Genomic DNA, 57,671 nt, shown 5'->3' on the forward strand with positions numbered 1-57,671 from the left:
AGCCCTACATCAGGTGAAGTAGACGTGCTTGGGCTGAAGATCCCCAAACAATCGGAATTGCTCCGTTTAAAAATTGGCTACATGACACAAAAATTTTCACTCTACGATGACCTGACTGTAGAAGAAAATTTGCAATTTATTGGGCAAATATTTGGCATGCCAAACAATGAATTGCGTAACCGAATCAACCAACAATTAAGCACATATGGTCTCGACCAACGTCGAAAGCAACGTGTTGGTAGCATGAGCGGCGGTCAAAAACAACGTTTGTCACTGGCAGCCGCAACTATGCACAAACCAGAGTTATTGTTTCTTGATGAGCCCACATCCGCTGTTGATCCAGAAAACCGCCGAGAGTTTTGGGAACAACTGTTCGATTTAAGTGACCAAGGCACAACCATCCTTGTGACAACTCACTACATGGATGAAGCTGAAAGATGTCACCGTTTAGCAATCATGGAATCGGGTCTCATTCGTGCTGATGGAGAGCCCGAACGACTTATGGCTGAGATGGGGGTCAATATCGTTGAAGTTAAAGCGCCATCTTTACGGGCATTAAAAGAGAAGCTGATATCAAGACCAGAGGTACGATCCGCTGCGCAACTTGGCATTCGCTTACGAGTATTGATCCACAATCACGTCAACGATCCTATGCAGTGGCTCCGCCAGCAGTTCCCTGAACTGGCAAATTCCGAAATGAATATCGCTCGCCCAAGCTTAGAAGATGTGTTTGTTACCGTAACTGGAGAAGGTCGCCAATGATTCAGACTTTTTCTCGAATGAAAGCCATCATGATCAAAGAGGTCCGCCAACTTTCTCGTGACCGCATCACATTTGGTATGGTGGTGATGATCCCTCTCATTCAGTTACTGCTGTTTGGTTTTGCGATCAATACTGATGTGCGTAACATTCCAGTCGCAGTCGTTGATCAAAGCCAGAGCGCCGCAGGTCGAGTTATCACTGAATCGGTACGGGTGACTCAAGTTGTAGACATAACCCAGCGCTTTGCGACACCCCAAGAAGCAGAACAAGCCATTCAAGATGGGCTTGTAAGAGCAGCCTTAATTCTACCATCGGATCTTACTCAACGAATGGCACAAGGCCGAGTTCTTGGGCAATGGGTTGTTGATGGCTCCGATACAATGATCAGCGGGGCGATCAAAGCCTTGCAAAATATGCCATTAACCGATTTTGATTTTGAAATTAAGCCACAAATACACAAAACCTTCGAGGTTGCGCTCTTTTATAACCCGTCACAACGCTCTGCGGTGAATATTGTTCCCGGTCTTCTTGGTGTCATCCTCACCATGACGATGATCTTGTTTACCAGCGCCGCCATTGTTCGTGAACGAGAAAGAGGCAACTTAGAGCTGCTGATCACCACCCCTATTCATTCACTTGAATTAATGGTGGCAAAGATTGTGCCTTATATTTTCGTTGGGCTAATTCAGGTAGCGATTATTTTGGGGCTTGGACACTTTATTTTTGGCGTACCGATCAATGGCGCACTAAGCCAAATCTTGTTAGGCACTCTGTTATTTATTTCAGCCAGTTTAACGCTCGGCTTGGTGATTTCCACCATCGCAACGACTCAGTTACAAGCAATGCAAATGACGGTGTTTATCCTACTACCTTCTATACTGCTATCCGGTTTTATGTTCCCTTATGAGGCAATGCCTATTGCGGCGCAATGGATCTCTGAAGTATTACCTGCAACGCACTTTATGCGCTTAATTCGTGGTGTGGTGCTACGTGGGGCAGATTTAATTGATCTATGGCGAGATACGCTTTGGCTAGCGGGATTTACCGTTCTCGGTTTAGTTGTTGCCTCCAAACGCTTTAAGAAATCTCTCGACTAAAAACCACAGAGACGTGGTCGATTACCTCGTCGCGTCTCTCGTTCTTCATCTTTCCGTTCAGCCAATTAAAAGCTGAAGGCTACGGTGGACTTGGCTATACTCGCAGGTTATCAATGGAACTATACCCAAGAAACTTGAAGGTGCAGGTAGGCGGCAAGTAAGAAAGTCCCCTGAGCATAGGTGAACTATGTGATTGGGACGCACGAACACAGCCAACACCGCTGCAATTTCAAGTATGACGGGTATAAGCTATCAAAAGAAAACCTTTGCTATGACTAACTATTTTGACAATCCGTTTGTAGGTAAAACACTACAGGAACAAGTCACGAACCCAAATATCATCGTTGGCAAACATAGTTACTACTCGGGGTACTACCACCAGCACAGTTTTGATGAGTGTGCGCGCTATTTAATGCCCGATCGTGATGATGTAGATAAGCTGATGATTGGCAGTTATTGCTCTATTGGCTCTGGAGCGGCATTCATCATGGCCGGTAACCAAGGGCATCGCCACGACTGGGCATCAACCTTCCCGTTTTTCTACCAAAACAACCCCTTATTTGAAGGAGCACAAGATGCCTTCGAACGAGCTGGTGACACTATCATTGGTAACGATGTATGGATTGGTTCTGAAGCAATAATAATGGCAGGCATAACAGTCGGTGATGGTGCTGTGATTGCTAGTCGAGCTGTGGTAACTAAAGATGTTGCAGCCTATTCAATTATTGGGGGCAACCCAGCGAAACACATTCGCTTTCGATTTGAACAAGAGCAAATAGACCAATTACTCGAAATACAATGGTGGCTCTGGTCGGATGAAGCATTAAAACAGGCTATGCCATACCTATGCTCACAAGACATTGCATCACTGTATCAATTTTGGTGTCAAAACCTACGAAATTGACCGGCTATTTTGCGGTTAGTTGGGTATATACCCAACTAACCTCAAGATGCTTGGGTATATATTGCCTAGAAAATCATCTATTGATTCATATTGCTAGATTCCTCGCAATATTTTCAAAAGATATCATTGAGTTTATAGGGCATCTTTCTTTATATTTCGCTATGGTGAAGTTGATTCAGGATTCAGAGTTGTAGATATGAGTAACAATTTAGATATTCAGGGTATACATGTATTAGTAAGGATGCACGAACTCAGAAACGTAAAGCTCGTTGCTGAGTCATTAGGTAAGACTTCGAGCGCAATAAGTAAAATCCTATCTAAACTCAAAGTCCATTTTGAAGATCCTTTGTTTGTTCAAACTCGCAATGGTTTTGAGCCGACTCCCTTCATTGAAACCAATATAAGTCATCTGGAGAACATTCTCGCAACGTTTGACTCAATTCAGCATACTGACTTTGATCCACAGACATTGAAACAAGAGATTATTCTTTATGGGCACGCGCTTTTTTGGGATAACTTTGGTGACAAACTTTATCTTGCCCTTCGTAAAGAGGCACCAAACGCCAAGTTTTCTATGCGTCAATGGAACTTGGAAGCTCGCACTCGTCTAATTGAAGGCGAGAATTCCGTCTTGTTTGGAATATATGATGAGACGCTACCGCAAGTAATTCAGCAAAAAGCACTTTGCAATATCTCTCCTGCATTCTATGTAAAGGAAGATCATCCCGCACAGAATTTTGATGAACTAAAGCATTACCCTTTTGTTATAACGCGTAATCCTGGTTGGCACGATGTCCGCTATCCCTTGTTCGAAAGGCTCGCCAGTCTAGGGCACCGAATAACGGCAGATGTCGAAGTGGAAAATACACTGACTATTGAGAACATCGTCACTAATTCGGACCATTTTTCATTTACTATGTCGCGAGTTATACCAAAAAATTGTCGAAGCATTGCGCTTCCGCTCACAAATTTAAATCTTCATTGTGTAATGAGTTTTCACCGAGCCAAGCAAAATGACCCACAAAAAGAATGGCTATTCAATGTTGGTGAACGTGTCCTTAGAGATTTAAGCAATTGATTTAAAATAAATTAACTTATACCTTCTGTTTAAATAAAACGCCTCATTCTTTAATGAGGCGTTTTATTTTTTATACATTGATTCAGATCAAACTGCGTAAAACTCACTCTTCCCGCCCAATGTGTGAGCTTAGACACGGTAATTTCCAAAATGGAAACTCCGCATTTCCTGTAAACGTGAGCCAAGTCTCACTATTATCACCCCCATAGAGCGGCACCAACCGCAAACACTCAATAAACATAACGGAGCTCAAATTATGAAAAACGCACTAGCAATCACATTGACAATTCTTTCAGTAGCAGCATTTGGCGCTCACGCAGGTCTATCAGCGAATGATGCAAATGGTCAATCAAACCAAACTGAACTAACAGTTAAAGCAATCGCAAATGGCGCAATCAGCTTCGGTATGTCTACAAACCAAATCGAAAAAGCAATTAGCTAATTAAGTAAAGTCAGCTCAAATAATAATACTAACGAAAAAGAAAGGAACACATTATGAAAAACGCTCTAATCATCACTCTATCAGTTCTATCTGTTGCAGCATTCGGTGCTCACGCTGGTTTCTCAGCTAACCCACAAAATGTTGAGAAAAACCAAACTGAATTAGTAATCAAAGGTATTGGCAACGGCGCAATCAGCATCGGTATGTCAGCAAGCCAAATTGAAAAAGCAATCAACTAATAAAAACAATTTCAACAAGACAAACTAAAAGTAGAAGGGTAAAAATCATGAAAAAAGCACTAGTAATCACACTATCAGTTCTATCTGTAGCAGCATTTGGCGCTCACGCAGGATTGTCAGCAAACGCAGTAAAGAATGGTGAAAAAAGCCAAACTGAATTAGTAATCAAAGGCATTGCTAACGGCGCAGTAAGCATCGGTATGACAGCAGACCAAATCAACGCAGCTGTATAACTAAAGTTAAAAGTTAAAAGTTAAAAGTTAAAAGTTAAAAGTTAAATAAACCATACAACACTGAAAAGGAAAAGGTACCAATTATGAAAAACGCACTAATTATCGCTCTATCTATCTTCTCTGTTTCTGCTTTCGCTGCACATTCTGCAACAGCAAATGTAACCGCAGAGCAAGTAATTAAAAGTGTTGCTACTGGCGCAATTAGCATTGGTATGTCACCAAAGCAAATTCAAAAAGCAAGTAAGTAAGCATTGTCCACTAAATCAATGATTCCAGAAATAAAATTAATAAAGGTATGAATGATGAAAAAGACACTGATTATTGCATTATCCATTTTCTCTATTTCTGCTTTTGCAGCGCAAGATGTAGCAGCAGAAAAAGTGATTAAAGGCTTTGCTACTGGGGCGATAAGCATCGGCATGTCGTCAAACCAGATTCAGCAAGCTATTTAAATAAAAACAGTCATTACGTCGACGGATGACAACATAATATAGCGAAGAGGTTTAACTATGAAAACGGCAATTGTTATTGCTTTGTACTTTTTTTCAGTATCTGCTTTTGGTGTGACAACAACAATAAGTAATGATACGAGCAATAACAAAACTGGCAAAACTACTAAGGCAAAAGCCACTACAGAGCAGATTATAAAAGCATTTGCTACTGGTTCTTTCGCCATTGGGATGTCACAAAAACAAATTGAACATGCAGCTAAAAGCATGAAGTGACAATAAGCTCACGGAAGAGCGGATACTATTTCCACTCTGACTAAATAATTCTAATATAATAACGACCTACAACTCTCCAAACTAGCTCATCAATCCCTCAACCCTGCAGCGCATACATTCGATTCCAATACCACTCGAACAACAACTATCCCATTCAGCCCCTCCAACACTTTCTATATTGCGATCAAAAAACTTACTCGATGTTAATTTTAGTTCGATTTTAAGCAATTACTCATATGCATGAATTATCACATTGATAGCGAAATAATTGTGACCAATGCACTACATGATTGTTAACTAAAGTACAATTAATTGGAGTGTAATATGGATGGAGATCAATTTGGTTAAGTAAGCTGAAATGGCACAATACAATTATTTTTTCAGATATTGCATTTGGACTGAGTATTGAGGTTCAACGTCATCGCGTTCAGACACATGGAGCAGTTGGAGTCATAATACCTTATTATCAGTAACTTACATAAAGATTTTATTTTTAGACTCGCTCAATCTAGACATTAAAAAGGCGGGGGAAATGACTACGTTGCAATTTTGGAATTTATATTTGTAAATTTATTAATTAGAGATTCGTAACAAAAGTGTTAAGTTATGCTCGTTGGTCAAACTGCACAAAGCATTCATAAGATCGATAATGTTTTAGCAGTTTGAATACGGATGTTATCAACATCTCCAATTAACAATTTCGAATTGTTGCCCATATTTTCGCCCATATGTTTGCTTATCATATGGGCGCTTTTTTATCGGTTACTACAACTGTCCTTTTGGCTGATATCTGCCCGGTTTGTGATTCATTGCTAGTATTAGGTTCGTTACAATAGCCCCTAATACAGACAACGCAATCAACCACCAATGTACGATAAACAGCGACATAATTACGATACTGCAATCTAACGCCATTTGCACTTTACCTGCACGGATCCCGAATCGCTCTTGAAGGAACAAGGCCAAAATATTAAATCCGCCCAAACTCATTCTATGACGAAATATCACTAACAATCCGATACCGATTAAGCTGCCGCCGATAAGCGCTGCATAAATCAAATTTAACTCTTTTAGCTGAATAACATGATGCAAGTAATCGACGGCTAAAGAGACGATAACAACCGCAACAAAGGTATTGATGGTAAAGCGCCACCCCATACGAGTAGTCGAGAGATAGTAAAAAGGCAGATTGAGCGCGAAGAATACTTGCCCAAAGCTAAAGTCTGAAACTTTGGTGATAAAAATTGCGAGACCGGCTGTACCCCCCGTCAACAAACCAACTTGATTGAAGAAGATTACTCCTAATGAGACCAATGCACTACCTAGCAGCAGTGCGAATAAGTTTTCAAAAAGAGAATGTTCAGTATCCATGAGCTTTCCTTTGCTTAATATAACCCATTTCATAATACGGGCACTTGAGGTCATTTTTCCGTGCCATAAAATGGCGTTAGAGAAGCAAAAAGTCGACTTATATCAAAAAAAAACGCTACGCGTAAACGTAGCGGTAAGTTTACATCTTGTATTTTTTCGCCACTAATTAAGTGCTGACTACCGGCGAAATCTCGATTCTTCTTCGATATTTTGGGGCTTAACAATTTCTACTGGTACGCCATTCTGCGCTAATATTGCAGCACGCGCTTTCGAGTCAGATTTACCCATTGCTTGTAACCACCATATTAGCTCTTGCGGTACACCAAGTATTTTCTTACTACCATCACCACGGGTTAATGGCTCATGAGCTTCTAGATACACACTTCTATCTGGCTCTAGGCTAATCTTCACTGGTTCATTGATAACCGTAACCTTAACGCCGAGGTCAACTTGTTCAAATAGCCACTCAATGTCTTTCGGATTCATTCGGATGCAACCAGCACTAACACGCATACCAATACCGAAATCTTTATTAGTACCATGTATTAGGTAATCGCCAGCACCATGAGCAAGACGTAAGGCATATTCGCCAAGTGGGTTATCAGGACCGGCGGGCACAACCGCAGGCAGCTCAATACCTTTCGCAGAATACTCTTTACGAATTGACTTTGGTGGGGTCCAAGTAGGATTTGGGCGTTTCTGGCTAATTTTTGTCACCATTTCAGGCGTATCTCGTCCAATTCGCCCAATACCCACAGGAAAAACATGCACAATCTCGCTATCCGGTTCAAAGTAGTACAAACGAAGTTCCGCTAAATTAATCACCACGCCTTCACGCACAACGTTAGGCAAAATAACTTGGGTAGGGATCGTCAATACATACCCTTCAGGAGGAAGAAAAGGGTCCACACCTTGGTTAGAGGCCATTAAACTGAGAAAACCCACATCGTATTGCTTGGCTATATCCGCTAAACTTTCGCCATTTATTATTTGATGAAATTGTATTCTACCCACAATATTGCTGCCTTCAGGCGGCAATTGATAACTTGTAGCCCACACAGTGGCACTAAAACAACTACATAAAATGAGCAGCTTACGCAGCATTACAACAATCCTTAGTGTCTTGGTAGAAGCGTAAGGTTAGCGCTCTTTCGGTTTTGTGATCAACTATTGCTTTAGGATATGACAGCGTATTTACATTCGACCACTTCCTTTCTCCACTTCATGCCAATCAATATGCAGATCTTTAGTTGGAACGCTCTCCCTATACCCAAGTAATCTCAAGATACTTAGTCCAGCGGGAATTGTTAAGTTTGCAGGCAATGCGTCGATTTGAAAATCTAGTCGATCTAAATTAAGAATCGATAACCTAGTCTGCGGACCTCAACATTAAAAACGTCCCAATCGATTGCCTCTTTACTTTCAACAAAATTAGTTATCAACATGTCAGTATTTACTATTAGTGGCATTTTTTGTGACTTCCCTCTCACGGATTGGCGAGTTATCTGGCTAGTATTCCCTTCACAGACATTCCGGAATTCAACAATATTAGTTAATATCTGTTGTACTCCTTTGACCCTCGGAGCAAATTATGGCAACCCCACATATCAACGCTAAACCTGGCGATTTTGCAGAAACTGTTCTAATGCCTGGCGATCCACTAAGAGCTAAGTACATTGCGGAGACATTTTTGCAAGACGTACAGCAGGTATGCGACGTTCGCAATATGTTTGGTTACACCGGTACTTATAAAGGTAAGCGCGTATCCGTAATGGGACACGGTATGGGTATTCCGTCTTGCTGTATTTATGTACACGAGCTCATTGCAGAGTATGGTGTCAAGAATGTAATTCGTGTTGGCAGTTGTGGTGCAGTACGTGATGATGTAAAACTCATGGATGTCGTGATTGGCATGGGCGCATCTACAGATTCAAAAGTGAACCGTATTCGCTTCAACAACCATGATTTTGCAGCCATTGCTGATTTTGGTCTTCTAGAGGAGGCCGTTGCACAGGCGCGTGAACAAAATGTTCCCGTAAAAGTAGGCAACGTATTCTCAGCCGATCTCTTTTACACACCGGAAACCGACATTTTTGAAAAAATGGAAAAGCTTGGCATCTTAGGTGTTGATATGGAAGCTGCCGGTATCTATGGTGTTGCGGCAGATCTCGGTGCAAAAGCACTCACTATTTTAACTGTCTCTGATCACATCATTCGCGGTGAAAAACTCAGTTCAGAAGACCGTCAAAAGTCATTCAACGATATGATGAAAGTCGCGCTTGAAACCGCGATTAATGTTTAAACCATACTTTATTTGCCAGTAATACACTGGCAAATCTTATTACCCTGAGGGGGCGATTGTGGCGTCTGGCGATTTGCCAAAGGAAGCGAACGGGTTACAGCTCAACTTTTGTAAAACATTGGCGTGTGACAACTTTGGAATGAGTGAAGCGCAGCGTTACGTTGTGCAACATGCGAACCCTAAACGACCTGCTATGGTTTGTCGCGAGTGTGGCGCTTTCCCCCCCTTACTTAACAACCAAGAAGTTCTCAATGAACTTCAACGTTTAAGAAACTATCATTGCACGGGCTTACCCGCTTGCCGTAATGAAGAATGCGAAAACCTTGGCTTATCAGTCCATACTCATAAGCATCTGTATCACGCTTTTGGTTATAGTGGTGATCGTCAGCGCTACCGTTGCAAGTCTTGCCAGCTAACCTTTGTCGACAAATGGTCAGGCTCAAACAATAAACTCTCTTTTCAAGAGAACTTACTCGCGCTGCTGTTTACAGGCTACTCCGTACGGGAAATTTGCCGTAAGCTCGATATCAATCCAAAAACGTTCTACGACAATATCGAGCATATTGCCAGTCGTTGCCGACGAAAGTTAGCAATGTTTGATGCTCGTTGGGTCAACCACGCAGACCAATTTGAACTTGCCTCTCACTTCGTTCCACTACAGCCAAAAAGCAACAACGGTGTATTCTGGCTAGCGACTGGAGACGCGAAATCAGGCTATATTCTTTGTCAAAATGTCAATTATTCGGCAGATGAAGAACCAAGCGGAGAATCGGACCACAACCCATTTACCTCCCCAGCTCGTTTTGTACCATATGACTACAGTGCAGAGGCGAGCATACCTCAGGGCGAAAAAGTCGCAGATCTAAGGGAACGTATTGATCAACAATATCAATCAATATTAGCACGCGGCAATGTCGAAGATCCCATGGGAAACTTAACCCACTTTAACTACCCTACCAAAGGGGCATTGATACGACCTCCATATACATCATATGCACATTTCCTTCATGTACTGAGTTTGTGCGCCGATGATAAACGCGTAACAATTTACTTGCCTCAAGACCCAGTTCTAAGGTCTGCCGCATTGAGTGTTACTTTGCCAAGAATAAAGGCAAAAACTGTTGACCTTATGTATGTAGATGGGCAATGGGGCAACGATTTGCCACTGCATAAAGTCGATATTGTTCATATGGGATGGTGGCGAGACCGGTGGGCTATCGCAGAAGCCGCTGGCTACGCGAAAGGCATTTGTTATCTGGCTGGTGAGCGTAAAGACCCTAAACTATGGTTACAGAGCGCCTCTATTGAAAGTACAGCATTCTATCAAGCGAGATTTCAACTCCTATTCGCAAATTTTATTAATGAGCCTCGTCGCAAACTCCGACCTGCGGGACTACTTCCCGTATTGGATATATTCAGAGCGTGGCATAATTTGTGCTACCAAAATAGATCTGGAGTGACGGCGGCACAATCACTCGGATTGATATCTTATCCCATGGCATTGCGTGAATTGCTTTCATAATGACCATAAATGTGAAGTCCGCCATCAAACTGTCGCAGAAATGACACTTTTTATAGCACATAAAAGTGTACTTTTTTTATAATGCGAAAGCATGAATTGGCAATCTTAGCTGTACAAGGACAACACCATTGGACAAAAGCCAGCAACGGCTCACAAGTGAACTGGAACAACTTAGATTACGGATAGAGGCTGAGCCTACTCAGGTGCTAGAAGCGGCGGAACTTTGCGCGGTAAAAGCCAACCAGATACTCTTTCCCGAAGGTGCCATTGATAGCCTTATCATCGCATCCCGTTGTTACTGGTCGTTAATGGATTATCGAAAAGGGTTAAAAACCGTTCGTGAAGCGTTTTCCCTAATCAATCAAGTCGATAATGATGACGCCCTGCCTGAGATTCTTCACCTCCATGCTCTCCACTATTGGGGACAAGCCAAATATTATTCTGCACAGCAATATTGGATTAAGTCGCTTGAGCAATCGGCGCTGGTTGATCAAGTTGAAATACAAATTGAATCGCTTATTGGCTTAGGCAACATTTGGCGAGTTCTTGGGGAATATTCACTAGCAAAAAAAACCCATAGGCTAGCCGTAAAAGTTGCCAACAATATGCGTATCGATTGGCTTGAAGGTAAAGCAAGAATTCTGTTGTCTTGGGATCATTACCTCTTAGGCAATTACATTGATATGCTATCCATTTTGGATGGCGCAGAGGAAGCACTTCAGTACCACAATGATTCCACTTGGCATGCTGAAATATGGGATTTTCGTGGACTCGCACTGATGGGGCTTGAACGCATAGAAGACGCAAGCCGAGCCATCAAAAAAGCACAGAAGTTAGTTGAGCAGCATAATTTAATATGGATGAGAGCTCATTCCTTCGTTAGTCGTGCTCGGCTCGAATTACTGCGTAAAGACCCTGCGAGATCGACTGAATTATTACATGCAGCAAAGATCGCAGCAGATAGCTTTGATGACGGCGAATTACTTTCTCAAATCTATTACCAACAATCACGAGTTGCCGAAGAAATAGGCGACTATAAAATCGCCCTCGATGCATTTAAAAAATACCGTTCACATTCTACCGACATGCTACGCGAACAGACGGTTCGTGAAGGAAATGACAAAGCCCGCGCGTCAAAACGTTTGTTAGAAAAACGAGCATTAAAGCTAATCAATCGTATCCGCGGTCAATACGAATACGATCCAAATAAGCACATGAGCCAAGTCGTTTCTGAAACCTACTGGTGGGAGCAACTAGTCCTCTTCAAAACTCAACTCAAGCAATCAAACTACGCCATTATTGTGATTCATCATCACAATAGCCAGTGTCTTGATATATGCATTGAACTGGCTCACACCCTCTGCAATCAGAGTGATATGCTATCTCGTCTAAGCCCTGAACGCATAGGGGTATTAATTGCAGAAAAAGGCGAGCAAGCTAATAAAGTTTATGATGTACTGTCAAAAATGGTCGAGATCTACCCATGGCAAAGGCGCGGAGTCAGTAAAGATCTACCGCATGTTGAGCTACATGACATATTGACCTTTCCATTTACTCTAGAGCAACTAGAACAGCAAGAGCAGTTTGACGTTGAGCTAAAGAATATGACTCTAGAGGAAGAATTGTAATGGAAGCATTTTTAAATAAGATCTCGGATGCAGGTCTCGATGCCTCATCAGTCATGGGGGAAGAAGCGTTGGTTTTTTGGAATTACGTCCGCCAACACGTCGCAACAACCCCACCAGAAAAAGCCCAGTCGCTCATTATCAGCGCGGAGTTCCGTGTCTCATTAAAGCAGTTTAAAGATGGTATAGAGGAACTACGCGAAGCGCTTGATCTGCTTGCCTTGCCCAATGACGCGCAGTTGATTCTCGAAATACGTGGCTATTTAGCCGATCGCCTCGTCGATCAAGGTGATTTTTCTGCAGCCTTAGTTGAATACATTGCCTCTTCTTCTATTGCTGTAGAAACTAGCCACATTGATGCTTACGTCAAAGCCGTTATCGGCATGGGTAATTTATGTGATGCCTACGGCGATCATGCACGTGCCCTTCGCTACTATCAAAAAATAGATAGCATTGATCACGCGATCAGTAGTCGCTCTTTACGCTTACGTTATAAACTGTATAAGCTCGCCTGTTTGATCGATCTTAAGCGATTCAAAAGCGCGCAAGAGCTAATTACTGAATGTGAAGAACTCAGTATTCTTGTTAGTGACAAGGTACTCTCAGGGCAGATCCTACTATATCAAGCAAGGCTACTTCGCCAATGCGGAAAGCTAGATGAGGCGATGCGTTGCCTAGGACACGTAAAATACTCTGCAGGCAACATAAACTCTAATTGGCTTTCGAACATGATTCGTATGGAGCTAGGGTGCTGCCTGAATGATGCAGAGAAAATTCATCTAGCTAACTGGGTATTAGAGAGTGCTCACTCTCGGATACAAAAAGAAGGTTCACCAATATTGAACCTCAAACTGTCAAATGCGCTAGCCTCAGTTTGTGAAAAACAGTTGGACTATAAAAAAGCATTAGAGTACCAACACTGTGCTTACCGAATAGAAAGCGATCTGATGAAAAAAGTCCCTATTTCCGAATTGGGTTCTGGTCAACTACGTCGCTTGACCCGCTTTGAATTACAACTCAAATTGATTCTTTCTGAAATTGAAAATCGCGAATTGAAAGAAACCACTGAAAACCAAAAGCACACGGTAGCCAAACTTCAGCAAGACGTATTCACCGACCCATTGACAGGGCTACATAACCGCCGCTGGCTCGATGTAAAATTAAAAGATTTACTGTTGCATGACACGCCATTTGCGCTACTTGTCGTCGATATCGATCATTTTAAGTCGATCAATGATGAGCTCAGCCACTTAGTCGGCGATAAAGCAATTGTTAGTGTTTCAACCGAGTTGTCTGCATATTTTCGCTTTAGAGGCGCTTCATGCGTTCGTTTCGGTGGTGAGGAGTTTCTGGTTATCCTGGAGCGTGCAACACTAAAACAAGCCAAAATGTATGCTGAAAACTACCGCCACCAGATCTATCAGTATGATTGGAAAGAAATTTTGGGTGAGCGAGGGCTAACTGTCAGTGTTGGTGTCACCCTACACCGTGAAGGGGAAAACACTCAACGCACCTTCTATCGAGCTGATAAGGCATTGTATCGTGCCAAAGCCAATGGTCGTAACCAAGTTTGTTGCGAATAAATCCGTGATAAACAGGTAAGTATTTGTATGAAATGCTATTCTTGTTAAAAAACACAAGGATAGTTTTATGTTTCTCGATTATTTTGCTTTGGGTTTGTTGGTTTTTGTCGCTCTCGTTCTTTTCTACGGTGTTATCGCCATCCATGATATTCCTTATGAAATAGCCAAAAGCCGTGAACATCCACACCAAGATGCCATTCATTACGCTGGTTGGGTAAGCCTCTTTACCTTGCATGTACTCTGGCCTTTCCTCTGGATATGGGCAACATTGTGGCGAAAAGAGCGTGGTTGGGGCTTTCACAAACTCGAAGAAGAGCAACACGACCTCCACCATCGGCTTGAGCAACTCATCGATCAAATCGACGTTTTACAGAAAGACGTTAACTTGTTAAAACAGCAGGCAACTGATAACCCTAGTGGTTCAGTTACTCAAAATAGAGATGAGGATCAATAATATGGACTTACTACTGATCCTCACTTATGCCGCACTTTGCATCGCTATATTTAAGGTCTTCAAAATTCCATTAAACAAATGGACAGTACCAACTGCGGTACTGGGCGGAATTGTATTGATAGGTACCCTCATTTTATTGATGAACTACAACCACCCTTACACTCAAATTGGTAATCAAGTCTTTTCTACAACTCCAATTGTCTCAGGCGTAAGAGGTCGAGTGGTCGAAGTACCTGTTGAACCGAATCAACCGCTCAAGCAAGGCGATATACTATTTAAGATAGATCCTGTGCCTTACCAAGCCGACGTTGACAAACTGAAAGCGCAAGTTAAAGAAGCCAGCCAAGGCGCTTTGGGGCTTGAAGCTCAATTGCAAGAAACGGAAGCTGGGTTAGCAAAGGCCACTGCCGAACGTGATAAAGCGAAGCGTGAATTCAATCGTTATCAACGTGGCTTTGACAAAGGTGCATTCACAGAACAACAACTCGATACTCGCCGTCAAGCATTCAAGGCAGCACAAGCCACAGTAGATGTTGCTAACACCAATATCGAGCAAGCGCAGATTGCTTTAGATTCTGAAATAGGTGGCGAAAATACAACAGTCGCTCGTTTACTCGCGGATCTACGTAAAGCCGAGTTTAATTTAGAACAAACAACCGTGTATGCGCCAACGGATGGCTTCGCCACCCAGTTAGCACTACGCCCTGGGGTAATGGCCGTACCATTACCTCTAGCCCCTGTCATGTCCTTTGTCCATACTGAGGAACTTGTCTATACCGCGGCGTTTAGACAAAATTCATTACAACGTTTAAAAAGTGGCTTTGACGCTGAGTTTATCTTTCGTGCCCTACCAGGCAAAGTATTCCAAGGTGAAGTAATCGATGTCATTCCAGCTATCGGGGAAAGCCAATTCCAAGCAAGAGGTTCGCTTGTTGGCACCGATGCTTTGCGAACCAACGGTCGAGTATTGGTTAAATTAAAAGTGAATGATGATCTTGAAGAGTACCAATTACCTATGGGAACAGCTGTAGAAGTTGCGGTCTACTCAGACAGCTTTAGTCATGTATCAATCATGCGCAAAGTGCTCATTCGTATGAAGAGCTGGCAAAATTACCTCTACCTTGATCATTAACCTTCCTGCTCTACCCATCCCACTCACTGTAACTCCTGAATCACAGTGAGTGGGACTTGGATTAAAACAACCAGTTTTGCTTTTCCAATCCATAGATCAAACAGCATAATACATCGCATTTTGACTGCACGGCGTTTAGCTCATGTTGCATATTCCTTTTTCCTCGATATAAAATGCCACCTCAAAACTGCTGGTGACATTGTAGACGTCTAGACAGTTAGCTTTCCATTACCCCTGCGTTTATGTATAATCCCGCGAATAAATGAGATGTACATCTCAAAACGCATTCTGAACTAAGCTTGTCACACGCTTTTTCTTACTTAGGACACTGGTTATCTATGAATCTTTCAGCTAAAACCGTTGTTGTTATTGCTATCGGCGCCGCACTTTACGGCATCGGTGGGTTACCTATGTTTGGTATCCCTGTATTTGCTAACACAACACTCAAACCTGCGATGGCAGTACTGGCACTTTTCTCCGTTCTTTTTGGTCCGCTAGTTGGATTTTTGGTTGGTTTTATCGGCCATTGGGTGACCGACCTCTTTGCTGGTTGGGGCGTTTGGCTTACCTGGGTTTTGGGCTCTGGTATCGTCGGCTTGACCATTGGTTTTTACACATCAATGACCAAAGATAATCTCAAAAAGGGCATTCTCACCAACAAGGATTTTGGCTTGTTTGTCATTCTTGCTTTCATTGGCAATGTGCTTGGCTACGGTTGCTCCGCTTTTCTTGATACCATTTTATACGCCGAACCGTTTACCAAAGTATTTACTCAGTTAACCATTATTGCAGCAGGTAATACGGTACTTATCGCTATTGTCGGTTTCTTCATTCTAAAAAATGTAGCAAAACGTAATGCAATGAGCCGCAACCTAACTGAGGCTTAACTGGTAATGACAATCGAATTTTCTAACTTCTCTTTTAGGTATCAGTCACTGGATAAACCGACACTAAAAAATATCAATCTAAGGATAGAGAAAGGAGAGAAAATCGTCATTATTGGGCCAAGTGGTAGTGGTAAATCTACCCTTGGTCAGTGTTTGAATGGCTTAATTCCACACTCGATCGAAGGCGAAATCACTGGTTCTTTAAGCATTGGTGGTACTCTATCAGCCGATCTCGACCTACATGCTTACACAGAACAAGTAGGCACTGTGTTGCAAGATACAGACAGCCAGTTTGTAGGCTTAAGTATTGGCGAAGATATCGCTTTTGCTCTCGAAAACCAGCTTGTGTCAAACCTCGACATGTACCCGTTGGTTCAAGCGACAGCCAAGATGGTTGAGCTTGAAGATATGCTGCACCGCTCACCACATGATCTTTCTGGCGGACAAAAGCAACGAGTATCCTTAGCCGGTATTCTAGTGGATGATGTCGATATTCTTCTGTTTGACGAACCTTTGGCAGCACTCGATCCAAAAACCGGTCGAAAAACCATTGAGATCATTGATGACCTGCACCGTCGCACCAATAAAACTATCATCATTATTGAGCACCGCTTAGAAGATGTTCTGCATCGCTCTGTTGATCGCGTGATTTTAATGGAGCAAGGGGAGATCGTTGCAGATATGACCCCTGATCAACTACTGGTCTCTCCATTACTGGCTAAACACGGCATTCGTGAACCATTGTATTTGTCAGCGCTAAAAGCGGCTAACTGCGCAGTTCCGCTCACAAATACATCATCACTGGCTAACTTACCCGTAGCACAATACAGCAAAGCTTTTGAGCAATGGCAAATCGCTCCGATTGAGCAAGAGAATAACGTTGTTGCAGCGCCATTGCTCCGTGTAAACAACCTTACCTATTCTTATGATGGCGAACGAAATGCACTTGATTCGGTCTCGTTTGATGTAATGCCTGGAGAGTTTGTTTCTATTCTTGGTAAGAATGGATCAGGTAAATCAACCATCACTAAACTGGTCATGGGTGTTATTGAACCTGACGCTGGCAACATTACCTTCGACGGTCAAGATATTGCCTCGCTCAGCATTTTTGAACGTAGCCAAAAGATTGGTGTGGTGATGCAAAACCCAAACCACATGATTTCGCATCATATGATTTTTGATGAAATTGCTTTTGGTCTGAGAAATAAAGGACTCAGCGAAGCTGAAATCACCGCTAAGGTAGAACACGTTCTAGAATTGTGTGGGTTAAGTAAATACCGTCATTGGCCGATTGAAGCACTTAGCTACGGTCAGAAGAAGCGCGTTACCATCGCCTCAATATTGGTTCTTGAACCAAAATTATTGATTCTTGATGAGCCCACCGCAGGTCAAGACTATCGTAATTACACATCAATGCTGGCATTTGTTAAAAAGCTCAACCACGATCTCGGCATCACTGTCGTGATCATCTCACATGACATGCATCTTGTATTGGAATACACCACTCGCTCAATCGTAATTGCTGATAGCAAGCTCATCGCAGATAAACCAATGACACAAGTGTTCAGTGAACCTGAACTCTTAGAGCGAGCTAATTTGACCACAACAAGCTTATACGACTTAGCCGATAAATTAGGCATCAAGGATATAAATCAGTTTATGCTCGCTTTCATTGCTATAGAGAAACCTGCCGCGTGAATAGTTCAAAAATGAAATTTGGTATCAGTTACGTTGATACACAATCACCTTTGCATAAGCTAAATGGTATTACTAAATTTGTTCTATTTATGGCATGGGTGACCGTGGTTTTAACCACTTTTGATCTTCGTATGATAAGTGTCCTGATCATCGTGGGACTACTGCTATTAAAAATGACGAAGGTGCCGGTTTCAGTCTATAAGCCGCTACTAATTGGTACCGTAAGTGTTTTGATGATGAATGCACTGTTTATGTTTCTGCTGGCTCCGCAACAAGGTTCTGAGTATCTGGGTAGCACAAGCGTATTGCTGACTTTACCGGGTCATTACTCGATTACGCAAGAAACGCTGTTTTATTTGACGACGGTAACATTGAAATACTTCAGTATGTTCCCTATTGCGTTGGTATTTGTGTTTACCACACATCCGACGGAGTTTGCGGCAAGTCTTAACCGTATTGGGGTTCCTTATAAAATTGCTTACGCCGTAAGTTTAACTTTGCGTTACTTACCTGAAGTGAAGAAAGATTTCATTAACATCATGCATGCACAGCAGGCTCGTGGTCTCGACCTATCAAAAAGTGCTCCACTGTTTACTCGCATTCAGAATGTGGCGAAGATCCTTGGCCCTTTGATTTTCTCTAGCTTAGACCGCGCGGATGAAATCTCAAACGCAATGGTTTTACGTGGTTTTGGTCGCCATAACGGTCGTACTTGGTACAGCATGAAGCCACTTACAACGGTCGACAAAAGCGCATTAGTATTGATTACACTTGCTGTAATTGCAGCATTAGCCAAGCGCTATATGGAAACTCAGCTGTTTTGGTATCCATTCTAGTTTAAGTTACAGACCTAAAAAAAGAGGCTCTATTGAGCCTCTTTTGCTATGCAAAATAATCGTCCGCTAGCTCCATTTTAGAAGTCTAACTTCGTTGCCTTCTGCTGGTTGTGCTGGAATATTCAGTGATAGCAGCAAGGAAACACAGGCCATTACAGCACCAATAATGAATACTGCCGATGGCGACACCAACCATATAAGACCAAAAGTTACCGGAATAACAACGGCAGCAATATGATTAATGGTAAATGAAACGCCCGCAGTAGCAGCCATGTCTGCTGGATCGGCAATCTTCTGCAAGTAAGTTTTAATGGCCAACGCCAATGCAAAGAACAAGTGGTCGACAACGTATAACGCGGCAGCCCATTCAGCTGTGTTGACAAACGCATAGCCAACAAACACACCAATCAAGCCTATATATTCAAACGCCAGTGCTTTTCGTTCACCCACTTTCCCGATAAAACGACCTATTTTTTTGGCAAACAAGAAATTAAAGCCGTAATTAACTAAGAACAGTAAAGTGATATCAGCCGCTGAGTACCCAAAGCGTTCTACCATCAGGAATCCCGCAAACACGGTAAATATTTGACGACGAGCACCACTCATAAAGGTCAAGGCGTAATAAAGCCAATACCGCTTACGCAAAACCAGTTTCTTGTTCTGGGTAACATTTGCCTCAAATTGAGGGAACGCGAATGATATCCACACCAAAAGTGCAAAACCGACGCTTCCAAACACGAGATAAATCCATTTAAATTGAAGTTGGAATACTACTAAGCATACCCATAGTGCACCGTACGTCAGCAATGAAGCCAGAGCGCCAACTGAAATAAACTTCCCCAGCGCCTCTGGTGCTTCTTCTTTGGTCAACCATTGCAAAGCTAACGACTGCTTCAGAGTTTCAAAATAGTGAAAACCGGTCGACATCAGCAATGTCGTTAGCAGTAACCCCATCACAGAGGGAAAGAAACCCGTTAGTGCTGTGCCTATCGTTAACATCGCAAGTGACAGCAACATGAATTTTTGTTCACGGATAAATAACAAAACAAAAATAACCGTGAACGCAAGAAAACCCGGAATTTCTCTGACACTTTGCAATAGACCTATATCGGCACCATCAAAATTTGCCTGTTCGATAACAAAATTATTCAGTAATGCCATCCAGCTAGAAAATGCGATCGGAACAATAATTGAAATGACGAGTAAGAAGTTATGTGGAGTTTTCCACGAAGAAAAGTGGTTCATCAAAGATTCCTTATAAAAAGCATCTTCACATTACGCAGTGATGGATATGAACTCAAACATATTTACTCTTTATACAATGCTTTTAATTTTCAAACTGGCGTGATATACCAAAGCCATAGAAGCTAAGTATTGGAGATATATATGGAAATTGTCGTTCGCCCAACTCAATTAGCCGATGCTAAAGAGCTAGCGGAGCTTTACGCGCAACCAAAAGCGCACAGAGAAACACTCCAATTGCCACACCCTAGCGAAGCAATGTGGAAAAGTCGTTTAGAAACCATACCAGATCACATCTATAGCTTTGTCGCCGAAGTGGATGGAAAAGTAGTCGGTAACATTGGCTTCGAGCACTTACAAAGACCACGCCTACTGCACTGTGGAACTTTCGGGCTGGGTGTTCACGACAACTATCATGGATTAGGCATCGCCACCAAATTGATAGAAACTGTGCTTGACCTTGCTGATAATTGGCTTCAAATCAAACGAATTCAACTTGAAGTAAACACCGACAACCAAGCAGCCATCGCATGCTACAAAAAATTTGGCTTCATCATTGAGGGCGAAGCGGAATGCTCGGTGTTCAGAAATGGTGAGTACATTAGTACTTATTATATGGCGCGTATTCGACGTTAAAACTTAGCACAATTAGTCCACACCGCACCTGTAACCCACATCCTAGATCTATACCCAAGAAACTTGAAGATGCAGGTAGGCGGCAAGTAAGAAAGTCCCCTGAGCATAGGTGAACTATGTGATTGGGGCGCACGAACACAGCCAACACCGCTGCAACTTCAAGTATGACGGGTATAAACCCTAAGATGTTGCCATTGAGGGTTTTTCTCAAGGTAAGCGACAACATAACTGCATTTAGCGAGTACTCTCCCGTCCATTTTCTCAATTTCTGGCAGTACTCGCTCCATCATCACTTTGCCATACCCCATACCTTGCAAAGACTCCGGAACTTTTGTCGAAGTAATAACAAATACATTACCTTGGCGTTCAAATTCAACAACTGCGAACAATTCTCGCGCAAGTGTCACACGAAATTCTCGCTTCACTTGATCAAATGTAACTGTATACATAATATTCACTTATAAATTGATAACTAACTCAAATATATAGAGAGATTGTAGTTTGAACTCAGCGCAAAGCCTAAATAGAATTGAACTCATATTCCCTTTGGCTATTTAGACAACATTCTAGTGAGACATATATACCCTGCTTAGTTCAGCGAGAGTTGTTAGGTTTACAGGCAAGGCGTCGATTTGAAAATATAGTCGATCTAAATTAAGAATCGATAATGTAGTCTGCATCTTAAAGTCACTTGGGTATAGAACAACAAATAATACTAATCGGGATAATGGTGGCGAAATGAAGACCCAGGCAGGGACAACCACTGACGCATCTGCTCAGCAATACAATATAGACTCTCGAGCATCATCAACGATCACTAGCGTTGATGGTCTTGTCATGCTCGATCACGGGCGAGAGCTAAACGTTGGTATCGTAACGCCCGTAGGTACTAGTTTCCGAGCTAAAAGTAACTTAATCGGGGCTCACTCAAATCATATGATTTTAATAGAGCTGCCAAAGATATCGGAAGATAAACTGCTCGCCTTTTTTCAAGAAGGATTCTGGGCAACACTGCGAGCTATTTCACCTCGTGGTGAAGGGGCAATTCTGACATTCCGCAGCCAAATCCTTCATATCATTCGCACACCAATTGCGATGATGGCGATGTCTATTCCTCAAACGATGCAAGCAACACCACTGCGTAATGAACCTCGCTATGAAGTTAATCTTGCGGCAAAGGTGCACAGTACCAACCACCGTATTGACTGTGAAATAAAAGATCTATCAAAAAGTGGCTGTTTATATGTCACGCCCTCTTTAACTAGACCTTTTAATTCAGGTGAAGAAATAGAGATACACATCAAATCATCATCCAATAAGCAAAAAGAATTTGAGCCACTAACCGGAACAATTTGCAATGTAAAGCAAGCGTCGCAGAAACGTCGCTATGGTGTGGTGTTTGACAGCCCAGGTAAGAAAGTAGCTAAGTCATTGTTAGCCAGCTTAAAATTTGATGGCAGCAAGCTTTCTTTGCAATAATCCTTAGCAATAACCAAACCGACAACGATTCGTACCATTACCATCTCGTTGACGAAGCGGTTTACCTCTCTGTTTTCATACTTTTTTGACATCAATATGGGTATACTCACCTCATCAAAATATAGTTATCAAATAGAATGAATTACTTAAGCACTTTTTTCAAAGGCATCGCAATGGGTGCCGCAGATGTTGTACCCGGAGTCTCTGGCGGTACTATCGCCTTTATTACTGGTATTTATGACACACTACTCGAGAGCATACGCCGTATAAACCCTAGCTTACTGGGTGTTTGGAAACGCGAAGGATTTGAAGCTGCGTTTAACCACATTAACGGTTGGTTCCTCATTTCTCTGTTTGGCGGTATTTTTACCAGTATCGCGACCCTTGCCAAAATGATTTCATGGCTACTCGTCAATCATCCAATACCTATTTGGTCATTCTTCTTTGGTCTAATTCTAGTCTCGGTATTCCATATTCTTAAGCAAGTGGAACAAAAAACCATGAGTCGCTGGGTATTTTTGTTGCTTGGTATAGCCTTTGCCTACAGCATTACCATCTTAAAACCATTGCAAATGGAACCTACCGGTATCAATACGGTTATTGCAGGAGCGATTGCCATTTGCGCGATGATCTTACCGGGTATATCAGGAAGTTTTATTCTATTATTGATTGGCATGTATACGCCAGTACTCGGCGCAGTTAAGTCATTCGACATCAGTATTTTGGCGCTGTTTCTTACCGGATGTGTATTAGGATTACTCAGTTTCTCGCACGTATTATCTTGGCTATTAACGCGTTTTCGCGATGCGACCTTGATATTCTTAACCGGATTGATGATAGGCACCTTACCTAAGATTTGGCCATGGAAAGAGACGTTAACTTGGCGAATAAATTCAAAAGGTGAACAGGTCCCTCTAATTCAGCATAACCTCTCTCCTTTTGAATTCGAACACATCTTTAACCAGCCCTCTCAATTGGGCATCGCGATTGGAATGATGCTGTTAGCGATTGCTTTGGTGCTCGGTTTAGAAAAGTACGCACAGCACTCAAACTAAAGTGTCGATCATGATTTATATCTAAAAAAGGTCAGCGTTGCTGACCTTTTTTGATTACAAGAACCGCGAGCGAGCGGGTAAAAATACTTCACCCAACATACATCGCACACTTCCGCCACCAACCGACTCGATAGTAGAAACATCGAAAGAAAGCAACCGACCATGACTGGCAAGCTGATTTCGTTGAGTGGGCGTAAATGCATTGAATGCCGTTTGAGACATCGCAATCACTTTCTCACCATTAATCGACTCTAATTGAAGAACATTGCCACACATCGCATTCATCTGCTCGAGTGAAATAGAGATGATTTGCTTATCTTTTGCCAGAGATCGAACGACGAAAGTACGCTCATATTGAGGTATTATCTCATCACATATCACACAAAAACGCTCACCAATCGCAAGCATGACATTGGTGTGATAAATCGGTTTACCCGACGGTAATAAGGTTTGAAAAGAGACAACTCTTGAATAGCCAGATTGCTCTGCAAACTGTTCAAGAACATCTCGATCACACCGTTGTGATAAAGCTGCGTAGATAGTCCGGTTGATATGATCAAAAATCATAACACCAGTGCTTTCAAGATACGCATCCTGCTCGAGGTAGTGTTCAAAAGAATGCTCAGCATCGACATGTCGACCTGACATCTCCAACGCCTCTCGCAACTCATGAAGCCTAACTTCGCTTCTTCTATTTTCACAAGCCATTGGGAAGGTAAATAACTCCCCTTTACTGGTTGTGCTAAACCAATTATTCGGAAATACCGCATCAGGCGTGACTTGATCGCCTACAGCATAGTCAAGCACGATAACTTGAATACCTGCACTACGAAGTTGCGATACCATCGATTCGAACTCTTGCATCACTTGAGCACGCAATTCATCGATGGCTAACGTTGAACCTTGTTGAAACTCGTTGTCCTTTGCTGTTTCTGGATTAAAACCAAACTCTTTTGGTGGCACCATCACCACGCAGTTCGCATTGTGTTTTGTAGGGGAAGAATCAGATAAATCTACTAGGGTTTGCTTTTGTAACATCTATACAAACTCCATTTGCTTTTATTATTAGATGATTGTAAATGCAAAACTAACAAAAATTTTACTGACTTTTAAGTAAATTAAGCGCAAGAAAAGGGATCTGAACGGCAATTACGAGATAAATCCGTTAATTTTATTGTCATTCGTACCCTAAATTGTATTTTGCGTCTTATTCCCCTTTGGGTAGGCTCGGTGAGAGTTACAATTTTGTGATTAACAAGCTAACATAGCGATATTCAATACCATGCGTAGCTATATTGCATCTTTGCTCAACCTCACTTCTGCGCTTTAGGACGATGTATGTTTAAAAGATTTGAAGGTTTTACCAAACCCTTCCCTGAACACGAGCCGAAACAACCACCTCAAGGGATATTTGCCTTTTGTCGTTATTACACGCGTGGTTTCGAGATCCCTCTTATTATTATGTCTATCATGGCAACCATTGTTGCTATGGTAGAAGTCACACTATTTGGCGCTATGGGTAACCTCGTTGACTGGCTCTCGACAAGTAACCCCGAAACCTTTTGGCAAGACAATCAAGCAGATCTAATTTTTTATGGGGTACTGTTACTTATCGTAATGCCTATTCTAGTTGTGTGTTATTCCTTGCTCGTTCACCAAACTCTGCTAGGCAACTATCCGATGTCTATTCGTTGGCAAGCACATCGGTACTTACTAAAACAAAGTGTCAATTTCTATCAAGATGACTTTGCAGGTCGTATAGCAACCAAAGTAATGCAAACCTCTCTCGCAGTGCGTGAAACCGTGATGAAAAGCATGGATGTTTTTGTTTATGTCTCCGTCTATTTCACCAGTATGATCGTTTTACTAGCACAAGCAGATTGGCGTCTAATGATCCCTATGCTCGTTTGGCTTGCTGCGTATATCGCCATTCAAATCTACTTTGTGCCTCAGTTGAAGCAAGTTGCCACCGAGCAAGCCGATACGCGCTCGCTAATGACAGGACGAATCGTAGATAGCTATACCAACATTTCAACCGTTAAGCTGTTCTCACACAGCCAACGGGAAACGGAATACGCAGAAGAAGGTATGCAAGGTTTTCTGCAAACGGTATATCGTCAAATGCGTTTAGTGACTGGGTTCGACGTTGCCGTTGAAATCACCAACTACCTACTGGTTTTCTCTATCAGTGCACTTTCGATTTATTTGTGGATGGATAACGCCATTACTGTGGGAGCAATTGCCATTGCTATCAGCCTTGCATTGCGTCTCAACGGTATGTCGATGTGGATAATGTGGGAAGTTGGCGCACTGTTTGAAAACATGGGTACCGTTGTCGACGGCATGAAAACACTCTCCAAACCTATCGATATTCAAGACAATCCGGACGCGGCACCACTGGCAGTTAATCACGGCGGCATTGAGTTTGATGACGTTAGTTTCCACTATGGCAATAAAGACAAAGGCGTAATTAGCAACCTTAACTTACACATCAAACCTGGCGAGAAAGTGGGGTTAGTTGGGCGATCGGGTGCAGGCAAATCGACACTGGTTAACCTACTGCTGCGTTTTCATGATGTCGAGCAAGGGAGAATCAAGATCGACGGACAGGTTATTTCTGACGTCACTCAAGAATCTCTGCGCAGTAATATTGGCATGGTAACTCAAGATACCTCGCTGCTTCATCGTTCAATTAGAGAAAATATCCTTTACGGAAAGCCGCACGCCACCGAGGAAGAGTTATTGCAGGCGACGACACAGGCGCATGCTCACGAGTTCATTGAGGAACTTAGCGACCCATTTGGTAATACTGGCTATGATGCTCAAGTAGGCGAGCGCGGCGTAAAACTCTCCGGTGGTCAACGCCAGCGAATCGCGATATCTCGAGTGCTATTGAAAGATGCACCGTTACTGGTATTAGATGAAGCTACTTCGGCTCTAGATTCAGAAGTAGAAGCGGCTATTCAAGAAAGCCTGTACGAGTTAATGCAAGGGAAAACCGTTATTGCCATCGCGCACCGACTTTCTACCATTGCCGCGATGGACCGTTTGATCGTACTCGACGAAGGTAAAATCGTTGAACAAGGTACGCATCACGAACTTCTCAGAAATGAGGGAATATACGCTCAACTGTGGGCACATCAAACAGGTGGGTTCCTCGGAGCTGAGCAAGACGAATAAAAAACGCATGATATGCATAAGCCCTCGCACAGAGGGCTTTTTGCTAGATGAACTCTTGGTTATACTCCCCACATCTTTGAACTACCTGTTTTTCATAAATGAACAAAAGCTTACTTACCAATATTATTGCACTTGCATTGCTCGCAGGCGGTCACGTCTATGCTAATCAACTGGCTTTCTATGCGGGTGTTTTTGCTTTCTCAGGCGCCATTACCAACTGGTTGGCGGTGCACATGTTGTTTGAAAAGATTCCTGGTCTATATGGCTCTGGTGTTATCCCAGCTCGCTTTGAAGAATTTAAGGTAGCCATAAAGACCCTGATGATGGAACAATTTTTCAACGACAGCAACATCGATAAATTCTTGAATCAAGAAATGACAAGCGGCAAAAGTTTAAACCTAGAACCTGTGATTGAACAAGTAGATTTCAACCCAACATTCGACTCATTAGTAGAAGTGATTGCTAATTCATCTTTTGGCGGAATGCTAGCGATGTTCGGCGGCACCGAAGCTCTACAGCCGCTAAAGCAACCATTCGTTGAAAAAATGCAGCTATCTGTAATTGAGATCAGCCAAAGCGATGCGGTGAAAGATGCTTTAAAGGAACAATTTGAAGCACCTGCAATGATGGATGAAATCAAAACCAACATCGAAAACATCATCGATCAACGTTTGAATGAACTGACCCCTCAAATCGTTAAAGAGATGGTACAGAAAATGATCAAAGAGCATCTTGGCTGGCTTGTAGTGTGGGGAGGCGTATTTGGTGGTTTAATTGGCATTATCTCGTCTTTTATCGCCTAATTCCTTACGCATAAAGTAACCGTAATAAAGTAACCGTAATAAAAAGGCGAACCTATTTTAGTTCGCCTCAATTCCACTTATATCCAAGAAACTTGAAGGTGCAGGTAGGCGGCAAGTAAGAAAGTCCCCTGAGCATAGGTGAACTATGTGATTGGGGCGCACGAACACAGCCAACAACGCTGCAACTTCAAGTATGACGGGGATACTCTAAATTAAGTCCGCACTAACACCATTACTGGTTTTATGCTCTTCAATCACAACCTCGCTGCGAGATTGAATAACACCAGGTAACCCGCCAAGTTTTTTCGACATAAAAGACTGGTATTCCTTCATGCTTTTTACACGAACTTTAATCATAGTGTCGAAATCACCAGAAAGAGAATAGCACTCCTCCACCTCAGGTAATTCGTCTACTGCCTTAGCAAATTTTTCAAATATTGAGAAACAGGTTTGATCAAGACGAATATGGATAAAGACTTGTACATCAAAGCCTAACTTCTCGGAGTTGAGCTCCGCATGATAACCTTTAATGTAGCTCTCTTTTTCCAATCGCTTGACGCGATCTGAACAAGGAGAGGTGGTTAAGTTGACGCGTTTGGCTAGCTCGACGATCGGCAAACGTCCGTGAGCATGAAGAATACGTAATATTTCGCGATCGATTCGATCTAATTCCATGATACACCGCTTTAATTAATTCCAATAATGCAACATTACGGGAACAATTTAATCACAGTAAACCGAATTAGAGAAATAACGTTCGGTAAGAAAGTGTTAAGCCGTCTTAATATTTACCATCGCTGCCGGTGCCGGTTCACCTTGACGGTTACAACCACGGCAAAAATATTGCTTCTCCATTTTTACATAATGATCGCCTTTAAGAACGGTGACAAAAAAACAAGCCAGCGAACGCAATAGTGAAATATTTGAATTATCACAACGTTTCAGTACGACTTTGTGTGCAGTTACCTTATGGCAGCAATCGCAGTAAATATGAGGCATTTCCATTCTCCCGTGGTAGATCGTCAATGGAGTTGACCCATTTATAGGCATTTCGTTCCAAACAATGAAGTTTTAATCAAAAAAATGTGATGCAGGAAAGATTGAAAGGTGGAAAAACAACAAAGCCCTGCTACGCAGGGCTGAGTTGCTTCGCAAATAAAACGTGAGAACTATTCCAATTCTATTAGCTGTTTTTTGAATGTTTCGTGTTGAGCTTTAACAGTTTGGTCTGGCTCACCAGTCGCCAAGCTTACGCCCACAATCGCGAGTGTAGAGAAGATAATTCCCGGAACAATCTCGTACATGTCAAACAAACCGCCTGTCAGCTGCTTCCAAACTACGATGGTGACACCACCAATAATAATACCAGCTAACGCGCCATTGCGGTTCATACGAGACCAGTAGAGGCTCAACACCATAGCAGGACCAAATGCCGCGCCAAATCCTGCCCAAGCGTAAGAAACCAATCCAAGTACTGTGCTATCCGGTGTTAATGCTAAAACCAGAGCAACAATAGAGATACCAATAACCGCAATACGACCGACCATCACAATCTCTTCTGAGCTAGCATCTTGCTTAAATACTTGCTTATAAAAGTCTTCCGCAAGAGCTGAAGAAGAAACAAGCAGTTGCGAATCAGCTGTACTCATAATAGCAGCAAGGATCGCAGCTAATAGCACACCAGCAATGACTGGGTGGAACATCGCATTGACCAGCACCATGAAGATTTTTTCACCATCAGCCAGCGATACATTACCTGTATTGGTCACATAAATAAGACCAACTAGACCCACCAGCAGCGCACCAATCATCGACAAACCTGTCCAGATAACGGCAATGCGACGAGCTGTGGTCAAATCTTTGTTGCTACGAGTCGCTTTGAAACGAGCCAAGATATGAGGCTGACCAAAGTAGCCTAAACCCCAAGCAACCAACGAAATGATCGCTACAGCGCTAAGCGGTTCACCCTTAGAATCATTCCAGAGCGTCAAAAGCTGTGGATTGATTGCTTCAAGATTTGCAGAAAGAGCACTAAAGTCACCCTGCAATGCCGCAACTGGCACAATCATCAATGCCGCAGCCATCAGTAAACCTTGAACCAAGTCCGTCCAAGATACCGCTAAGAAGCCACCAAACATCGTATACGACACAACACAAACTGTACCGATAATGACCGCGATGGTGTAATCCAAGCCAAACACAGTCTCAAATAATTTACCGCCTGCTACCAAACCAGAACTGGTATAGAAAAGGAAGAACAGAAGAATGAAGAAAGCAGAAATGGTCTGGATCATTTTCGATTTGTCGTTAAAACGACGCGAAAAGAACTCAGGAATCGTCAAAGAGTCAGTAGTAATACTATAAGTACGTAAACGCTTAGCATTAATTAACCAGTTCGCCCAAGTACCAATTAACAAACCACCAGCAAGCCAAAACGCTTCGATACCAGCAGCATATGCATAACCTGGCAGGCCTAATAGTAACCAACCACTCATATCCGATGCCCCGGCAGACAACGCGGCCGGCCAAGGACCGAGAGAACGACCACCTAGAAAGTAATCGGTCGAGTTCTTCGTTCGTTGATATGCAATCACGCCAATCGCTAACATAAGTAGTAAGTAAGCAATAAACGTGGTTGTAATAGCAAAGCTATTTCCCATTTGATTTTCCTCTTATTTTTAGAAATTCCATTGACCAAAGTGTCCTCCGTGGCACTCCAGTAAATAGATTTGTGAGCAAACTGACTTAAGTGCCCATTATTGCCTCAAATTAATGAGGGTCAGACGCACCCAATAACGTCGCGTTACCACCCACGGCTGTTATATTTATTGTTCTGGTGCGCTCAGAAATAAACCTAAGCGCAAGGTGGGGATCATGAGCCACGTTCAATGTAGCTAAATCTGTTTCCGACACTAAGCTAACGATCGCGCCTTGGCGGGAAGCTAACTGTCGGTTCAAATTTCGTTCCCCGGTTTGTGAACCTACAAATCCCAACACTCGTACATCAGATTCAAGTACCTGATTAACGGCATCAAGCGATGCAAAATGTAGGAGATTCACGGGTAGAGATGACTGTTGATAAGCTATCTCTAATTCTTGTGTAAAATCTGCATCGTCACTACAAAAGACAACGCTGTTGCCAGCAATAAGTGCGGCTGTACACTGTGCTAGAGTGGCTAAATTTGCGGTCTCACTGACTTCTTCCACTACGATCAGGCATACGCCTCGTCCTGCGGTATAGAGCTCGTTACTCTCGCCTGTAGGACCGACCAATTCATGGGTAAATGACAACAACTTAGATGCCTGTTCTAAGTGAAAATCAATCACCGAAGCATACTGAGGCTGAGTTAACGCAATCACATTTTTCAATGACAGAATCGCATCCCTCTTTGAATCAAAATCAGTTAGATTCCAGTTCTCCCAAGCAGAGAAGGCATTGGTAAAACTCACAACATGATGAACCATTTTTATCTCCTTACTCTTAGTTGCTTGCGACAGCTTGGGTAAAGCGGAACAAGTAATGTGGACCACCCGCTTTCGGACCAGTACCAGATAAGCCTTGACCACCAAATGGCTGCACACCTACAACCGCCCCAACTTGATCGCGATTGATATAGCTGTTGCCTACTCGAACATGCTTCTCGATCCAACGATAAGTGGTTTCATTACGGCTATGAATACCTAAGGTTAAGCCATAACCAGTCTGATTTATGTTCGCAATCACATCAGCAAGCTCACGCGCTTTATAGCGAACAATGTGTAAAATAGGACCAAACTGCTCCTCACCCAATGAGCGAATATCGTCAATTTCAAAAGCGCATGGCGCTACAAAATCCCCATATTCACAGTCGGAATCTAATGTCAGTTGACTCACTGTCTTGAATTGTTCTGCCATTAAATCAATGTGTTTGAGCAGCTTTTGTTTGGCTTGCCTATCGATCACCGGACCAACGTCGGTAGAGTGGAGGTACGGTAAACCTATCGACAGTTGCTCCATTGCCCCGTGGATCAGAGTGATAATTCGATCAGCGATATCTTCTTGGACATACAGCACGCGAAGCGCACTGCATCGTTGACCTGCCGAAGCAAATGCTGACCGAACCACATCACGCACCACCTGCTCAGGCAGAGCTGTGCTATCAACGATCATGGCATTTTGCCCGCCAGTCTCCGCGATAAACGGAACCGGATTAGCATCACGATCGGCCAGCGACTGGTTAATTCGTTGTGCTGTTTGAGTCGACCCGGTAAACGCCACTCCAGCAATTGCAGAGTGTGTGGTCAGTGCAGCACCAATTTGAGCCCCTCGTCCTGTGAGCAGTTGAATCACTCCATTAGGAAAACCAGCTTCTAACATCAACTCTACCGCTCGAACTGCAATTAAACTTGTTTGTTCAGCGGGTTTAGCCACCACAGTATTACCCGCAACCAAAGCTGCTGTAATCTGTCCGAGGAAAATAGCTAGAGGGAAATTCCATGGGCTAATACAAACAAACACTCCCCTACCATCACGGTGTATTGTTCGTTGTTGACCATCAAAACCTTGTACCGTTATCGGTGCTAAAGCATCTTCCTGCTTTGCATAGAAACGACAAAAATCAACCGCCTCACGCACTTCATCAATGGCATCATGAATAGTTTTTCCCGCTTCTTTGTGGCAAAGCGCCACCAATTCAGCCAAATTAGCTTCCAGTAAATCTGCCAGCTTATCCAAAGGTGCGGCACGTTGTGCAAAGTCCAATAGGTTCCAGGCTGCAAATGCTTGATCTGCGGTTTCGATCGCTTGGGAAACATGATCAAGGTTAGCGAAGACCACACTTCCGACTTCTACGCGACGGTCATAAGGTGCAGTGACTAGAATTTTATCTTCATTTTCCTTGATCATGCTTTCGGAAATAACCTGCCCATTAATGACAGGACCGGCTGTCCAATGATGTGCCATCCAATGAGAAACTTGAGCTTCTAAAACGGCTTTTTCGCTTTCGATATCGACATTAACGCCAATAGCATTTTTTCGTTCAGGGAAAATATGTGAAGGAAGTGGAATTGCACGATTGTTAAAACTATCAAAGGCTAGCAAAGCATCAACTGGATGGGTCGTCAGGCTTTCAACTGGGCAGCGCGCATCAACTAAACGGTGAACAAAAGAACTGTTGGCGCCATTTTCCAATAGCCTGCGAACCAAATATGGCAATAAATCTTTATGACTACCGACTGGCGCATATATCCTGACCGGCTGTTGATACGTGGCCATCACATGATTATAAAGAGACTCTCCCATACCGTACAAACGCTGAAATTCGTATTCACGATGCGTCGCCATTTGAGCGATTGAAGTGACTGTCTGAGCATTATGGCTAGCAAACTGAGGGTAGATGTTTCCTCTTACTCCGTCACTTAACAGGAAACGGGCACAAGCTAAATAAGCAACATCGGTGGATTCTTTACGAGTATAAACAGGGTAATCACTGTAGCCTGCTTGTTGCGACCACTTAATTTCACTATCCCAATAGGCACCCTTTACCAATCGCAAAGGGATTATATCCCCTTGCAGTTTAGCTAAGCGATTTAACCAAACTAAAACCGGTAGAGCACGCTTTGAGTACGCTTGAATCACTAGACCAAATCGCCCCCAGCCTTTCACCGCATCATTTCGATAGAGTTTAGCGAATAGCTTTAATGACAGTTCCAGACGGTCAGCTTCTTCAGCGTCTATAGTGATCGCCACATTCAGCTCTTTGGCGCGCACCAATAACTCAAGCAATGTATCATGCAATTCGGTCATTACTCGTGCTTCACTCGCCACTTCGTAGCGTGGATGAAGCGCAGATAATTTGACTGAAACTGAAGGCGCAGGACTGGCATCGGGTGCAACGGCATCTCGACCGACCGATTCAATCGCCATTAAGTAATCTTTAAAGTATTTGTTGGCGTCTCCAGCAGTCAACGCTGCTTCGCCAAGCATGTCATAAGAGTAAGTAAAACCCTTATCACGCATAGCGCGCCCGTTTTTCTGTGCTTCTTGTATGCTGCGACCAAGTACAAACTGGTGCCCCATGATTTTCATGGCTTGGTTCATTGCCTGTCGGATCACGGGCTCAGATAGCTTATTCACTAGGCGGTTTACCGCTTGGCCTGGGCTTGGGTCTTGCCTATCAGCTAATCCTACGACCTTGCCTGTTAGCATTAACCCCCAGGTAGAGGCATTCACAAATACGGAATCTGAATTTTTTAGGTGTGATTTCCAATCAGCGACACTTAGCTTGTCTCGAATTAACGCGTCAGCTGTATCCGAATCAGGAATGCGCATCAAAGCCTCAGCCAAACACATCAACAAGATACCTTCTTGGGTATCGAGGCTGTATTCGAGAAGCAATGCATCAATCATCTGAATTGATTTCTTATCAGCGCGAATGGCTTCGATAAGTTGCGTTGTTTTGAGTTCGGTTTGTACTCTTTCCTGATCAGTCGGTACCGCTAGAGGTAAAAGCTGCTCCAACCATTGTGACTCGTCCACCATATAAAGTGGCGAGATCAACGACCATAAATCATCAAGAGGTTGCTCGATAAATTCAGCGGTCAACACATCTGTTGCTTTAAACATACGTATTCCTCAATCTCACACCTGCTTATCGGTTAAGCAGATTTACTGCAATGGCGAGCAGTGTATTGTGAGGCCGTTACGAATACTTGTCAAAAACTCCGAATAATTTGCTTAAAACTTCGTTATTTAACAAAATAAAAACACGATCACATCCAATAACGCAAAATAATCCATCAAATTGACTTTATACGTTAACCAATTCGTTTCTTATAATGTGATGGTGAGATGCCTTGAAGACGGGAAAAAGCGTGAGCAAAAGTGCTTTGCCCAGAAAAACCGCTCAACTCAGCAATCTGCCCTAGAGTCAGATTGCGTTGCTCAATTAAATGCTTCGCCATATCAATACGCTTAGTCAACACGTATTGATGAGGAGTTATCCCTAGTTGGTCTTTGAATAAGCTGTGGAACTGACTTTCACCTAAGAACACACTGCCAGCTAATTGCGCAACCGTAATTTTTCTAGTGAGATGTTGTTCGATATAACGATCAATCGCGTCAAGATCAAAGCGAGATTCTTTGCGACTCACTTGTAAGGTTGATGTATGTCGCTGAAGCAGCGCCACAACCGTATCATTACACGCTCGACTCAACAAAAGATCATCCGGGCTCGCTTGCATTTCAGCCACCAACAGATGAATCAATCGTTGGATCTGGACATCTAATTGAAAGTACACTTCTGACTTATTTAGCTCATTGAACTTTTGTAGCATTAAAGGCTCTACTTGGCTCGGAATCGGCAGGTTCAGCACCAATATATCCGATTTTTCTACCACACCACCAAAAGCGTGGGCAGATCCACTGGTAACGACACAACCTTGACCCGGACCTACAAAATTCCCATAGCCATTAACGTCAAACTCAGCACGTCCTTTTAAGCCAATCACGATTTGCGTGTAATCATGATCATGGCAATTCATAGAAGAAGGTAAAGTCACCAACTCAGCAGGTTTAGGTAAAATAAGATTCAACGATGCATGTGTTCTGTGTTGTTCACTCATGGGTAGGCACTACTAAGGCTAGTTGTAGAAGTCGATGGTATAATAATTACGGATTTTTCTCGATAATTTATCCCTTCGCCGTTCTAGTAATTGTAGTTAATAAATTTCTGTTACAAATTCACAAAGTTGAGTGAACTTTCACCTCGGAAGAATGATCAAGTGCACATAAATTACGGTCAATGTCACTTCTAACACATAGACACATTGTGCAAATGCAATATTTTCTTGATTATTTCCGTGAACTGCACAAAATAATGGGTAGCACTTTAGGTTTATTTTTATAAACTTATGTTAATCTAACCGTTCTAAGTGCCCAAAGAATATGCAAGACACTTGATGTATAACAGTGAATCAATGGGCTGTTTAAGCAACGTCTTGAATATTTATAATATTCAGTGAATTAAAACGCAATTTTGTAGAGACTTATGATCACACGTCGCATCCCAGCGCTTTTGCTCGCGCTAAGCCCATTTTGGCTATCGACTTCGATAGCTGCAGAAGAAGCTTCCGCTGACCCTGTTGCTGTCATCGATGAAAAACTGAGCAATAAAGAGTCAGATTTAAGCACCACAGCTGCAGAATACGATTCTGAAGCTCAACGCTTTCAGCAACTGCAAAATGAAAACGCAAAGCTAAAGCGTGATGAGCAAGAGTTAAACGCAAAACGTAATCGCGCTAAATCTGCTTTGGACAAACAATACAGTCGTTTACTTGATGATCCTGATATCGACTTGATGAGCTTCCAAAAAGCTTATCAAGATTCATGGTCAGCCGTGAAAGACAACCAAAGCACATTGCTTGAAAACCAACAATTGACAACAGAAAGCGAAGTTCGACTTTCCCAAATCAAACAAAGGCAAGCACGTTTAAGCTCTGAGTTTTCCTATCTTGAAGAGCAAAAGGTCGAAGCCCGCGTTAAGCGCCTAGCTGCTGAACTCAGCGAAGGCAACGTAATGCAAACTAGCTTCAAGACCAATTGTTCTGCGACTATGACACTCGGTGAGTGTACTAGCCAAGGTCATCAATTAACGAAGCAAAAAGCAGTTAAAGCATTTAAAGCACAGTTAATGGAAAAACTGACTGAGTCGACCTTAGCGAAGCAGAATGCCAATGGGGTTCAATTGAACGTTCATGTTCAAGAAAGCCAAATCATTAGTGCTGGTTTTGAAGGCAACAATAGCTACTTTACTGAATTACAAGCGCAACTTCAGGCAAAACCCGAAGCAACGGCTGCATGTAAAATGCTTAATGTTTCTTCGCGATACTGTTTGAAAGACGACACTTTTACGCAGAAGAAACAGCAAGATAAAAATTGGATTAGCATGACAGTACGTTCTGACCAATACAATGATAACGTTGTAATCAACGGTATTAAGTATGGCAGTACACCTGTTGAAGTCTTGCTACCAAAAGGATTGCATAAAGTGACGGTATCTAAAGAAGGATACCAAACGTACAACCGTGAAGTCACAATCGGTCAGAATGACACCGTGTGGGTGAAACTTCGTTCAAAAGAACAAAGTTAACGTAACTTGTTCTTTACAATAAAAACGAGCCAATTCACAAAGATGAGCGAAAGCGCCATTTTGCTTCTAAGTTATCTAACGATAACTTAAGACAAAATGGCGTTTTCGTTTAGAATAGCCGAATAGATTTAATTTAAGATAGAAATACGATGATGCGAACACGTCTCTCGACTCTTTTTTTGGTACTGGCTCCATGCCTTTTGAGCAGTTATGCATTGGCTGAAAGCCAAGCAAATACTGTGCTCGCCATTGAAGACCAGCTATTTTCTAAGCATACCGAACTTAAAAATGCCCTGCAGATTCGTAAAGAACAGCAAGCAACTGTTTCTCAGTATCAAAACGAGCTAAAACAAATACAACAGCAAGGAAAGACTCTTAGCGAGAAATTCCAAGCGGTAAAAGCTCAGCTAGAAACAGATTATCAACGTATGATTGACGACCCTAGTGTCGACCTCGCTGCCACACAAGCTGCCTACCAAGATGTTTGGAAAAACATTAAACAAAATCAAAATGAACAACTTAACATTGAGCAACAAGTTGAAGAAGCCAATCAGCTTCTCACAACTCATGCCGCTCAAGTGAGTGCGATTGAGCAGGATATCAATCAATATGACAAAGCAAAGCTCCGAGCGCGTGTAAACAGGCTTAAAGCGGAACTATCTCCAGAGCAACAAGTCACTGTTAGCTTCACTAACCGCTGTCAGTCTGATATGACCTTGGCACAATGTGATGCTCAAACACGCGATCTCGCGCTGCAAAAAGCCGTGAAGACATTCCAAGCACTACTGATTGAACAGACGACAGAGTCTAAGCTAGTGCAAGGCAATGTGCATAAAGCAGCCCTCAATATCCATGTGATGCGCCACAAAGCCAAAAAATCTGGATTTTATGACGGTCAACGCTATCGCACTATACTCGACGTTTCATTGGAAGCTAGACCAAATGACAGTGCAGCGTGTTCATTGCTTGGTGTTGATAAGCAATATTGTTTCGACGCCGGCTATATTTCCGGTCAGCAGTTTCAAGATGAACAAGAAATTGCTTGGGTAACCCTCGATGTTCGCTCTAATCAGTATAATGACCAAGTCTTCGTTGACGGGGTTTCTTATGGCAGCACTCCCGTAGAAATCATGTTGCCAGTCGGTCAGCATCACTTAGTGATCAAAAAGGAAGGTTATCGAAACTTTGAACAAAACCTTGCTATCAATTCTGATCGAAGCTTCAGAGCCAACCTTAAGCAAAAAGCCAATGTATTAAGAGCAGGTGACAAGTTTGCGGACCTAATTAGTAAGGACGTTAAAGCACCTCAATTAGTTGCAATTGTTCCGGGTGAATACTTGATTGGTGAACACGCATCTAATCAATACTTCCTTGATCATGCTTTCGGTATTGGTGCCACTCCGGTCACAGTGAGTCAATTTGATCACTTTGTCCGTCAGACGGATTACCAAACTGATGCAGAGATGAAAAATACCTGTACCGCTATCGAAAATGGTGAAGTAACCGCTATTGAGAAGAGTTATTGGCGCAACCCTGGCTTTAAACAGTTTGCCAACTCTCCAGTGGTTTGTGTTAGCCGAAATGATGCCAATGCCTATACAAAATGGTTAAGCGCCCAAACAGGGTTCCAATATCGCTTACCAAGTGAAGATGAATGGGAAATCGCCGCTCGAGCCGGTAGCCAAGCAGACTATTGGTGGGGTAACCACTTTGTCACTGGTGATGCCAACACAGGTTGGAGTAGCTCTCAATGGGCAAACACCAGCACCGCACCTGTTGATGCGTTCAAAGCGAACCCGCTTGGAATATACGATTCAGTCGGTAATGTTTGGCAATGGACCAACGACTCTCACGGCATAGCTAAAGGCGGCGCGTGGAACTTTTCACCAGCTAAAGCCGTTGCTCATGAGCGCTTATACCTATCCTCAGCAAGTGCAGCCAACTACGTCGGTTTCCGTGTAGTTAGAAGCATAAACTAGCTCTAGATCACACTTATAAATTAAGGGGGGGATTTCCCCCCTTCCTTGAATCCAGTCCCCACGATAAATTACACCCAGTGGTTCAGGCGTATAACGCTTGTTCTCGGTATCAGCAATCGAATTGTTGGCACCTCTATTGCTCAGCTTACCCTCGCTGAGTGGTAGAACCTCTTCTACACGTCGACAAGAATTATTCTTGTGTTTGCCAGATATTGTGAGATGTCTGGCTTTTTTTATTCCATCATCCCTTAGAATGACATACCATTTCACCATTCAGTCTCATAAATAAGAAATCCGAGTAACATCAGTGGATATTAGTTTAGATTCGCTGGTCAACCAGCTGCCGGGCTATTGGGGATGCAAAGATCTAAACTCCGTCTTTGTCTATGCAAATAGCGCCTATGCACAACTCGTTGGCTTACAATCTGCAGAGCAGGTAGCAGGGCTGTCTGACCATCAAATACCCTGCCAAGTAGCAAACTGTGCGCAAGAATTTCGCGAGCAAGACGAATTCGTCATTGCAAATGAATGCTCATTGAAAATTCTTGACGTCCATCCTTATCCAGATGGCAGTTGGCGGGCTCATATTTTTAGTAAAAAGCCATGGTACGATGCCGAAGGTATAGTGCAAGGCACCATTTTCTATGGTCAAGACTTAACTGAAACTGCCATATTAGAAGTGGGTCATTGGATTTGCCGAGCTACAGGAATTTTCTCTGGTCTTAAAATGACTAAGTGGGAAACATCATCCAAAGAAAGGGAAAGATTAACACCGAGGGAACAGGAAGTATTATTTTTGCTGCTATATGGCAAAAAGCCGACATTCATTGCGACTGCAATGGGCATCTCGATTAAAACATTCGAAGGCTACGTCGCTCGATTACGAGCAAAGTTTAATGCCCACAGCAAAACTCATCTAGTCGATATAGCGCTGGAGCGAGGTTATGGTTCCTACATACCTCAAACACTGCTAAGAACCCAACTCTCTGTTGTATTATATAATGAAAACGCCGCATAATTGCGGCGTTCGTTTTTATGGTGCTAAGCGGTCAATATCCCATTGATTTTTTTCATGAGAGTATAAAAATCTATCATGCAATCTATGCTCACCGCCTTGCCAGAATTCAATACTGGTCGGTCTAATGCGGTATCCACCCCAGAAAGACGGAACCGGAATTTCACCCTTAGCAAATTTTTGTTTTAGTTCCAAAAATTTACCTTCCAGCACACCACGAGCTGAAATACGACTACTTTGCTTACTCGCTAACGCAGCTAGCTGGCTCTCTTTCGGTCGAGAAGTGAAATACTTCACATTTTCAATCGTCGTCAATTTCTCTGCCACACCAAGTATGTTCACTTGGCGCTCAAGATTATGCCAAGGGAAATGTAGGCTAACTTTTGCGTTATTTTCAACGTGTTGTGCTTTTCTACTACCTAAGTTAGTGTAGAAAACAAAACCATCTTGATCGCAGTGTTTTAACAGTACGATACGTTGATAAGGTTGACCAGTTTCATCGACGGTGGCAACAGTCATAGCAGTTGGGTCCATCAACTTGGCATCAATAGCTTGCTGAAGCCAAAAGTTGAATTGATCGATTGGATCGCTCAATAAATCTTCGCGACGCAACCCACCTTTAATGTACTCGCGTCGAATATCTTCAAGTTCCATATTCACTCCTGAACATTTTTTCGTGATTGTGCGCTCATATTATTGATAACTCAAGTGGTACACCTTGATTGAAGCTAGACTTAAGTCAGTAAATTAAGGCTGGATCACCCTTTAGTTTACGGAAAACTCGATTTATTGGCTGTGCTTTTATATCAAGTTCTTAACAATCGTGCGTTAAGGTAATAAAATCAAATAAATGCTGTCATCAACGCCAAGGACTATTTATGAGTAAAAGCAATTACAACCGTCTGAGTTCAGACGAGTTGGATTACGTGGATGACAAAACCGCAGCGCTACTTTTAAACACACCAAGCAGCGCACGTATTATGCTTTGGTTGATGCTGTTGTTCTTCATTATCGCCATAGCATGGGCATCATGGGCTGAGATTGATAAAGTAACGGCAGGTCAAGGTAAAGTCGTCCCCTCATCACAGATACAAGTCATTCAGAACTTAGAAGGCGGCCTGGTTAAGGCAATTTTGGTACATGAAGGTGAATTGGTACAGAAAGGGCAGCAACTATTACTGATTGATGACACTCGATTTCGCTCTGACTTTCGTGAACGAGAGCAGCAAGTCGCTAACCTTACTGCACATGTCATCCAACTCTCTGCTTCACTAGCTAGCGTTGAGATAAATGAAGACTTTGATAGCAAGACGTGGCAACAGAACGTCATACTCAATTATGACAACCTCTTTTACCCCGAAGATTTTGAACTCAAACGCCCAAGGTTGGTCGCGCGACAAAAGGCAGAATACCGACAAAACCTCAATGAGCTGCGTAACCAAGTCTCCTTGATTGACCAACAGGTCAAACAAAAGCAACAAGATCTAATTGAGATTCGCGCCCGTGTACGAAACTTACGTGAAAGCTATAGCTTTGCCCGAAAAGAATTGGAGATCACCAAACCTCTAGCTGAAGAAGGTGTCGTACCACGAATTGAATTGTTGAAGCTACAAAGACAAGTTAATGATACACGCCGAGAAATGACATCGAGCGAACTCAAAGTACCTGTATTGCGATCTGCTATCCAAGAGTCCATGCTCGGTCGTATTGATGCTGCACAAAAATTTCGCTCCGAACAGCAAGAAAAACTCAATGAAGCACAAGACAAGCTATCAGCTATGTCTGAATCGACGGTTGGTTTACAAGACCGCGTGAATCGTACTGTGGTGGTATCACCCGTTACTGGTACAGTAAAAACATTAAACATCAACACGGTCGGTGGCGTGATTCAACCGGGTATGGACATCGTAGAAATTGTACCAAGCGAAGACACGTTATTGGTCGAGGCGAAGATCGCCCCTCAAGATATTGCCTTTCTACGCCCAGAGCTATTAGCCATTGTAAAATTCAGTGCCTACGATTTCACTAAATATGGCGGACTAGAAGGAACGTTAGAACACATCAGTGCGGATACGACAGTCGACGAAGAAGGCAACAGTTTCTATTTAGTGCGAGTTCGTACCAGTGAAACCTCACTCAACAAAGATGAATCTCTACCTATTATTCCGGGGATGACCGCTTCTGTTGATATTATTACTGGTAAACGCACGGTTATGGATTATCTGTTGAAGCCAATTTTAAGCGCCAAAACCAATGCCTTAAAAGAATAGAGGTAATGGAGTTGCAACGGTTTCGAACCACCAGCAAGGCAAAGACGCTAACAACCATCGCGACAGTCATGGTCTTGTTAAGCGCCACGGCATCACAAGCTTTAAATCGTTCTGAACAACGATTGATCGACAATGTGACAAGAATTTATGGTGAACGGGCTGGTCTTCGTGTCACAACCTGGCGTAACGAAATGTCTGTGTATAAAGACCTCTCCGAAAAAGGTCAGTTAACACGAGTGAATCAGTTTTTTAACCAATTGAATTTTGTGAACGATGATCGCCTATGGGGAAAAAATGACTATTGGGCGACACCGCTTGAATTTTTGGGTAGCAATGCTGGAGACTGTGAAGACTTCACTATCGCCAAATACTTTTCATTGCTTGAGTTAGGAGTCTCAGATAAAAAGCTGCGTCTCGTGTATGTTAAAGCATTGAGTTTAAATCAATTTCATATGGTTCTAGCGTATTACTCTAGCCCAAGTGCTGAACCTTTAATTCTTGACAATATTAACCCTGAAATCACGACTGCCAGTAAAAGACGTGACCTACTACCAATCTACAGTTTCAACGGTAGCAATCTTTGGTTGATGAAATCGAAGAATGGGCAACTGGCCGGAAAATCATCCCGTTTAAGTTTATGGAATGACCTCCGAGCCCGAGAAAAATCACTCCAATTACGAAAACCAATTGTAAATTACGATGAGTAGCTAACATGACTTTACATAAACAACTTGTCGCAGGGATGATCGCAGTCATTATGATACTGTTGATATCAGTGTCTGTTATCGAGTTCAACACCACTCGAAATTTCCTTGAACAGCAGCAACGTTCAGAGGTGAACAACTCTATCAACACCGTTGGTCTTGCGCTTGCCCCTTATCTACAAGACAAAGATACGGTCGCAGTGGAGTCTGTCATCAACGCACTATTTGATGGTAGTAGCTACTCTGTAGTGAGATTAATATTTTTAGATAGTGGCGAAGAAATTGTCCGCTCCTATCCAGTTAAACCCAACAATGTACCGAATTGGTTCGTTGATCTTAACTTGTTTGAACCTATTCACGATAGCCGAGTGGTCACCAGTGGATGGATGCAATTAGCTGAAGTAGAAATTATCAGCCACCCCGGCGGTGCCTACCTTCAACTTTGGAAAGCATTTGAAGATCTCGTGATCGCTTTTTGTATCGTTTTGCTAATTGGTCTGTTTGCCATCTCGTTTTTGCTTAAACGCGCCCTCAAACCGCTCAACTTAATCGTCGAAAAAATGAAACAAGTCGCACGAAATCAATTTGGCGAACCGCTCCCTTTACCCAAGACATCAGATTTGATCAGTGTGGTAGAAGGCATCAATAGCATGTCAGCGCAGCTTGAAGAATCTTTTAAAGCCCAAGCCAAAGAAGCTCAACAACTTCGTGAACGCGCTTATATAGACCCTGTATCTGCTCTAGGTAACCGCGCTTACTACATGAGCCAACTGAATGCGTGGTTAAGTGAAGGCGGTTATGGCGGTGTTGCATTACTCGAAGCTCGATTTATTAAAGATCTCTATGACGATAAAGGCTATGAAGCAAGCGACAAAATGGTTCGCGAGTTGGCGGATCACCTTAAAGTCGCGCTCAACTCAAACCAAGTTACCCTCTCACGAATCTCCTCCGATGAATTTGGCTTTATCATGCCAAATATGGATGAAAGTGAACTTAAACTTTTGGCTGAAAGCATCGTCACTTATGTTCAAGACCTGAATGCTGACCCGACGGGCATGGCAAAAGCCAACGCTTCTTTAGGTGTCGTGCATAACTCCGCCAATGGCTCTGTGTCTGATATTTTAACACTACTTGATAACGCATTGGCTGATGCAAGTTCGAATCTAGATCTAGCTTACGGCTATATCACCAGTGAAGATTCACGAACCTTAATGGGTAAACAACAATGGAAATTGCTCGTAGAAGAAGCGATCAGTAATGATTGGTTTAGCTTCCGCATGCAACCCGCCAATACGAGTACAGGCGAAACTTATCACTACGAAATGTTCAGCGCGATTGAAACCGACGACACACGATACAGTGCCAATCAATATCTATTTGCTCTTGAGCAGCTAAACGCCAGCCATATTTTTGATCAATACATCATTGCTTCTGTACTGACCAAAATAAAACAAGACGGATTTAGCTATGATGCACCAATTGCAATCAACATCGCGCAAAATAGTATCTCCCAGCCAAGCTTTATTCGTTGGGTAAGCCAGCATCTAAGCAAGCACAAAAATCTCGCTCACCTGATTCACTTTGAGATCCCAGAAAATTGCTTTATAAATGCTCCCCACCATACCGCACTATTTTGCAATGCCATTCGTACTGCGGGCTCTGATTTTGGGGTGGACAACTATGGTCGGAACTTCCAGTCACTTGACTATCTCAACGAATTCCGCCCTGCCTATGTTAAGTTAGATTATCTTTACACCCATCATCTCGAAGATGAGAAGCAGACGTTCACTTTAACCTCTATTTCTAGGACTGCGCACAACCTAGGTATCAAAACGATAGCATCTCGGGTAGAAACCCAAACACAATTGGATTTCTTATCTGAACACTTTATCGATATTTTCCAAGGCTTCATTGTCGAAAATTAGAGCGCAAAAAAGGCAGCTAGTATGCAAGACCCACTACTAAATTCGTTAATCTATATCAGTCGTTATTACGGATTAGCGAATTCACCAGAAGCACTGATTAATGGGTTGCCTTTGTCAGAAGGTAGGCTCACGCCATTTCTATTTCCACGTTCAGCCGAGCGAGCAGGCTTGGTCGCAAAAGAAAACCGAACCGAGCTCAACGCGATTTCTGAGCTCGTGCTCCCCGTGGTGCTACTTCTCAAAGGCGGGGATGCATGTGTACTAAACAGCATTAATACCGACAGCAATGAAGCAGAAATTGTTACTGGCGAATCAGGATTAGTCCCTATTTCGATTCCGATTGAAGAGTTACAGCAAATCTACATCGGACGCTATTTCTTAGTTAAAAAGCAGTTTCGTTATGATGAACGATCGCCTGAAGTACTAAAAACCAAAGAGGGACATTGGTTCTGGGGGACATTGTGGCAATCAAAAAGCATCTACCGCGATGTTCTTATCGCCTCTATCCTTATCAATCTATTCGCCATCGCGGCGCCGATGTTCACGCGTTTGGTGTATGACAAAGTCGTTCCTAACCTAGCATTTGAAACCTTGTGGGTACTCGCCAGTGGCATCTTTGTTATTTTCCTTTTTGACTTAGTGCTCAAATTAATGCGCAGCTACTTTATTGATGTCGCGGGGAAAAAATCAGACATCATTATCTCCTCTAAGTTATTTAGTAAAGTATTGGGGATTCGAATGGAATCTCGCCCCCCATCGGTAGGAGCGTTTGCGCGCCACCTGCAAGAATTTGAATCCATTCGTGAGTTCTTTACCTCAGCGACAATTGCATCACTGATCGATCTCCCGTTTGCAATCTTATTCTTACTGCTGATTTGGTTCATGGCAGGCAACTTAGTGCTAGTACCCATTGCTGGCGTGGTCATTCTGATTATCTACTCACTCCTAATCCAAGGACCACTACGCCAAGCAATTGAAGAAGGCTCGCGCCTTGCCTCACAAAAATATGCCAACTTAATCGAGAGCCTCGCGGGTCTCGAAACCGTTAAACTTTTTGGTGCTCAGAGTCAATTTCAGTACCGCTGGGAAGAAGCCGTCGCACATATGGCTAACTGGAATATAAAAAGCCGACGAATTACCGATAGTATTCAAAATACAGCAGGGTTTGTTCAACAGTCGTCCAATATTGGTATGATCATTTTTGGTGTTTACCTAATTGCAGATGGCAACCTCACAATGGGTGGGTTGATTGCGGCAACCATGCTAAGCGGTCGTGCGATTAGTCCAATGGTGCAACTTTCAGTACTCTCTGCTCGCTACAACCAAGCAAAATCGTCAATGACTATTATCGAACAAGTGATGGCGATGCCGGATGAGCAAGAAGAAGGCAAACGCTATATTCACCGTCCTATCATTCACGGCAAGATAGAATTAGACAACGTCACATTCCATTACCCAGATTCGCCGCTGGCTTCGATTCGAAACTTAAGCCTAACTATCACCCCTGGTGAGAAAGTTGCGATAATTGGTCGGATTGGCTCAGGTAAAACCACCTTAGAACGATTAGTTTTAGGATTGTATAGACCTACAGAAGGCCATGTACGCATCGATGATACTGATATCGAGCAACTACATCATATCGATATTCGACGTAACATCGGCTGTGTACCACAAGACTATCACCTTTTTTATGGTTCGATTCGAGACAACATTACCCTCGGTCGCCCATTGGCGGATGATCGCGACGTTATGGACGCTGCCAACCGCGCAGGAGTGACGGTGTTTACACAGCAAGACCCCGCAGGTTTAGAACGTCAAGTCGGCGAAGGTGGGCAATTACTTTCTGGTGGGCAACGCCAAGCTGTCGCCATTGCTCGCGCGATTCTTGGTCGTCCGCCTGTTTTACTAATGGATGAACCCACAAGTGCTATGGACAACCGTTCAGAAATGCACATCAAGCAACAGTTAGCTCAACTCAAAAGTAATGACACTCTCATTCTCATCACACACAAAACGTCTATGCTTGATGTGGTTGATCGCGTCATCGTGATGGAGAAAGGCAGTATCATTGCTGATGGTCCTAAAGCCGAAGTATTGAACAACCTTAAGCAAGGCAAAGTAAGGGCTGTGAATACTTAATAAATGCGAACCTATGTATTAACGATGGTTATATCAAACGGCCCAATAACGGGTCGTTTGTATTTTTGTCGGCACTAATTTTAGTTTTTACCTTATACATACGTGATGTTCCCCACTTTTTCAGCTTATCATCGCAGCAACTTACATTTTTGTGTCTAAAATGAACCCGTCATTTTAACAATAACGAATTCAGAGCGTTTAAACGCATTCAGCGATGACGTTTCGAAGAATTTTTAGTCACCAGACAAGCCGATTCTTGCATTTAATTCTCAGAATCGATGACTTGTTCAAACTTGCTGCTTTATAAGGATTACGAATGAAAACCCTCACAACACTATTAACTGGGCTTTGTTTAGTTGGCGCCGCACATGCTGAAGTGAATATTGATATTCCAGATACCGTTCAAGTGCTTGCTGTCAACGGAGAAAAGCCTGCGTTAGAGGGCGGCTTATTTCGCGCTAACCAAGTTCTAACATTAGCTGATGGTGAAAACCAAATTGTGGTTCGCTACCTGCCTTACTTCTCTAAAGGCAATGATCGCGTTATTGTTGAAAGCCAAGCGGTTATCAGCAAATTCACAACGGCAAATAAAGAACTAACCTTCGAGGTTCCAACATACCGAAATGAACGCCAAGCTCAAAAGCAGATCAAACAATGGCAGCTTAAACTTGTCGATCAGCAAGGGCAATCCATCGAGCTCGTTCAAGATGTACTGAAAAAAGATGGTCTACAACTCGGACGTGATTACGTTGTTGAGTCAGAAATCTATAACCGTACGAATGGTGTCGCAGCAATCATTTCCTCCACAGCAACAACACCAGTACAAGTAACAGCCAGCAAAAATGCACAAATAGCAAAAGTGGATAGCAATACTGCAGAAGAGATGCTTTATTTTTGGTATCAAAAAGCGGATAAAGAAACCCAAGCTAAATTCAAGCAGTTCGTTAATCAGCAATAGGTAATAAAGGGCAATATGGTTTCTAAGCATTTTTTTACACTCAGTGTAGACAGTGATATTGAACTCGCTTTAGTCGAGGAGTGTTTTGCTCCCCTGTACAGCGCGTTAGTCTCTACGCAGCAAGATCATCTGTCACAATGGCTAGCTTGGCCGCCATATTGCCAATCCGAGCAAGACTTCCGACTTTTTATTCAGCGCTCACTAATAGATTATGCCGAAGGTAAATCGTTAACTTGTGCCATTCTTTTCCAAGGTGAGATTGTCGGTAACTGTAGCTTCAACGATATCGACCACGAGTTAAAACGTGTCAAAGTTGGCTATTGGTTATCTCGTGAACACACGAACAAAGGAATTATGACCCGCGTGGTGAAAAAGTTAATCGACTTAGCCTTCACAAAATATCAAATGGACAAAGTTGAACTTTCCGCCGCGGTTGAGAATTGGGCAAGCAGAGCAGTAGCTGAACGTTCAGGCTTAGTTCTTGAAGGTGTGATATCCAATAGTGAGAGAATTGGCGAGCGTATTCTTGATCACGCAATCTACGCGATTCACAATCCAAACCGTACATAAGGTATAACAAGAACAACGAGGATATATAATCACCACCAGTTAACAAACCAGAGATGCCTTCATATTTGTGCTGACGTACTATTCTAACTAGTAACGCCAATATATGGTAACTCTGTACTAAGCTTGCTTTACTAGCATGATGTTCCACACAGATTTGTTAGCACAGACAACGCTAATGTTATGAATGTGATAACATGCTGTTTGTTTAAATTGTTGTTCATGCCCTATGTCTGCACCTATCAAAATTCTCTTTGTTGTACTTGCACTTGTTGGCGGATTTTTCGCTCAAGATGCATGGTCGTGGCTTACCGCCTCTCCTAAACCTTCTCTTGCTGCACACTGCCAACTCTCTACAGTACCCTGTGAACAAAAAGGTGTTAGCGTAAGCATTAGTCGTGATGTTGCACAGCCACTCATTCCCATTCAGGTTTATGTTGAGTGGCCAAAAGCCAATGTCGACTCACTGCGTTTGACCTTAGAAGGACACGAAATGGAAATGGGTACCGCACGTTTTGCTATCGCAAAAGCAGAGAATGGCCAATATCAAGCAGAGGTTTTATTGCCAGCATGCACCATGCAGGCTATGACTTGGGTCGGGCAGCTAAGCAATGGACAGCAATCAATTGATGTCGCAATAAGGATGGCACGATGAGTAGAAATTGGTCATTAATTTTAGTCGTCGCATTTACGTTAGGCTACGGATTAAAGCTTTACCTAGAAAGTGTTCCAAACACATCGCAAGCTGCAGGAACGAAGATCAACGCCTCGTTTGAAGCTGCCAATAATCAAATGGTTGATCTTTACGACTTAAAAGACTCTCGCACAAGAGTGGTCTACTTTGGATTTACTCATTGCCCTGATGTGTGTCCAACATCGTTGGCAATGCTTTCGGCCGCTTTAAAGCAACTCAATGATGAAACACTAGCATCCGTGAGACCCATCTTTATTACCCTTGATCCTGAACGTGATGATGCTAATAACGCGCATCAGTACGCTCAATATTTCCATAGTAATATTGAAGGCTTGTCAGCACCTTTGTCTGTAACCAAACCTATCGCTGAAAAGTATGGCGTCGTATTTAAAAGAACGGAGCTTAAAGACTCTCAGCTGAAATACACGATTGACCATAATTCCTACTTTTATTTGTTGCAGCCTGATGGTCAACTCATAACCAAAGTGCCGCATACCCTTAATCCCGCGCCGATTGTCGCGGCAATTGAAAAACTCCAAGAATCAACCTCAAAGGAATGACTATGAAATTGACGCCTCTACTTTTAGCCACTCTACTTTTAAGCCCTCTTGCGAATGCTTCGGACATTATGCTGCACAACCCGTATGCTCGTGCAACGCCACCTAACGCTGCCACTAGCGCGGTTTTTGTCGATATCATGAATCACAGTGAGAACGATAGAGCAATCGTTGCTGCGACAACCCCAGCGGCTGGAAAAGTTGAACTTCACGATGTCGTTCATGAAGGCGAAGTGATGAAAATGCGTCAAATTGAGCAAATCAAATTACCAGCACAAAGCCATACTTCATTAAAACCAGGCAGCTTACATATTATGCTGTTTGAGCTCACGAAGCCCCTCGTTGAAGGTGAATCCATAGAAGTAGAAGTCACTTATGCGAGTGGTGAAACTCAAAAATTCAAAGCACCTATCAAAAAAGTAATGAGCGGCATGAAGCACCATCACTAATTATTACCATATGAGAAAAGAGGAGGGCTAACGCCCTCCTCTTTTGTTATGCTCGATGTGATTTATCGAGGTCAACTGTGGCCCAAAAACGCAAATACTCGCAATATAGACTGCACGCTTTTGGAATTTAAAATGAATTCAACTGCCAGCTCCACCTTGACGTTAAACCAACTTGGTTGGAACAACCTATTTCATCAACAACTTACCCTTGAAGATCTTGAGCATCACATAATTGCTCGTGTCAGTGAACACCATCGTAGTGGCTATACTCTGCTCTCAGAGGCTGGTGAAATAACACTTTCTGCGCACAAATCATTACCTGATATGGCGGTTGGCGATTGGCTCATTCTCGATGCCGAAGGTCAATTTATTCGTATGTTAGATAGGCAATCTCTCTTCAGTCGAAAAGCGGCCGGCAGCAAAATCGCCGAACAACTGATTGCCGCGAATGTTAGTACGTTATTTATCGTTTGTTCACTAAACGACGATTTTAATCTTAGCCGCATCGAACGCTACCTTTCTATAGCACATGATGCCGAAGTAGAACCGGTGATTGTCTTAACAAAAGCAGACCTTTGTTCCGACTTTGAAGACAAGATAGCTCAAGTTCAAGCACTGGATTCTATGTTATTTGTTGAGGCTCTAAATGCTCTCGATACAGATCAATACCAACCACTACTTAGTTGGTGCAAGCTCGGTAAAACCGTTGCGTTTATGGGCTCATCCGGTGTTGGTAAATCCACTTTGGTTAATGGTCTTCTTGGCGAAACAACCCAAGTAACCAGCAGTATTCGGGAAGATGACAGTAAAGGCCGTCACACCACAACCAGCCGATCGCTTCACCTTCTCAATTCTGGTGGTGTACTCATCGACACTCCCGGAATGAGGGAGTTACAAATCCATGATTGTGCCGATGGTGTTGAGCAAACATTTAGCGACATCCAAGCATTGGTGGATCAATGTCGATTTGGCGATTGTAAGCACAACGACGAGCCCGGTTGCGCTATTACAAAGGCATTAGATGACGGTGATATCGATGAAAGGCGGGTTAAGAACTACTTTAAATTAATGCGTGAGCAGGAATGGAACAGCGCGACACTAGCTCAGCAGCGCTCAAAGAGTAAGCTGTTCAGTAAGCATTGCCGTTTAACTCAAAGTGAGCATCGCTCACGCAAGAAAGGCTACTAGCCCTACTATTAGTATTCAACTAGGGGTTCCTGCCTCTAGTTGAATTAATAACGAGCAAACGGCGCTGGAAACCAATTCATCTTGTTAGTACGATTTCTAAGGCATTACGGCTTAGCCTGCTTAATCGAATCTAACGTGTACTCGTAATCTTTGATGCGCTTTTGATAATGCACGGTGTGGGTTTTTAGGTATTCTTTGACTTTTTGTTCTATCTCAACAATCTGTCCTGCTGTTAGGTTTTTTCTCACTTCAGCAAATAACGACCGCACTGTCTTGTAGTTTACTTTATCTCCCTCATAGCCAATAGAATCTATATGAATCTTATAGTAGTAGGCTAATAACTCATATTTTCCTGCGATGCGATAGTTTGAAGTTATACCCAAGAAACTTAAAGGTGCAGGTAGGCGGCAAGTAAGAAAGCCCCCTGAGCATAGGTGAACTATGTGATTGGGCCGCACGAACAAAGCCAACACCGCTGCAACTTCAAGTATGACGGGTATAAACCATGCTCAAAGCGCTAAACAAGCTTACCGGGCTAGGTATGCCTACAACGATAGCGGTCGCCTAACAATGAGCCATCCAACTATATGATTGGCTATCTCTCAACCCAATCTGTTCTTAATGTGAATCGGTCAAGATAAACCATTGGGGTGATTTCACTAGCAGCAATTTTAGCTTCTTTCTCAATGAGAGCTTTCTCTTCGTCTGTGAGTGTCCCTTCTTCATACTTATAATCTAATATATAGTCATCATCACTTATATATTTGTATATAAGCGCATCATGATAAATCTCTCTTGGTGTTAGCGTTTTTCTGTTCTTTTTTGTAAATAACATGGTTTTCCACTTTATAGACATACCAGAACCTAGCTTAATGCCTCTATCAAACAAAGGGTCGTCTTTGCTAATGGCATCCTGCCTATATTCAATCAAAAAGGTTATTGCAGGAATATAGTTATAGTTAGCAGCAATGGTTAACAAATCTATGCTCATTTTTTCTAACTCTGGCGTTTTACCCGTGAGTTGGCGACTTTTACCCTTTGCTTCAAACAACGAATGCACATAATCCATCATAGGCCGGTAGTAGTGACCTTCTGCAAAGCGAATAATCTCTTTGATATAGAACTCATGAGCCTCACGTGAATCATCAGGCTGCTGAATTCTTTTCATGGTTAGAATAAAATACTGAGATCGAAGATCACCGTCATCGGCAAGTTCCTGAAAACCTTGCATTGCCACTTTCCAGTTCTCTTTTGAACAGGTTTCAATATCGCTTGGAACTTCTTCACCAAGCGCATTGGCAACGGAAGTACTTAATGAGCTTTTGCCAAATTCCCAGCACTCCTCCCCTCCAGAGGACAAGGCTAAAGCCGCAAACGGGTCACCTGCTTGCATCGCTCTACCCAACAAGGCGATAGTTTCTCCACGTACATTAATATCATTTGAATTGGTACGCCCCATCCAAACCATTGCTTCAGTATTGCCCTGTTCAATTAATGGTTCTAAAGGTTCCAAGGCACCGCGGCCTTGCTGCATTAAAAGTAGAAATTCATACAGGGCATCACCCGGTTTTACCAAGGCTGAGATATAAGGGTCATCAGACGTTTTGTTGATATTCCGCTCAATATATTGCTTAAACAAAGGAATATCATCTTGCGGGTCTGGCGTGCAAGCAGTGAGAACAAAGGTAATGAGCAACGCAAATAGATATTTACTTAAAATCTTCAATTAACATCATCCAATTTATCTTAGCCAATGGTGACATCGCCGGAGCCGGTGGAAAACATCCATGTGCTGAGGCGATATCACCTAATCGTGCTGCTATTGGCATAGTTAATCCTTTTTCTCATTACAATTCGTCAAATAATCTGTAATTCATCGTCTTACTTACGATCAGCTATCTCTCAACCCAATCAGTTCTCAATGTGAATCGATCAAGATAAACCATAGGAGTAATTTTGGGGGTTATCTTGGACACTTCGGCATCAAGCAAACTCAGCTCTTCAACATTCAATGAGTTATCCTCAAACTCCATCCTCATATAGTCATCGCTACCTGTAATATAACTATAAATCGAGGCATAATAATAAACATCCTTAGGGTCGAGTTTACTTTCTCTCATGTGATTGAATATAATAAACTGCCAAACTAGAGACATTCTAGAACCCAGCATAATTCCTTTAGTAAAGAGCGGATCATCAGTTGTTATCGTCTGGCGGTTATACTCAATGAGAAAGTTAATCGCCGGAATATAGTTATGATTAGCTGCAATAGTCAGTAAATCTATGCTCATTTTTTCCAACTCTGGCGTTTTTGCCGTGAGTTGGCGATGTTTACCTACTTTTTCAAATAATGGACGCACATAATCCATCATTGGCTGGTAGTAGTGCCCTTCCGCAAAGCGAATTATCTCTTTGATATAGAACTCATGAGCCTCGCGTGAATCGTCAGGTTGCTGAATTCTTTTCATGGTTAGAATAAAATACTGAGATCGAAGATCACCGTCATCGGCAAGTTCTTGAAAACCTTGCATTGCCACTTTCCAGTTTTCTTTTGAGCAGGTTTCAATATCGCTTGGAACTTCTTCACCAAGCGCATTGGCAACGGAAGTACTTAATGAGCTCTTTCCAAATTCCCAGCACTCCTCCCCTCCAGAGGACAAAGCTAATGCAGCAAAGGGGTCGCCTGCTTGCATCGCTCTACCTAGCAGAGCGATAGTTTCTCCACGTAATTCTAGTTGGTTCGAGTTACCTCTTCCCATCCAGACCATAGCATCTGTATTACCTTGTTCGATTAAAGGCACCAAAATAGAGCGATAACCTTGACCCCTTTGCATTTTACTAAGGTATTCATAAAGGGCATCACCCGGTTTTACTGAAGCTGAGATATAAGGGTCATCGGACGTTTTATTGATATTCCGCTCAATATATTGCTTAAACAGTGGAATATCATCTTGCGGATCTGGGGCACAAGCGGAGAGGCTGACTATTGTGCCTATCAGCGCAAGGCATTTGATAAGTACTTCTACTAGCTTCATCTACACTCCATGCGATGCAAACTCTGATGCCGTAGCGCTAACCGCCGATAGTGACATCGCCGGAGGCGGTGGCGACTGCGCCGCCACAGTTGATTGCATCACCAACGCGTGCGACGGGCATGGACAACCGTGTGGTGCAGTTGCGTCACCTAGCCTTGCTGCGGCAATGCCGTTGATAAATACGTCACCACTCCCCGCGATAATCGGCGTTGGTGGAAAGCAGCCATGTGCTGAGGCAATGTCACCTATACGTGCCGCTTTAGGCATAGTTAAGTCCTTTTGTCTGTGTAATTAAATTAAGCGATTTCAATTTTTGAACCTTGCTGCCTTTGCTCAATTAATTTTCCATATATTTAGCCAAGATTTTTGACAACTAATCTTCCAACTATATGATTGGCTATCTCTCAACCCAATCTGTTCTTAATGTGAATCGATCAAGATAAACCATAGGGGTAATTTTTTGACTCGCTATCTTAGCCTTTTGTTCGATACTAACTATGTCTTCACCTGCAAGAGAATCTGGTTCATAATAATAATCAAACATGCGGTCACTACCGCCAGTTAAATATTTATATGTAAGTGCATGATAATAAATTTCGCTTGGCGTTAGTGTTTTTCTATCTTTTTTTGTAAACATCCTCATTTGCCATCTAATTGATATAGCCGAACCTAAACTTTCTCCTTTATAAAATAAAGGATCATTTTTAGTAATACTATCCTTTCTATATTCAATCAAAAAAGTTATTGCTGGAATATAGTTATGGTTAGCTGCAATGGTTAGCAAGTCTATCCCCATTTTTTCTAACTCTGGGGTTCTACCAGTAAGCTGATAGCTCTTACCCTTTTTTTCAAACAACGAATGCACATAATCCATCATAGGCTTGTAGTAGTGCCCTTCTGCCAAACGAATTATCTCTTTAATATAGTAATCTCTGGATTCACGGGTTTCGTCTGGATTATCGATTCTTTCTCTTCGAAGAAGATAGTACTGAGCACTTAAATCTCCTTGTGCTGCGAGCTGTTTGAAACCTTTTTGTGCCACATGCCAATTTTTATCGGAACAAGTTTCAATATCACTTGGAACTTCTTCACCAAGCGCATTAGCAACGGTGGTACTCAAGGAGTTTTGACCAAACACCCAGCACTCTTCCCCACCATCAGACAAAGCGAGTGCCGCAAACGGATCACCTGCTTGCATCGCTCTACCCAACAAGGCGATCGTTTCTCCACGTAATTCTAGTTGGTTTGAGTTGCCTCTTCCCATCCAGACCATAGCCTCAGTGTTACCTTGTTCGATTAAAGGCACCAAAATAGAGCGATAACCTAGACCCCTTTGCATTTTACTCAGGTATTCATACAGGTCATCACCCGGTTTTACCAAGGCTGAAATATGCGGATCATCGGACGATTTATTGATATTCTGCTCGATATATTGCTTAAACAGTGGGATATCACCTTGCGGGTCTGGCGTGCAAGCAGTGAGTACTATTGCAGATAGCATTAGTAGTAAATATTTAGTAAACGCTTTATAAGCCAACATCATCTAAACTCCAATTAATGATCACTTCTTTATCTTCATGCAATTGCCAGTGCTCTTCGGCTAGACCTGTTTTTTTGACTACTTTCGCATACGCTCCGACGCCCTCACCGATATTTATTACATTCTCAACAGGATAAGCATGATATTTCTTTATCGTCGCTCCCATGCTTATAGGAAATACTTCGTCGTATTGAGTCAGAACCATATTTTTTGATAGTGTTATTGATTGTCTAGAGAAATCTTCGTTCAATGACCCCTTACCACTTTGTGATACAAAATACGCCAGTTTAAACCAACTCTCTTTATACCCTTGCCATTCAGCTGTGTGATTTTTGTTATCGCCACTGTAGGGCAAATCGGCCATTGAAATAAGTGTCTCTTTCCACTGCCTTTGATTGACTAAGTCTGTTTCATTTTTGTCATAAGCAAGCCAATCCATAATCTTAACTACCGCTGCCGCTTGGTTTTTGTTGTCGACAGATGCGTAGATTGTATCGCCTTTACTATCAGTCCTTGACCATTTTTGCTTTGCGCATAATGCGCTTAGCAGGTTAGCTAGGGTTTCTGGAGGGAGTGCGACAACCCATGTACGCATTTTGGCTTGAACAGTCGGATCTTGTTCGTTGATCTTACTTGCCAAAAATGGCGCGTAATCCTGACTTAGTGCTTGTTTTTTATAGTCATCCCATACATCAAAAGGCAATAGCATGGCTTTGGCGAAGGTTAACCCTAGTGCGGTGGCAATCGTCAGCACATCATTAAGCAGCTCAAAATCTTTATTCATGCCATTGGCATCAACTTCGCCAAAAGCAGAGATGCGTCTAAATTCGCTTTGCTTTAATACCCCAAGTAAACAGTCAACAAACTGGTTAAGGCTAGTGCCGTTTAACTCCATTTCCAATGAGCCACCGCAACCTGCGCCATAAACAAGCTTAGCTTGAGCGGTAAAGATAAACACGCCACCTTGCAGTTTGATGCCAAACTCTGCGCTGGCACCAACACCCGCCGCGACCGTCGCCTTGCCAGAAATTGCAGCCAGTTTTAACTTCTCTTTTGGGTCGTAAGTTGCGATTACTTTTTCTTTCGGCGGTTTCGTTGTGCCTTCCTGTTTACTAGTTTTTTTCGCAGCACTGGTCTCTTTAGGAGGGAACCAAAATGCTTCAGCGGTTAAAATACCACCAGCTTCAACACCTGCAAAAATATCTCCCTTTACTGATGCGTCTGCCGCCACTTTTGCTTGTTCGAGCGTATGCAGATTACTGTCACCAATTAATGCTACATCGACAATATTTGGCGAGGTTATATCTATGGTGTTACCACGTATTCCTATCCCTTCGCCAATATCCGTTGGACCTATAGTTACTCCGGCACTTAACCCGCACGTTGCTCCGGCTAATCCATAAACCTGACCGGTAATGAGTGCATAAAAGAAGCCGGCTGAATACTTGTGTACCTTGCCATATTTATCTACATATTTGATTTCTAAGTGAAAAGGCTCTACCTTTTGGTTGTTGTTTGCGCCACCTTCACGTAACGGAAGGCAAAACGAAACGCTCATTTGCCCTTGCAGTGCCACAAAGGAAGCTGAAATCGCCCCCCCTGCGCCGATTTGCTTGGTTTGAGTTATCAGAGAACTGTATGAATCTAAAGGAGTGTTGAGTTGTGCCTCGCCTTTTGCGCTAAATCTAAGAAACTGTACCCCCGCATCAACTGAATACGCGCCGGAAGTACCATCTGGCGATATGCCTTCTTGGTAATGGTAACTTTCTTGCCAGAACGTTGACTCAGTATTGCCTTCTACCTTTATCGGTATAAGTTCCATTTTAGAACTTACATTCTCTTTATCAAATATTTGTCCGAGTGCATCTTTTACCGATGTCGCACCCAATTGCTCTGCGCCCTGTGTAGAAGGGCTCGCAAATTTAATCTTTGAAGTTATATTAACAATATGGCCATTCGATTTAGTCACTAATCGCCTATCACTGCCGGGTACAAACCAAGCAGGACCGCGCAGGTAGAACACTTCGCCATCAGAAGCAAAAGCGCACTCCACAATTTGCAAATCGTTGTAGCCCGCTTTGTTACGAAAACCACTGTTATTCATCCGCTTAGGTTTAAACTTGTTCTCCGTCCATAACAGAGTGAAAGATTGAGGAAACTTCCCATCGTCTCCTTCAAGACGAAATTGTAACGCTCCTACCCCTTTTACGGCATTAGCCTGTGCAGTCTTCTTTAAGC

The 57,671-nt window shown here is 42.8% G+C and carries 54 protein-coding genes and 1 pseudogene (2 of these 55 running past the window's edge); 37 read left to right on the forward strand and 18 right to left on the reverse strand.

Annotation, left to right across the window (positions count from 1 at the left end; all coding sequences use genetic code 11):
• The 10 genes from L4C38_RS11525 to L4C38_RS11570 all read left to right on the forward strand — a co-directional run.
• Window positions 1-762 carry the 3' portion of an ABC transporter ATP-binding protein gene (locus L4C38_RS11525; RefSeq protein ID WP_428797705.1) on the forward strand. Its footprint begins 165 nt before the window's first position, so 762 of the gene's 927 nt are visible here — the last part of the coding sequence; its start codon lies off the left edge, out of view; the stop codon is at window positions 760-762.
• The gene (locus L4C38_RS11530) at window positions 759-1,859 is read left to right on the forward strand and encodes an ABC transporter permease (RefSeq protein WP_428797706.1); all 1,101 of its coding nucleotides are present in this window, start codon (window positions 759-761) and stop codon (window positions 1,857-1,859) included. Before L4C38_RS11525 ends, L4C38_RS11530 begins: the two co-directional genes overlap by 4 nt.
• Before the next feature lie 271 nt (window positions 1,860-2,130).
• Window positions 2,131-2,763, forward strand: a complete 633-nt coding sequence (gene catB, locus L4C38_RS11535; RefSeq protein ID WP_428797707.1) for a type B chloramphenicol O-acetyltransferase — start codon at window positions 2,131-2,133, stop codon at window positions 2,761-2,763.
• A gap of 196 nt (window positions 2,764-2,959) precedes the next feature.
• Window positions 2,960-3,841, forward strand: coding sequence for a LysR family transcriptional regulator (locus L4C38_RS11540; protein WP_428797708.1), 882 nt, complete (start codon window positions 2,960-2,962; stop codon window positions 3,839-3,841).
• Between the two features lie 256 nt (window positions 3,842-4,097).
• Complete coding sequence (locus L4C38_RS11545) at window positions 4,098-4,283, forward strand: hypothetical protein (protein ID WP_428797709.1); 186 nt, start codon at window positions 4,098-4,100, stop codon at window positions 4,281-4,283.
• 53 nt (window positions 4,284-4,336) lie between these two features.
• Entirely contained in the window at window positions 4,337-4,522 is a 186-nt protein-coding gene (locus tag L4C38_RS11550) for a hypothetical protein (protein WP_428797710.1), read from the forward strand.
• 47 nt (window positions 4,523-4,569) lie between these two features.
• The gene (locus L4C38_RS11555) at window positions 4,570-4,755 is read left to right on the forward strand and encodes a hypothetical protein (protein ID WP_428797711.1); all 186 of its coding nucleotides are present in this window, start codon (window positions 4,570-4,572) and stop codon (window positions 4,753-4,755) included.
• An 83-nt stretch (window positions 4,756-4,838) separates the two neighbouring features.
• Window positions 4,839-5,003, forward strand: coding sequence for a hypothetical protein (locus L4C38_RS11560; protein ID WP_428797712.1), 165 nt, complete (start codon window positions 4,839-4,841; stop codon window positions 5,001-5,003).
• Window positions 5,004-5,057: 54 nt separating this feature from the next.
• Complete coding sequence (locus L4C38_RS11565) at window positions 5,058-5,207, forward strand: hypothetical protein (RefSeq protein WP_428797713.1); 150 nt, start codon at window positions 5,058-5,060, stop codon at window positions 5,205-5,207.
• A gap of 57 nt (window positions 5,208-5,264) precedes the next feature.
• Window positions 5,265-5,480, forward strand: a complete 216-nt coding sequence (locus L4C38_RS11570; protein WP_428797714.1) for a hypothetical protein — start codon at window positions 5,265-5,267, stop codon at window positions 5,478-5,480.
• A gap of 765 nt (window positions 5,481-6,245) precedes the next feature.
• Here the strand turns inward: L4C38_RS11570 and L4C38_RS11575 are convergent.
• Both L4C38_RS11575 and L4C38_RS11580 read right to left on the reverse strand, forming a co-directional pair.
• Entirely contained in the window at window positions 6,246-6,851 is a 606-nt protein-coding gene (locus L4C38_RS11575) for a YitT family protein (protein ID WP_428797715.1), read from the reverse strand.
• Window positions 6,852-7,028: 177 nt separating this feature from the next.
• On the reverse strand, window positions 7,029-7,955 hold the full coding sequence (locus L4C38_RS11580; protein WP_428797716.1) for a L,D-transpeptidase family protein: 927 nt from the start codon (window positions 7,953-7,955) through the stop codon (window positions 7,029-7,031).
• A gap of 487 nt (window positions 7,956-8,442) precedes the next feature.
• Here L4C38_RS11580 and deoD point away from each other — a divergent pair, with 487 nt between their 5' ends.
• The 9 genes from deoD (at window position 8,443) to L4C38_RS11625 (ending at window position 18,890) form a co-directional block, all read left to right on the forward strand.
• On the forward strand, window positions 8,443-9,153 hold the full coding sequence (deoD, locus tag L4C38_RS11585) for a purine-nucleoside phosphorylase (RefSeq protein ID WP_428797717.1): 711 nt from the start codon (window positions 8,443-8,445) through the stop codon (window positions 9,151-9,153).
• Window positions 9,154-9,211: 58 nt separating this feature from the next.
• A complete protein-coding gene (locus L4C38_RS11590; protein ID WP_428797718.1) occupies window positions 9,212-10,675 on the forward strand; it encodes a transposase in 1,464 nt (487 codons plus the stop codon).
• Between the two features lie 128 nt (window positions 10,676-10,803).
• A complete protein-coding gene (locus L4C38_RS11595) occupies window positions 10,804-12,303 on the forward strand; it encodes a tetratricopeptide repeat protein (RefSeq protein ID WP_428797719.1) in 1,500 nt (499 codons plus the stop codon).
• Window positions 12,303-13,883 carry a diguanylate cyclase gene (locus L4C38_RS11600; RefSeq protein ID WP_428797720.1) on the forward strand — a complete coding sequence of 527 codons (1,581 nt, stop codon included), beginning with the start codon at window positions 12,303-12,305 and terminating at the stop codon, window positions 13,881-13,883. The genes L4C38_RS11595 and L4C38_RS11600 overlap by 1 nt, the downstream gene beginning before the upstream one ends.
• 67 nt (window positions 13,884-13,950) lie before the next feature.
• The gene (locus L4C38_RS11605) at window positions 13,951-14,337 is read left to right on the forward strand and encodes a DUF3302 domain-containing protein (protein ID WP_428797721.1); all 387 of its coding nucleotides are present in this window, start codon (window positions 13,951-13,953) and stop codon (window positions 14,335-14,337) included.
• 1 nt (window position 14,338) lies between these two features.
• The gene (locus L4C38_RS11610) at window positions 14,339-15,469 is read left to right on the forward strand and encodes an HlyD family secretion protein (protein ID WP_428797722.1); all 1,131 of its coding nucleotides are present in this window, start codon (window positions 14,339-14,341) and stop codon (window positions 15,467-15,469) included.
• A 338-nt stretch (window positions 15,470-15,807) separates the two neighbouring features.
• Window positions 15,808-16,356 carry an ECF-type riboflavin transporter substrate-binding protein gene (locus tag L4C38_RS11615; RefSeq protein WP_428797723.1) on the forward strand — a complete coding sequence of 183 codons (549 nt, stop codon included), beginning with the start codon at window positions 15,808-15,810 and terminating at the stop codon, window positions 16,354-16,356.
• Window positions 16,357-16,362: 6 nt separating this feature from the next.
• Window positions 16,363-18,054: an ABC transporter ATP-binding protein gene (locus L4C38_RS11620; protein WP_428797724.1), complete on the forward strand. Its 1,692-nt coding sequence runs from the start codon at window positions 16,363-16,365 to the stop codon at window positions 18,052-18,054.
• On the forward strand, window positions 18,051-18,890 hold the full coding sequence (locus L4C38_RS11625; protein ID WP_428797725.1) for an energy-coupling factor transporter transmembrane component T family protein: 840 nt from the start codon (window positions 18,051-18,053) through the stop codon (window positions 18,888-18,890). The genes L4C38_RS11620 and L4C38_RS11625 overlap by 4 nt, the downstream gene beginning before the upstream one ends.
• Before the next feature lie 66 nt (window positions 18,891-18,956).
• On the opposite strand, the gene L4C38_RS11630 is transcribed toward L4C38_RS11625, so the two are convergent.
• Window positions 18,957-20,135, reverse strand: a complete 1,179-nt coding sequence (locus tag L4C38_RS11630) for an MFS transporter (RefSeq protein ID WP_428797726.1) — start codon at window positions 20,133-20,135, stop codon at window positions 18,957-18,959.
• Between the two features lie 141 nt (window positions 20,136-20,276).
• Here L4C38_RS11630 and L4C38_RS11635 point away from each other — a divergent pair, with 141 nt between their 5' ends.
• Window positions 20,277-20,768 (forward strand): GNAT family N-acetyltransferase, encoded by a 492-nt coding sequence (locus L4C38_RS11635; RefSeq protein ID WP_428797727.1) that lies wholly within the window; start codon window positions 20,277-20,279, stop codon window positions 20,766-20,768.
• A gap of 158 nt (window positions 20,769-20,926) precedes the next feature.
• Here L4C38_RS11635 and L4C38_RS11640 read toward each other — a convergent pair whose 3' ends face one another.
• The gene (locus L4C38_RS11640; RefSeq protein WP_428797728.1) at window positions 20,927-21,217 is read right to left on the reverse strand and encodes a GNAT family N-acetyltransferase; all 291 of its coding nucleotides are present in this window, start codon (window positions 21,215-21,217) and stop codon (window positions 20,927-20,929) included.
• Between the two features lie 289 nt (window positions 21,218-21,506).
• Between L4C38_RS11640 and L4C38_RS11645 the strand changes: the two genes are divergently transcribed.
• Entirely contained in the window at window positions 21,507-22,247 is a 741-nt protein-coding gene (locus L4C38_RS11645) for a PilZ domain-containing protein (RefSeq protein WP_428797729.1), read from the forward strand.
• 137 nt (window positions 22,248-22,384) lie between these two features.
• The gene (locus L4C38_RS11650) at window positions 22,385-23,302 is read left to right on the forward strand and encodes a polyprenyl-phosphate transporter (protein WP_428797730.1); all 918 of its coding nucleotides are present in this window, start codon (window positions 22,385-22,387) and stop codon (window positions 23,300-23,302) included.
• Between the two features lie 54 nt (window positions 23,303-23,356).
• On the opposite strand, the gene L4C38_RS11655 is transcribed toward L4C38_RS11650, so the two are convergent.
• Window positions 23,357-24,340 (reverse strand): arginine deiminase-related protein, encoded by a 984-nt coding sequence (locus L4C38_RS11655; RefSeq protein WP_428797731.1) that lies wholly within the window; start codon window positions 24,338-24,340, stop codon window positions 23,357-23,359.
• Window positions 24,341-24,640: 300 nt separating this feature from the next.
• Here L4C38_RS11655 and L4C38_RS11660 point away from each other — a divergent pair, with 300 nt between their 5' ends.
• Both L4C38_RS11660 and L4C38_RS11665 read left to right on the forward strand, forming a co-directional pair.
• Window positions 24,641-26,482: an ABC transporter ATP-binding protein gene (locus tag L4C38_RS11660; protein ID WP_428797732.1), complete on the forward strand. Its 1,842-nt coding sequence runs from the start codon at window positions 24,641-24,643 to the stop codon at window positions 26,480-26,482.
• 98 nt (window positions 26,483-26,580) lie between these two features.
• A complete protein-coding gene (locus L4C38_RS11665; RefSeq protein ID WP_428797733.1) occupies window positions 26,581-27,285 on the forward strand; it encodes a DUF445 domain-containing protein in 705 nt (234 codons plus the stop codon).
• 207 nt (window positions 27,286-27,492) lie between these two features.
• Here L4C38_RS11665 and L4C38_RS11670 read toward each other — a convergent pair whose 3' ends face one another.
• The 6 genes from L4C38_RS11670 to L4C38_RS11695 all read right to left on the reverse strand — a co-directional run bounded on the left by L4C38_RS11670 (window position 27,493) and on the right by L4C38_RS11695 (window position 34,887).
• Window positions 27,493-27,960, reverse strand: coding sequence for an Lrp/AsnC family transcriptional regulator (locus L4C38_RS11670; RefSeq protein WP_428797734.1), 468 nt, complete (start codon window positions 27,958-27,960; stop codon window positions 27,493-27,495).
• A gap of 96 nt (window positions 27,961-28,056) precedes the next feature.
• Window positions 28,057-28,284: a hypothetical protein gene (locus L4C38_RS11675; RefSeq protein WP_428797735.1), complete on the reverse strand. Its 228-nt coding sequence runs from the start codon at window positions 28,282-28,284 to the stop codon at window positions 28,057-28,059.
• A gap of 170 nt (window positions 28,285-28,454) precedes the next feature.
• On the reverse strand, window positions 28,455-29,945 hold the full coding sequence (gene putP, locus L4C38_RS11680) for a sodium/proline symporter PutP (RefSeq protein ID WP_428797736.1): 1,491 nt from the start codon (window positions 29,943-29,945) through the stop codon (window positions 28,455-28,457).
• A gap of 109 nt (window positions 29,946-30,054) precedes the next feature.
• Window positions 30,055-30,750 (reverse strand): 1-pyrroline-5-carboxylate dehydrogenase, encoded by a 696-nt coding sequence (locus L4C38_RS11685; RefSeq protein WP_428797737.1) that lies wholly within the window; start codon window positions 30,748-30,750, stop codon window positions 30,055-30,057.
• A 16-nt stretch (window positions 30,751-30,766) separates the two neighbouring features.
• The gene (gene putA / locus L4C38_RS11690; protein ID WP_428797738.1) at window positions 30,767-33,889 is read right to left on the reverse strand and encodes a bifunctional proline dehydrogenase/L-glutamate gamma-semialdehyde dehydrogenase PutA; all 3,123 of its coding nucleotides are present in this window, start codon (window positions 33,887-33,889) and stop codon (window positions 30,767-30,769) included.
• Between the two features lie 191 nt (window positions 33,890-34,080).
• Entirely contained in the window at window positions 34,081-34,887 is an 807-nt protein-coding gene (locus L4C38_RS11695) for a helix-turn-helix domain-containing protein (RefSeq protein WP_428797739.1), read from the reverse strand.
• 425 nt (window positions 34,888-35,312) lie between these two features.
• Between L4C38_RS11695 and L4C38_RS11700 the strand changes: the two genes are divergently transcribed.
• The 3 genes from L4C38_RS11700 (at window position 35,313) to L4C38_RS11710 (ending at window position 39,410) form a co-directional block, all read left to right on the forward strand.
• Window positions 35,313-36,413, forward strand: coding sequence for a PEGA domain-containing protein (locus L4C38_RS11700; RefSeq protein ID WP_428797740.1), 1,101 nt, complete (start codon window positions 35,313-35,315; stop codon window positions 36,411-36,413).
• Window positions 36,414-36,565: 152 nt separating this feature from the next.
• Complete coding sequence (locus L4C38_RS11705; protein WP_428797765.1) at window positions 36,566-38,392, forward strand: SUMF1/EgtB/PvdO family nonheme iron enzyme; 1,827 nt, start codon at window positions 36,566-36,568, stop codon at window positions 38,390-38,392.
• Between the two features lie 307 nt (window positions 38,393-38,699).
• Complete coding sequence (locus L4C38_RS11710) at window positions 38,700-39,410, forward strand: helix-turn-helix transcriptional regulator (RefSeq protein WP_428797741.1); 711 nt, start codon at window positions 38,700-38,702, stop codon at window positions 39,408-39,410.
• A 15-nt stretch (window positions 39,411-39,425) separates the two neighbouring features.
• Here L4C38_RS11710 and pdxH read toward each other — a convergent pair whose 3' ends face one another.
• Window positions 39,426-40,061 carry a pyridoxamine 5'-phosphate oxidase gene (pdxH, locus tag L4C38_RS11715; RefSeq protein WP_428797742.1) on the reverse strand — a complete coding sequence of 212 codons (636 nt, stop codon included), beginning with the start codon at window positions 40,059-40,061 and terminating at the stop codon, window positions 39,426-39,428.
• Window positions 40,062-40,285: 224 nt separating this feature from the next.
• Between pdxH and L4C38_RS11720 the strand changes: the two genes are divergently transcribed.
• The 10 genes from L4C38_RS11720 to rsgA all read left to right on the forward strand — a co-directional run bounded on the left by L4C38_RS11720 (window position 40,286) and on the right by rsgA (window position 50,858).
• Window positions 40,286-41,677 carry an HlyD family type I secretion periplasmic adaptor subunit gene (locus L4C38_RS11720; protein WP_428797743.1) on the forward strand — a complete coding sequence of 464 codons (1,392 nt, stop codon included), beginning with the start codon at window positions 40,286-40,288 and terminating at the stop codon, window positions 41,675-41,677.
• 68 nt (window positions 41,678-41,745) lie between these two features.
• Complete coding sequence (locus L4C38_RS11725; protein WP_428797766.1) at window positions 41,746-42,384, forward strand: transglutaminase-like cysteine peptidase; 639 nt, start codon at window positions 41,746-41,748, stop codon at window positions 42,382-42,384.
• Window positions 42,385-42,389: 5 nt separating this feature from the next.
• Window positions 42,390-44,306 (forward strand): bifunctional diguanylate cyclase/phosphodiesterase, encoded by a 1,917-nt coding sequence (locus L4C38_RS11730; RefSeq protein ID WP_428797744.1) that lies wholly within the window; start codon window positions 42,390-42,392, stop codon window positions 44,304-44,306.
• A gap of 21 nt (window positions 44,307-44,327) precedes the next feature.
• Window positions 44,328-46,445, forward strand: coding sequence for a type I secretion system permease/ATPase (locus L4C38_RS11735; RefSeq protein WP_428797745.1), 2,118 nt, complete (start codon window positions 44,328-44,330; stop codon window positions 46,443-46,445).
• A gap of 316 nt (window positions 46,446-46,761) precedes the next feature.
• Window positions 46,762-47,403 (forward strand): DUF2057 family protein, encoded by a 642-nt coding sequence (locus L4C38_RS11740; protein WP_428797746.1) that lies wholly within the window; start codon window positions 46,762-46,764, stop codon window positions 47,401-47,403.
• A gap of 15 nt (window positions 47,404-47,418) precedes the next feature.
• Window positions 47,419-47,973 carry a GNAT family N-acetyltransferase gene (locus tag L4C38_RS11745; RefSeq protein ID WP_428797747.1) on the forward strand — a complete coding sequence of 185 codons (555 nt, stop codon included), beginning with the start codon at window positions 47,419-47,421 and terminating at the stop codon, window positions 47,971-47,973.
• A gap of 226 nt (window positions 47,974-48,199) precedes the next feature.
• Window positions 48,200-48,625, forward strand: a complete 426-nt coding sequence (locus L4C38_RS11750; RefSeq protein WP_428797748.1) for a hypothetical protein — start codon at window positions 48,200-48,202, stop codon at window positions 48,623-48,625.
• Window positions 48,622-49,224: an SCO family protein gene (locus L4C38_RS11755; RefSeq protein WP_428797749.1), complete on the forward strand. Its 603-nt coding sequence runs from the start codon at window positions 48,622-48,624 to the stop codon at window positions 49,222-49,224. Before L4C38_RS11750 ends, L4C38_RS11755 begins: the two co-directional genes overlap by 4 nt.
• A gap of 2 nt (window positions 49,225-49,226) precedes the next feature.
• Entirely contained in the window at window positions 49,227-49,670 is a 444-nt protein-coding gene (locus L4C38_RS11760; RefSeq protein WP_428797750.1) for a copper chaperone PCu(A)C, read from the forward strand.
• Between the two features lie 132 nt (window positions 49,671-49,802).
• On the forward strand, window positions 49,803-50,858 hold the full coding sequence (gene rsgA, locus L4C38_RS11765) for a ribosome small subunit-dependent GTPase A (protein ID WP_428797751.1): 1,056 nt from the start codon (window positions 49,803-49,805) through the stop codon (window positions 50,856-50,858).
• 104 nt (window positions 50,859-50,962) lie between these two features.
• On the opposite strand, the gene L4C38_RS11770 is transcribed toward rsgA, so the two are convergent.
• The 6 genes and pseudogenes from L4C38_RS11770 to L4C38_RS11795 all read right to left on the reverse strand — a co-directional run.
• Complete coding sequence (locus L4C38_RS11770; RefSeq protein ID WP_428797752.1) at window positions 50,963-51,127, reverse strand: hypothetical protein; 165 nt, start codon at window positions 51,125-51,127, stop codon at window positions 50,963-50,965.
• 326 nt (window positions 51,128-51,453) lie between these two features.
• Entirely contained in the window at window positions 51,454-52,584 is a 1,131-nt protein-coding gene (locus L4C38_RS11775) for a hypothetical protein (protein WP_428797753.1), read from the reverse strand.
• Window positions 52,585-52,753: 169 nt separating this feature from the next.
• Window positions 52,754-53,893: a hypothetical protein gene (locus L4C38_RS11780; protein ID WP_428797754.1), complete on the reverse strand. Its 1,140-nt coding sequence runs from the start codon at window positions 53,891-53,893 to the stop codon at window positions 52,754-52,756.
• A gap of 37 nt (window positions 53,894-53,930) precedes the next feature.
• A pseudogene (locus tag L4C38_RS11785) lies at window positions 53,931-54,160 on the reverse strand (PAAR domain-containing protein).
• 130 nt (window positions 54,161-54,290) lie between these two features.
• The gene (locus L4C38_RS11790) at window positions 54,291-55,436 is read right to left on the reverse strand and encodes a hypothetical protein (protein WP_428797755.1); all 1,146 of its coding nucleotides are present in this window, start codon (window positions 55,434-55,436) and stop codon (window positions 54,291-54,293) included.
• Window positions 55,420-57,671 carry the 3' portion of a LysM peptidoglycan-binding domain-containing protein gene (locus tag L4C38_RS11795; protein ID WP_428797756.1) on the reverse strand. 1,507 nt of this gene lie beyond the right edge of the window, so the window shows 2,252 of its 3,759 coding nt (coding positions 1,508-3,759); the start codon falls outside the window, past its right edge; its stop codon occupies window positions 55,420-55,422. Before L4C38_RS11795 ends, L4C38_RS11790 begins: the two co-directional genes overlap by 17 nt.

Source organism: Vibrio kasasachensis (assembly GCF_050337565.1).
Classification (GTDB): Bacteria; Pseudomonadota; Gammaproteobacteria; order Enterobacterales; family Vibrionaceae; genus Vibrio; species Vibrio kasasachensis.

Coding starts and splice junctions, on each gene's coding strand:
- L4C38_RS11655 (WP_428797731.1), bottom strand. CDS start 24,340: ATGTTACAAAAGCAAACCCTAGTAGATTTATCTGATTCTTCCCCTACA.
- L4C38_RS11610 (WP_428797722.1), top strand. CDS start 14,339: ATGGACTTACTACTGATCCTCACTTATGCCGCACTTTGCATCGCTATA.
- pdxH (WP_428797742.1), bottom strand. CDS start 40,061: ATGGAACTTGAAGATATTCGACGCGAGTACATTAAAGGTGGGTTGCGT.
- L4C38_RS11675 (WP_428797735.1), bottom strand. CDS start 28,284: ATGCCTCATATTTACTGCGATTGCTGCCATAAGGTAACTGCACACAAA.
- L4C38_RS11705 (WP_428797765.1), top strand. CDS start 36,566: ATGCGAACACGTCTCTCGACTCTTTTTTTGGTACTGGCTCCATGCCTT.
- L4C38_RS11605 (WP_428797721.1), top strand. CDS start 13,951: ATGTTTCTCGATTATTTTGCTTTGGGTTTGTTGGTTTTTGTCGCTCTC.
- L4C38_RS11740 (WP_428797746.1), top strand. CDS start 46,762: ATGAAAACCCTCACAACACTATTAACTGGGCTTTGTTTAGTTGGCGCC.
- L4C38_RS11530 (WP_428797706.1), top strand. CDS start 759: ATGATTCAGACTTTTTCTCGAATGAAAGCCATCATGATCAAAGAGGTC.
- L4C38_RS11725 (WP_428797766.1), top strand. CDS start 41,746: ATGGTCTTGTTAAGCGCCACGGCATCACAAGCTTTAAATCGTTCTGAA.
- L4C38_RS11575 (WP_428797715.1), bottom strand. CDS start 6,851: ATGGATACTGAACATTCTCTTTTTGAAAACTTATTCGCACTGCTGCTA.
- catB (WP_428797707.1), top strand. CDS start 2,131: ATGACTAACTATTTTGACAATCCGTTTGTAGGTAAAACACTACAGGAA.
- L4C38_RS11760 (WP_428797750.1), top strand. CDS start 49,227: ATGAAATTGACGCCTCTACTTTTAGCCACTCTACTTTTAAGCCCTCTT.
- L4C38_RS11540 (WP_428797708.1), top strand. CDS start 2,960: ATGAGTAACAATTTAGATATTCAGGGTATACATGTATTAGTAAGGATG.
- L4C38_RS11560 (WP_428797712.1), top strand. CDS start 4,839: ATGAAAAACGCACTAATTATCGCTCTATCTATCTTCTCTGTTTCTGCT.
- L4C38_RS11645 (WP_428797729.1), top strand. CDS start 21,507: ATGAAGACCCAGGCAGGGACAACCACTGACGCATCTGCTCAGCAATAC.
- L4C38_RS11720 (WP_428797743.1), top strand. CDS start 40,286: ATGAGTAAAAGCAATTACAACCGTCTGAGTTCAGACGAGTTGGATTAC.
- L4C38_RS11750 (WP_428797748.1), top strand. CDS start 48,200: ATGTCTGCACCTATCAAAATTCTCTTTGTTGTACTTGCACTTGTTGGC.
- putP (WP_428797736.1), bottom strand. CDS start 29,945: ATGGGAAATAGCTTTGCTATTACAACCACGTTTATTGCTTACTTACTA.
- L4C38_RS11545 (WP_428797709.1), top strand. CDS start 4,098: ATGAAAAACGCACTAGCAATCACATTGACAATTCTTTCAGTAGCAGCA.
- L4C38_RS11635 (WP_428797727.1), top strand. CDS start 20,277: ATGGAAATTGTCGTTCGCCCAACTCAATTAGCCGATGCTAAAGAGCTA.
- L4C38_RS11730 (WP_428797744.1), top strand. CDS start 42,390: ATGACTTTACATAAACAACTTGTCGCAGGGATGATCGCAGTCATTATG.
- L4C38_RS11700 (WP_428797740.1), top strand. CDS start 35,313: ATGATCACACGTCGCATCCCAGCGCTTTTGCTCGCGCTAAGCCCATTT.
- L4C38_RS11660 (WP_428797732.1), top strand. CDS start 24,641: ATGTTTAAAAGATTTGAAGGTTTTACCAAACCCTTCCCTGAACACGAG.
- putA (WP_428797738.1), bottom strand. CDS start 33,889: ATGTTTAAAGCAACAGATGTGTTGACCGCTGAATTTATCGAGCAACCT.
- L4C38_RS11650 (WP_428797730.1), top strand. CDS start 22,385: ATGAATTACTTAAGCACTTTTTTCAAAGGCATCGCAATGGGTGCCGCA.
- L4C38_RS11790 (WP_428797755.1), bottom strand. CDS start 55,436: ATGATGTTGGCTTATAAAGCGTTTACTAAATATTTACTACTAATGCTA.
- L4C38_RS11555 (WP_428797711.1), top strand. CDS start 4,570: ATGAAAAAAGCACTAGTAATCACACTATCAGTTCTATCTGTAGCAGCA.
- L4C38_RS11665 (WP_428797733.1), top strand. CDS start 26,581: ATGAACAAAAGCTTACTTACCAATATTATTGCACTTGCATTGCTCGCA.
- L4C38_RS11550 (WP_428797710.1), top strand. CDS start 4,337: ATGAAAAACGCTCTAATCATCACTCTATCAGTTCTATCTGTTGCAGCA.
- L4C38_RS11580 (WP_428797716.1), bottom strand. CDS start 7,955: ATGCTGCGTAAGCTGCTCATTTTATGTAGTTGTTTTAGTGCCACTGTG.
- L4C38_RS11620 (WP_428797724.1), top strand. CDS start 16,363: ATGACAATCGAATTTTCTAACTTCTCTTTTAGGTATCAGTCACTGGAT.
- L4C38_RS11600 (WP_428797720.1), top strand. CDS start 12,303: ATGGAAGCATTTTTAAATAAGATCTCGGATGCAGGTCTCGATGCCTCA.
- L4C38_RS11630 (WP_428797726.1), bottom strand. CDS start 20,135: ATGAACCACTTTTCTTCGTGGAAAACTCCACATAACTTCTTACTCGTC.
- deoD (WP_428797717.1), top strand. CDS start 8,443: ATGGCAACCCCACATATCAACGCTAAACCTGGCGATTTTGCAGAAACT.
- L4C38_RS11755 (WP_428797749.1), top strand. CDS start 48,622: ATGAGTAGAAATTGGTCATTAATTTTAGTCGTCGCATTTACGTTAGGC.
- L4C38_RS11695 (WP_428797739.1), bottom strand. CDS start 34,887: ATGAGTGAACAACACAGAACACATGCATCGTTGAATCTTATTTTACCT.
- rsgA (WP_428797751.1), top strand. CDS start 49,803: ATGAATTCAACTGCCAGCTCCACCTTGACGTTAAACCAACTTGGTTGG.
- L4C38_RS11615 (WP_428797723.1), top strand. CDS start 15,808: ATGAATCTTTCAGCTAAAACCGTTGTTGTTATTGCTATCGGCGCCGCA.
- L4C38_RS11565 (WP_428797713.1), top strand. CDS start 5,058: ATGAAAAAGACACTGATTATTGCATTATCCATTTTCTCTATTTCTGCT.
- L4C38_RS11745 (WP_428797747.1), top strand. CDS start 47,419: ATGGTTTCTAAGCATTTTTTTACACTCAGTGTAGACAGTGATATTGAA.
- L4C38_RS11780 (WP_428797754.1), bottom strand. CDS start 53,893: ATGAAGCTAGTAGAAGTACTTATCAAATGCCTTGCGCTGATAGGCACA.
- L4C38_RS11670 (WP_428797734.1), bottom strand. CDS start 27,960: ATGGAATTAGATCGAATCGATCGCGAAATATTACGTATTCTTCATGCT.
- L4C38_RS11685 (WP_428797737.1), bottom strand. CDS start 30,750: ATGGTTCATCATGTTGTGAGTTTTACCAATGCCTTCTCTGCTTGGGAG.
- L4C38_RS11735 (WP_428797745.1), top strand. CDS start 44,328: ATGCAAGACCCACTACTAAATTCGTTAATCTATATCAGTCGTTATTAC.
- L4C38_RS11640 (WP_428797728.1), bottom strand. CDS start 21,217: ATGTATACAGTTACATTTGATCAAGTGAAGCGAGAATTTCGTGTGACA.
- L4C38_RS11570 (WP_428797714.1), top strand. CDS start 5,265: ATGAAAACGGCAATTGTTATTGCTTTGTACTTTTTTTCAGTATCTGCT.